The sequence below is a fragment of the Gordonia sp. NPDC057258 genome, from assembly GCF_042668985.1.
GTDB lineage: Bacteria > Actinomycetota > Actinomycetes > Mycobacteriales > Mycobacteriaceae > Gordonia > Gordonia hongkongensis.
In genome coordinates this window covers 56,186-112,974 of the sequence record NZ_JBHUXZ010000013.1, presented here as the reverse complement: position 1 = coordinate 112,974, position 56,789 = coordinate 56,186, and the positions used below count along the sequence as shown (strand labels likewise).

Annotated in this window: 48 protein-coding genes and 1 riboswitch (2 of these 49 running past the window's edge); of the genes, 22 read left to right on the top strand and 26 right to left on the bottom strand. The window is 68.8% G+C overall.

Annotation, left to right across the window (positions count from 1 at the left end; all coding sequences use genetic code 11):
* Window positions 1-828 carry the 5' portion of a sigma-70 family RNA polymerase sigma factor gene (locus ACFUEJ_RS11995; protein ID WP_055475073.1) on the bottom strand. 27 nt of this gene lie to the left of the window's left edge, so 828 of the gene's 855 nt are visible here — the first part of the coding sequence; the start codon lies at window positions 826-828; its stop codon lies off the left edge, out of view.
* A 155-nt stretch (window positions 829-983) separates the two neighbouring features.
* On the opposite strand from ACFUEJ_RS11995, the gene ACFUEJ_RS11990 reads away from it, so the two are divergent.
* On the top strand, window positions 984-1,346 hold the full coding sequence (locus ACFUEJ_RS11990; RefSeq protein ID WP_055475074.1) for a DoxX family protein: 363 nt from the start codon (window positions 984-986) through the stop codon (window positions 1,344-1,346).
* A gap of 22 nt (window positions 1,347-1,368) precedes the next feature.
* On the opposite strand, the gene ACFUEJ_RS11985 is transcribed toward ACFUEJ_RS11990, so the two are convergent.
* Genes ACFUEJ_RS11985 through ACFUEJ_RS11975 form a run of 3 tightly spaced genes read right to left on the bottom strand, consistent with a single transcriptional unit; the run spans window position 1,369 to window position 4,589 of the window.
* A complete protein-coding gene (locus ACFUEJ_RS11985; protein ID WP_055475075.1) occupies window positions 1,369-1,926 on the bottom strand; it encodes a nuclear transport factor 2 family protein in 558 nt (185 codons plus the stop codon).
* Window positions 1,923-3,095 carry a flavin reductase family protein gene (locus ACFUEJ_RS11980; protein WP_055475118.1) on the bottom strand — a complete coding sequence of 391 codons (1,173 nt, stop codon included), beginning with the start codon at window positions 3,093-3,095 and terminating at the stop codon, window positions 1,923-1,925. Before ACFUEJ_RS11980 ends, ACFUEJ_RS11985 begins: the two co-directional genes overlap by 4 nt.
* Before the next feature lie 39 nt (window positions 3,096-3,134).
* Complete coding sequence (locus ACFUEJ_RS11975; RefSeq protein ID WP_055475076.1) at window positions 3,135-4,589, bottom strand: MFS transporter; 1,455 nt, start codon at window positions 4,587-4,589, stop codon at window positions 3,135-3,137.
* A gap of 157 nt (window positions 4,590-4,746) precedes the next feature.
* On the opposite strand from ACFUEJ_RS11975, the gene ACFUEJ_RS11970 reads away from it, so the two are divergent.
* Genes ACFUEJ_RS11970 through ACFUEJ_RS11960 form a run of 3 tightly spaced genes read left to right on the top strand, consistent with a single transcriptional unit; the run spans window position 4,747 to window position 6,978 of the window.
* A complete protein-coding gene (locus ACFUEJ_RS11970) occupies window positions 4,747-6,042 on the top strand; it encodes an amidase (protein WP_055475077.1) in 1,296 nt (431 codons plus the stop codon).
* A gap of 25 nt (window positions 6,043-6,067) precedes the next feature.
* Entirely contained in the window at window positions 6,068-6,346 is a 279-nt protein-coding gene (locus ACFUEJ_RS11965; RefSeq protein WP_055475078.1) for a hypothetical protein, read from the top strand.
* Complete coding sequence (locus tag ACFUEJ_RS11960; protein WP_374100783.1) at window positions 6,343-6,978, top strand: response regulator transcription factor; 636 nt, start codon at window positions 6,343-6,345, stop codon at window positions 6,976-6,978. Before ACFUEJ_RS11965 ends, ACFUEJ_RS11960 begins: the two co-directional genes overlap by 4 nt.
* Before the next feature lie 32 nt (window positions 6,979-7,010).
* On the opposite strand, the gene ACFUEJ_RS11955 is transcribed toward ACFUEJ_RS11960, so the two are convergent.
* From ACFUEJ_RS11955 to ACFUEJ_RS11930, 6 genes are all read right to left on the bottom strand, one after another.
* Window positions 7,011-7,961 carry a PDR/VanB family oxidoreductase gene (locus tag ACFUEJ_RS11955; RefSeq protein WP_055475079.1) on the bottom strand — a complete coding sequence of 317 codons (951 nt, stop codon included), beginning with the start codon at window positions 7,959-7,961 and terminating at the stop codon, window positions 7,011-7,013.
* Between the two features lie 41 nt (window positions 7,962-8,002).
* Window positions 8,003-8,755, bottom strand: coding sequence for an SDR family NAD(P)-dependent oxidoreductase (locus tag ACFUEJ_RS11950; protein ID WP_055475080.1), 753 nt, complete (start codon window positions 8,753-8,755; stop codon window positions 8,003-8,005).
* A 14-nt stretch (window positions 8,756-8,769) separates the two neighbouring features.
* Window positions 8,770-9,267, bottom strand: a complete 498-nt coding sequence (locus ACFUEJ_RS11945; protein ID WP_055475081.1) for an aromatic-ring-hydroxylating dioxygenase subunit beta — start codon at window positions 9,265-9,267, stop codon at window positions 8,770-8,772.
* Window positions 9,260-10,537, bottom strand: coding sequence for a Rieske 2Fe-2S domain-containing protein (locus ACFUEJ_RS11940; protein ID WP_055475082.1), 1,278 nt, complete (start codon window positions 10,535-10,537; stop codon window positions 9,260-9,262). The genes ACFUEJ_RS11945 and ACFUEJ_RS11940 overlap by 8 nt, the downstream gene beginning before the upstream one ends.
* A gap of 76 nt (window positions 10,538-10,613) precedes the next feature.
* Window positions 10,614-10,976 (bottom strand): hypothetical protein, encoded by a 363-nt coding sequence (locus ACFUEJ_RS11935; protein ID WP_055475083.1) that lies wholly within the window; start codon window positions 10,974-10,976, stop codon window positions 10,614-10,616.
* 50 nt (window positions 10,977-11,026) lie between these two features.
* Window positions 11,027-12,202: an acyl-CoA dehydrogenase family protein gene (locus tag ACFUEJ_RS11930; RefSeq protein WP_055475084.1), complete on the bottom strand. Its 1,176-nt coding sequence runs from the start codon at window positions 12,200-12,202 to the stop codon at window positions 11,027-11,029.
* 174 nt (window positions 12,203-12,376) lie between these two features.
* Between ACFUEJ_RS11930 and ACFUEJ_RS11925 the strand changes: the two genes are divergently transcribed.
* Window positions 12,377-13,903: a PAS domain S-box protein gene (locus ACFUEJ_RS11925; protein WP_165630870.1), complete on the top strand. Its 1,527-nt coding sequence runs from the start codon at window positions 12,377-12,379 to the stop codon at window positions 13,901-13,903.
* Between the two features lie 49 nt (window positions 13,904-13,952).
* On the opposite strand, the gene ACFUEJ_RS11920 is transcribed toward ACFUEJ_RS11925, so the two are convergent.
* Together ACFUEJ_RS11920 and ACFUEJ_RS11915 are read right to left on the bottom strand one after the other, a co-directional pair.
* On the bottom strand, window positions 13,953-15,080 hold the full coding sequence (locus ACFUEJ_RS11920; RefSeq protein WP_065632762.1) for a nitronate monooxygenase: 1,128 nt from the start codon (window positions 15,078-15,080) through the stop codon (window positions 13,953-13,955).
* A 141-nt stretch (window positions 15,081-15,221) separates the two neighbouring features.
* Window positions 15,222-16,532 (bottom strand): NAD(P)/FAD-dependent oxidoreductase, encoded by a 1,311-nt coding sequence (locus tag ACFUEJ_RS11915; protein WP_165630251.1) that lies wholly within the window; start codon window positions 16,530-16,532, stop codon window positions 15,222-15,224.
* Window positions 16,533-16,607: 75 nt separating this feature from the next.
* Between ACFUEJ_RS11915 and ACFUEJ_RS11910 the strand changes: the two genes are divergently transcribed.
* Genes ACFUEJ_RS11910 through ACFUEJ_RS11900 form a run of 3 tightly spaced genes read left to right on the top strand, consistent with a single transcriptional unit; the run spans window position 16,608 to window position 20,208 of the window.
* On the top strand, window positions 16,608-17,129 hold the full coding sequence (locus ACFUEJ_RS11910) for a 2Fe-2S iron-sulfur cluster-binding protein (RefSeq protein ID WP_207624906.1): 522 nt from the start codon (window positions 16,608-16,610) through the stop codon (window positions 17,127-17,129).
* Window positions 17,126-18,109 carry a xanthine dehydrogenase family protein subunit M gene (locus ACFUEJ_RS11905; RefSeq protein WP_165630252.1) on the top strand — a complete coding sequence of 328 codons (984 nt, stop codon included), beginning with the start codon at window positions 17,126-17,128 and terminating at the stop codon, window positions 18,107-18,109. Before ACFUEJ_RS11910 ends, ACFUEJ_RS11905 begins: the two co-directional genes overlap by 4 nt.
* Window positions 18,106-20,208, top strand: a complete 2,103-nt coding sequence (locus ACFUEJ_RS11900; protein ID WP_165630253.1) for a xanthine dehydrogenase family protein molybdopterin-binding subunit — start codon at window positions 18,106-18,108, stop codon at window positions 20,206-20,208. The genes ACFUEJ_RS11905 and ACFUEJ_RS11900 overlap by 4 nt, the downstream gene beginning before the upstream one ends.
* Before the next feature lie 22 nt (window positions 20,209-20,230).
* On the opposite strand, the gene ACFUEJ_RS11895 is transcribed toward ACFUEJ_RS11900, so the two are convergent.
* The gene (locus ACFUEJ_RS11895; RefSeq protein ID WP_165630254.1) at window positions 20,231-21,001 is read right to left on the bottom strand and encodes a hypothetical protein; all 771 of its coding nucleotides are present in this window, start codon (window positions 20,999-21,001) and stop codon (window positions 20,231-20,233) included.
* A 130-nt stretch (window positions 21,002-21,131) separates the two neighbouring features.
* Window positions 21,132-21,716, bottom strand: coding sequence for an NTP transferase domain-containing protein (locus ACFUEJ_RS11890; protein WP_058250626.1), 585 nt, complete (start codon window positions 21,714-21,716; stop codon window positions 21,132-21,134).
* A 51-nt stretch (window positions 21,717-21,767) separates the two neighbouring features.
* Between ACFUEJ_RS11890 and uraD the strand changes: the two genes are divergently transcribed.
* Together uraD and uraH are read left to right on the top strand one after the other, a co-directional pair.
* On the top strand, window positions 21,768-22,271 hold the full coding sequence (uraD, locus tag ACFUEJ_RS11885) for a 2-oxo-4-hydroxy-4-carboxy-5-ureidoimidazoline decarboxylase (protein WP_058250627.1): 504 nt from the start codon (window positions 21,768-21,770) through the stop codon (window positions 22,269-22,271).
* Window positions 22,268-22,594: a hydroxyisourate hydrolase gene (uraH, locus tag ACFUEJ_RS11880; protein ID WP_165630255.1), complete on the top strand. Its 327-nt coding sequence runs from the start codon at window positions 22,268-22,270 to the stop codon at window positions 22,592-22,594. The genes uraD and uraH overlap by 4 nt, the downstream gene beginning before the upstream one ends.
* A 37-nt stretch (window positions 22,595-22,631) precedes the next feature.
* Here uraH and ACFUEJ_RS11875 read toward each other — a convergent pair whose 3' ends face one another.
* On the bottom strand, window positions 22,632-26,021 hold the full coding sequence (locus ACFUEJ_RS11875) for a pyruvate carboxylase (protein ID WP_388029569.1): 3,390 nt from the start codon (window positions 26,019-26,021) through the stop codon (window positions 22,632-22,634).
* 524 nt (window positions 26,022-26,545) lie between these two features.
* Here ACFUEJ_RS11875 and ACFUEJ_RS11870 point away from each other — a divergent pair.
* The 7 genes from ACFUEJ_RS11870 (at window position 26,546) to ACFUEJ_RS11840 (ending at window position 36,224) form a co-directional block, all read left to right on the top strand.
* Window positions 26,546-27,331, top strand: coding sequence for an SGNH/GDSL hydrolase family protein (locus ACFUEJ_RS11870; RefSeq protein WP_055475094.1), 786 nt, complete (start codon window positions 26,546-26,548; stop codon window positions 27,329-27,331).
* A gap of 113 nt (window positions 27,332-27,444) precedes the next feature.
* Window positions 27,445-28,941, top strand: a complete 1,497-nt coding sequence (locus tag ACFUEJ_RS11865) for an MFS transporter (protein WP_055475095.1) — start codon at window positions 27,445-27,447, stop codon at window positions 28,939-28,941.
* A gap of 181 nt (window positions 28,942-29,122) precedes the next feature.
* On the top strand, window positions 29,123-29,971 hold the full coding sequence (locus tag ACFUEJ_RS11860; protein ID WP_055475096.1) for a xanthine dehydrogenase family protein subunit M: 849 nt from the start codon (window positions 29,123-29,125) through the stop codon (window positions 29,969-29,971).
* Window positions 29,968-32,733 (top strand): molybdopterin cofactor-binding domain-containing protein, encoded by a 2,766-nt coding sequence (locus ACFUEJ_RS11855; protein WP_068970317.1) that lies wholly within the window; start codon window positions 29,968-29,970, stop codon window positions 32,731-32,733. Before ACFUEJ_RS11860 ends, ACFUEJ_RS11855 begins: the two co-directional genes overlap by 4 nt.
* A gap of 174 nt (window positions 32,734-32,907) precedes the next feature.
* Window positions 32,908-33,336, top strand: coding sequence for a hypothetical protein (locus tag ACFUEJ_RS11850; protein WP_055475098.1), 429 nt, complete (start codon window positions 32,908-32,910; stop codon window positions 33,334-33,336).
* Between the two features lie 102 nt (window positions 33,337-33,438).
* On the top strand, window positions 33,439-34,890 hold the full coding sequence (locus tag ACFUEJ_RS11845) for a hypothetical protein (protein WP_068970326.1): 1,452 nt from the start codon (window positions 33,439-33,441) through the stop codon (window positions 34,888-34,890).
* On the top strand, window positions 34,887-36,224 hold the full coding sequence (locus tag ACFUEJ_RS11840) for a diacylglycerol kinase family protein (RefSeq protein ID WP_068970318.1): 1,338 nt from the start codon (window positions 34,887-34,889) through the stop codon (window positions 36,222-36,224). The genes ACFUEJ_RS11845 and ACFUEJ_RS11840 overlap by 4 nt, the downstream gene beginning before the upstream one ends.
* 12 nt (window positions 36,225-36,236) lie before the next feature.
* Here ACFUEJ_RS11840 and ACFUEJ_RS11835 read toward each other — a convergent pair whose 3' ends face one another.
* Together ACFUEJ_RS11835 and ppk2 are read right to left on the bottom strand one after the other, a co-directional pair.
* Window positions 36,237-39,017 carry a cation-transporting P-type ATPase gene (locus ACFUEJ_RS11835; RefSeq protein ID WP_159370505.1) on the bottom strand — a complete coding sequence of 927 codons (2,781 nt, stop codon included), beginning with the start codon at window positions 39,015-39,017 and terminating at the stop codon, window positions 36,237-36,239.
* Between the two features lie 65 nt (window positions 39,018-39,082).
* The gene (gene ppk2, locus ACFUEJ_RS11830) at window positions 39,083-39,916 is read right to left on the bottom strand and encodes a polyphosphate kinase 2 (RefSeq protein ID WP_058250637.1); all 834 of its coding nucleotides are present in this window, start codon (window positions 39,914-39,916) and stop codon (window positions 39,083-39,085) included.
* Between the two features lie 100 nt (window positions 39,917-40,016).
* Here ppk2 and ACFUEJ_RS11825 point away from each other — a divergent pair, with 100 nt between their 5' ends.
* Window positions 40,017-40,394, top strand: coding sequence for a three-helix bundle dimerization domain-containing protein (locus ACFUEJ_RS11825; RefSeq protein ID WP_175404279.1), 378 nt, complete (start codon window positions 40,017-40,019; stop codon window positions 40,392-40,394).
* Between the two features lie 48 nt (window positions 40,395-40,442).
* Here the strand turns inward: ACFUEJ_RS11825 and ACFUEJ_RS11820 are convergent, their stop codons facing one another.
* The 4 genes from ACFUEJ_RS11820 to ACFUEJ_RS11805 form a co-directional block, all read right to left on the bottom strand.
* Complete coding sequence (locus tag ACFUEJ_RS11820) at window positions 40,443-41,669, bottom strand: acyl-CoA dehydrogenase family protein (RefSeq protein WP_058250638.1); 1,227 nt, start codon at window positions 41,667-41,669, stop codon at window positions 40,443-40,445.
* Between the two features lie 113 nt (window positions 41,670-41,782).
* Window positions 41,783-42,280: a histidine phosphatase family protein gene (locus ACFUEJ_RS11815; protein ID WP_277242656.1), complete on the bottom strand. Its 498-nt coding sequence runs from the start codon at window positions 42,278-42,280 to the stop codon at window positions 41,783-41,785.
* A gap of 17 nt (window positions 42,281-42,297) precedes the next feature.
* A complete protein-coding gene (locus ACFUEJ_RS11810) occupies window positions 42,298-43,128 on the bottom strand; it encodes a CbtA family protein (RefSeq protein WP_058250640.1) in 831 nt (276 codons plus the stop codon).
* A 6-nt stretch (window positions 43,129-43,134) separates the two neighbouring features.
* Entirely contained in the window at window positions 43,135-43,371 is a 237-nt protein-coding gene (locus ACFUEJ_RS11805; protein ID WP_058250870.1) for a CbtB-domain containing protein, read from the bottom strand.
* A gap of 35 nt (window positions 43,372-43,406) precedes the next feature.
* A riboswitch (cobalamin riboswitch) is annotated at window positions 43,407-43,567 on the bottom strand.
* 17 nt (window positions 43,568-43,584) lie between these two features.
* On the opposite strand from ACFUEJ_RS11805, the gene ACFUEJ_RS11800 reads away from it, so the two are divergent.
* Both ACFUEJ_RS11800 and ACFUEJ_RS11795 read left to right on the top strand, forming a co-directional pair.
* Complete coding sequence (locus tag ACFUEJ_RS11800; protein ID WP_277242658.1) at window positions 43,585-48,195, top strand: ATP-dependent helicase; 4,611 nt, start codon at window positions 43,585-43,587, stop codon at window positions 48,193-48,195.
* 8 nt (window positions 48,196-48,203) lie between these two features.
* Window positions 48,204-48,995 (top strand): DNA-formamidopyrimidine glycosylase family protein, encoded by a 792-nt coding sequence (locus ACFUEJ_RS11795; RefSeq protein ID WP_068970324.1) that lies wholly within the window; start codon window positions 48,204-48,206, stop codon window positions 48,993-48,995.
* 16 nt (window positions 48,996-49,011) lie between these two features.
* Here the strand turns inward: ACFUEJ_RS11795 and ACFUEJ_RS11790 are convergent, their stop codons facing one another.
* Together ACFUEJ_RS11790 and glpD are read right to left on the bottom strand one after the other, a co-directional pair.
* Window positions 49,012-49,434, bottom strand: a complete 423-nt coding sequence (locus ACFUEJ_RS11790) for a pyridoxamine 5'-phosphate oxidase family protein (protein ID WP_269553216.1) — start codon at window positions 49,432-49,434, stop codon at window positions 49,012-49,014.
* A gap of 87 nt (window positions 49,435-49,521) precedes the next feature.
* The gene (gene glpD / locus ACFUEJ_RS11785; RefSeq protein ID WP_065630729.1) at window positions 49,522-51,264 is read right to left on the bottom strand and encodes a glycerol-3-phosphate dehydrogenase; all 1,743 of its coding nucleotides are present in this window, start codon (window positions 51,262-51,264) and stop codon (window positions 49,522-49,524) included.
* Window positions 51,265-51,340: 76 nt separating this feature from the next.
* On the opposite strand from glpD, the gene glpK reads away from it, so the two are divergent.
* A complete protein-coding gene (gene glpK, locus ACFUEJ_RS11780) occupies window positions 51,341-52,828 on the top strand; it encodes a glycerol kinase GlpK (RefSeq protein WP_388029598.1) in 1,488 nt (495 codons plus the stop codon).
* A 22-nt stretch (window positions 52,829-52,850) separates the two neighbouring features.
* Here the strand turns inward: glpK and ACFUEJ_RS11775 are convergent, their stop codons facing one another.
* The 3 genes from ACFUEJ_RS11775 to ACFUEJ_RS11765 form a co-directional block, all read right to left on the bottom strand.
* Entirely contained in the window at window positions 52,851-53,300 is a 450-nt protein-coding gene (locus ACFUEJ_RS11775) for a hypothetical protein (protein ID WP_223258846.1), read from the bottom strand.
* Window positions 53,297-54,700, bottom strand: a complete 1,404-nt coding sequence (locus ACFUEJ_RS11770; protein WP_388029555.1) for a hypothetical protein — start codon at window positions 54,698-54,700, stop codon at window positions 53,297-53,299. The genes ACFUEJ_RS11775 and ACFUEJ_RS11770 overlap by 4 nt, the downstream gene beginning before the upstream one ends.
* 109 nt (window positions 54,701-54,809) lie before the next feature.
* The gene (locus ACFUEJ_RS11765; protein ID WP_058250647.1) at window positions 54,810-56,213 is read right to left on the bottom strand and encodes an NAD(P)H-quinone dehydrogenase; all 1,404 of its coding nucleotides are present in this window, start codon (window positions 56,211-56,213) and stop codon (window positions 54,810-54,812) included.
* 243 nt (window positions 56,214-56,456) lie between these two features.
* Here ACFUEJ_RS11765 and ACFUEJ_RS11760 point away from each other — a divergent pair, with 243 nt between their 5' ends.
* Window positions 56,457-56,789, top strand: partial view of a gamma-glutamylcyclotransferase gene (locus tag ACFUEJ_RS11760; RefSeq protein WP_004021668.1) — the 5' portion only. Its footprint extends 147 nt past the window's final position; the window shows 333 of its 480 coding nt (coding positions 1-333); its start codon is at window positions 56,457-56,459; the stop codon falls past the right edge of the window.

Sequence of the window (56,789 nt, the reverse complement as noted above, 5' to 3'; positions counted from 1 at the left end):
TGTCATGCGACGGATGTCGACTCTCGCGACGCGGCCGTCGACCACAACAACATCGATGACGGCGAGCGGGTGACCGCCCGGTGCGATCACATGAACCATCCGACCTCCCAGCCACATCGGCGTGCTTGCCCGGATACGGTCGGCGAAGAATCGGGTCTCCTCCGCGACCGCCCGGGCGCCCCGGACCACGGTCGGTGTGTCCGGCGGTACCAGTGACCGGTCGGCGACACGGATGCAATCCTCGGCCAACAGCGCGACCATCGCATCAAGACTGCCGCCGCGCGCCGCGGCCAGAAAGGCGTCGACGACCAGGGACGCATCACCCGACGGCAGTTCAGGGTCCAGCTCGGAGTTCAACCGCGAAGACGCGATCCGGCCGCGTGCCCGGCTCGCATGCTTCTTCGCACCGTCCACACTGGTGTCGAGGATCGTTGCGACCTCGCCGAACGGCACCGCAAAGAGGTCATGCAGCACATAGGCCACGCGTTGCGAAGGCGTCAACCGATCGAGGACCACCATCAGCGCGCGCGACACGTTCTCGCGTTGCAGGTAGAGCTCGTCGGCCGCGACAGCCTCCGCGGGGAGAGCGTCGGCGAACAGCGGATCTTCCTGTCGTCTGCCGCGGGCGCGCAACTGATCGAGACACACCCGGGTGAGTGTTGTCGTCAACCATGCGGCAGGGTTGCGGATCTCGGTGCCGTCGACACGCAGCGAGTTGAGCCACGTGCTCTGCACGGCGTCCTCGGCGTCGTGGATCGAGCCGAGCATCCGGAACGCCATGGTTGTCAGCTGCGGTCGTAGATCTTCGAACTCTGAGGTCGGTACCACCGGGTGTCACCTTCTCGTGGGGCAGGACGTCGGTACGGATGAGAGCACCACACTCACATCGTCCATCCGACAACCCACCTCAGAGGAGGACACATGTCGACCGTACCGACCCGGCCACCGCGCGGCGGAACCCGACCAGCGAAGGGCCCCCGGCGATGACCATTCCCCTGTTCGTCGCCACGATCATATGCATCGTGGCCAATGCCGGTATCGCCATCGCCGACTTCGCCCGGGCCGAGTTCGTGCTGGACAATTCGGCCGAGGTCCACGTCCCACCTCGGTTCCTGCCCCACCTCGCGACACTCAAGGCCGCCGGAGCAGCAGGGCTCGTCCTCGGGTTGACGATCGAACCCTGGATCGGCGTCGCCGCCGGAACCGGGCTCACTCTGTTCTTCGTCGGCGCGGTCATCGCCCATGTGCGGGCCCGCATCTTCTACAACATCGCGTTCCCGGGCGCCTTCCTGCTCCTCGGCGTGGCGGCAACGGTCTACATGATCCGACTGACCACAGGCGCGTGACCCGTCACCGGCGTCGAACGCCTCAGCCCATCAACACCGACGCCGAGGGGTAGCTCTCGGCGAATCCGTCGGGAAGCGGGGCGATGAAGACGTTCTCGGTGCGGGTGCGGGTGATCCGCCACCGGCCCTCATCCCTCCGGAAGGCGTTGTTCAGCCGGCTCGACCGCAGCAGGGCCGAGCCGTCGCCGAAGAGCCACGGCTGCATGTGAATCCACTGTCCCTCGGCGTCATCGCCGTCGACATGGATCTGCTCCGACGTCAGGTAGTGCGCGTTGAGCACCAGTGCCGGGTCCCGCTTCTCACTCCAGAAGCGCTGGAAGTGTTCGCGGATCGCCTGCTTGCCCTCGGCACGCCCGAACTGTCCGTCGTAGTACTCGCCGACGCCCTCCCACACCGCGTCGTCGGTGTAGAGGTCAAGGATGCGCTCGATGCGCTCGGCGTCATCCGCGAGACCGGGTTCGGGACACGGGGTGTCGCAGAGGAACATGTATCGAGCCTGGATTCGCCGGATCTCGGCTTCGGCCTCCAGGGTCTCGACCCGCGCGACGAGCGCCGAGATCCTGGCATCGTCGTCGCTCATCGGCCAAGCACCTCGACCACCGCACGCGCCTCCGAGATCCAGGCCTCGACCTCAGAGCCGTTCACGCCCAGCGGCAACTGCGACAACCGGAGCGTCATCGAGTATCCGCCGCGTGCGTCCCGGATCGGCAGGACGACGGAACCGACGTCGTAGGTCTGATCGGGTCGCACCTCGCGGAGGCGATAGTCGACGGCCGACTTCCCGATGGACTCGCAGATCTCGCGTTCCTGCGAAGGCGTCAACCGCCCTCGCTCATAGGATTTCGTCGCCTCTCGCATCTCCTCGTACGCAGTCGACGAGGCATCGGGCAGAAAGGACACCAGGTAACCGTGCCGCCGCACGAAGTCGAGACGGTCGCGATGTACCTGTCGCACATCATCGTCGGCATGCCGGAGCTTCGCCAGCCACCGCTCCCGGGTCTCGTCGTCCTGGTCGAACACGTACGTGTCCCCGATGGGCGGCACCATCGGGATGCGGTACGCGAGGCCTTCCTCACGGTCGACGCCCGGCGCGGTGGCCGACAACACGACGGCCATCTCGTCGCGGCTGACCGCGGTGAGGACCGACACCTCGCAGCCGACGGACGTCGCCAATGCCTCCACCTGCGGGCGCGCCGCGTGCGCGGCGTGGATCGTCGGCAGGATCTCGTGGTCCATTCGGGCCATCAGCGACGTCGACACGAAGCTGCCGTAGCCACCCTGGAAGAAGATCAGCGGCGACACCGGGTTGGTCACGGCCAGATCCCGCACCTCACAGAGCGTTATCCAGTGATCGCCCGCTTCGACGACGTTGCTGATGCGGGTGTCGATCCAGGCCACCGAATCCGCGAGAACCGGATCGCCCGACGGCGAAGGGAACCAGTCGATGCCCGCGAGCTTGTCCTTCCAACGCTGCGCGATGGTGAGGACGACGTCCTCCTGTTCACCGCCGAGGATGTTGATGCACAACGACTCGCAGGCCCGCATCTTCTCGAAGGTGCGCGAGGTCTTCATCGGCATGAAGGACACCAACGGCGGGTCCATCGACACCGAACTGAAAGTCCCGACGACCATGGCCAGCACGGAGCCGTCGTCACCTCGTCCCGTCACCACGACCACGCCGGTGGGATAGTGCCCCATCACATTTCGGAAGATGCCTGGGTCGATGGCACTGATCACGTTGTCGGACATGTCTTCTCCTGGGATCGAATCGTCGCGGTGGTCGGGCACTCAGGCGGTCCGGGCCTCGACCGGCTCCTTGACGTAACGCTTCTGCAGAATGGCACCGAGTCGCTCCGGCCGGAGGAAGGCGATGCACAGTGCGCCGCCGATCAGCAGGACGATGCCGGTGATCGTGAACGCCTGGTGCACGCCGGCCGCCATGTTGTCGGCCATCTCCGCGCTGGGCTTCTCACCCTTCGGCGGCGACACATACCCCGCGTCGGTCATGAGCCAGCCGACCAGGATCGGCGAGATGACCGCGCCGAACGACGCCACGCCTCCGAGGGTGGCCATGAGGATCGGTCGCTGCCGAGCGCCGACCGCGTAACCGATCGCGGTGGCGGTCATCGGGAACGCCAGGCTGCATCCACCGGCGAGGCACAGCAGTGCAACCGCAGTGATCCCGGACGACGCCTGGATGGCGATGAAGCACAACCCGGCCAGGACCGCGGCGCAGCCGAACGGGACGGCGATCGCCCGATGTGCCGAACTCCCCCGGTGCAGCATCCGGTGCCCGAGCGCACCCAGTCCGAGCAGGACGAGCGCGCCGACCACCCACGGCACGGTGGTCACCGCACCGACCTCACCGAGCGACAGCCCGACCACGGTGCCCAGGTACTGGGGCAGCCAGGTCGTCAGGAAGCCCTGCACCCAGAAGTTCGACGCCCCGCCGATCACGGCGGAGATGAACGCCAGGCTCAGCAGCGCACGCCAGATCTTGACCGGCTTCTGCTCGTCGACCGCGGAGGTCGCGACCTCCTTCGCATCGGCAACCGTCTCGTCGGTGTCGAGTGCCGGCTCGTCCGGCGACGAGGCCTTCTTGGGACGGTAGGGACCGTCCGCGCCGATCGCCCACCAGGCGATCACCCACACCAGGCCGATGATGCCCAGAACACCGAACGCCCAGCGCCAACCCCATACGGCGATGACCCAGGCCAGCAGCGGCGCCGCGAAGACAGGACCCAGCGTGGAGCCGGCGGCGATCAGGTTCGACGGCAGCGCACGACGTGTGGGCGAGAACCAGGTGTGCGCGGAGGTGAGCGACATGGCCGTCGCGGGACCCTCGGCGCCGCCGAGGATGATCCGCGTCACCAGCAGGATGGCGGCGCCGCCGCCGAGCAGCATCGGGAATTGCAGCACCGCCCAGGTGACGCCCATCGCGAACAGGATCCACTTCACCGAGATCTTCGACGCCAGGAACCCGGTGACGACCGAGACGATCGCGTACAGGAAGAAGAAGGCACTGCCGATGAATCCGAATTCGGTTGCGGTCAAGCCGAGTTCGGGCATCGCGTCGGCCGAGACCAGGCCGAGCACCGCCTTGTCGGCGAAGGCGATGATCTGGAACAGCACGAGCATGCCGGTGACGATCCAGGCCCGTCTCGACATGCGGCCGAAGTCGATTCGTCGATCGGGGGCGGTCGGCGACGACGGCGTCGTCACCGCGGGTTCTCTGAGGCTCATTGGGTTTCCTTGGACTGGCAGGGTGCGAAGACGCCGGGCTGTCGGGGGCTGGCAACGACGTTATGGCCACCCGTCCCTACGGGGATACGAGGGAAATCTTTACTGTCGCCGCGATGCGCGACAGGGCAGACTGGTCCCATCACATGAAGGAGGAACGGTGAGCTCGGCCTACTGGAAACAGCCCATCAGTGAGCAGGCGACCGCGGTCCACGAGAAGGTGGTGTCGGCGGAGATTCTCGCGGAACAGGTCCGTGAGGAGATCGTCGGCACCGACACCGATCTGCGCGCGTGGGTCGAGCTGTCCCCGGGCGTCGTCGACGAGGCACGACGGCAGGATGGGATACCGGGTCGCCGGCCCCTGCGAGGCGTCTCGCTCGGGGTCAAGGACCTCATCGACGTCGAGGGTCTGCCGACCCGTGCCGGTTCACCCGTCACGTCGTCGTCGCCGGCGGCGTCGGATGCGCCCTGTGTCAGTCGTTTTCGCGATCTGGGCGCGGTGATCCAGGGCAAGACGGTCACGACCGAGTTCGGCTACTTCTCGCCCGGGCCGACGCGCAATCCGCACCACCCCGGGCACACGCCGGGCGGGTCGTCGAGCGGTTCGGCCGCCGCCGTCGGGGCTGGCGTCATCCCGGTGGCGCTGGGTACGCAGACCGCCGGCTCGTTGACCCGGCCGGCCGCCTACTGCGGCGCCGCGGGCATGGTCCTCGCGCACGGCTCGACGGATCTGTCCGGCGTCACCGGACTCTCGGAGTCGCTGGACTCGCTGGGCATCCTCACCCGCGACATCGCCGACCTGCAGTACGTGTACACCGCCTTCACCGGCCGCTCGCCGATCGTTCCCGGTCGCTCCACCGTCCGGACCGTGGTGGTGTGGGGCGGCAGCGACCTGCACCCGATCGACCCGGCAATGGCAGACCTGGTCGACCGGCTGCCGGACCTGCTCGAGCGAGCCGACGTCGAGACCCGCGCACTCGAATTCGACGATCATGTCCGCACCCTGGCCGACGACCACGTGACCGTCATGTCCCATGAGGCGGCCGAGACCCTGGACGAGGTCGTCCGGGACCATGCGGCCGCGCTCAGCCCCGCGCTGCTCGACCTCGTCGACGCCGGCCGCGCGGTCCGGCCCGCGGACCACGCGGCCGCCCTCATCCGCCGCGACCGCTCGCGGGATCTGCTGGCCGAGACGCTCGGCGATCACACGGTGATCGTCGGTCCCGCCGCACCCGGCCCCGCACCGAGCGGCCTCGACGCGACCGGGTCGCCGGTCCTGAGCCGACCGTGGCAGCTGCTCGGCTGCCCGGTCGTCGTCGTCCCGGGGGCGACCACGGACTCCGGGATGCCCCTCGGACTACAGGTGATCGGCTTGCCGGGGCGGGAGTCGGCCCTGTTCGAGGTCGCCGCGGTGCTCGAGAACGAGCTCCGGTCCCATCCGGTCGTCCCGGTCTGATCCGGTTGCGAGAGAGAAGATCTGCATGACAGTCAAACCCCGTCCCGAGACGCACCACCGGATGTTCCTCACGTGTTACGAGGACACCTTCAACTACGGCTGGCACCATGTCGACCTGTTCGTGCACGACGAGTACGGCCGGGAGGTCAACTGGGTGCACTGGACCGTCGAGGCCGACGGCCCGGAGGCGGCCGACGAGTCGGTCCGGCGCGAGGAACCCTGGCTCAACCGGACGTCGGAGTGGCGCCATCTGGTGAGTGCCGTCGGGATGAACTACTGGACGGCCGACGCGGCGTGGACGTGACCGCATCGGATGTGACCGCGGCGGTGTACGTCGTCGACGACGACCCGGAACTCTGCGAATCGGTCGACTGGCTGCTCGGCAGCATCGGGATCTCGCCGCGGATCTGCCACAGTGCCGACGACTTCCTCGCGCAGTACTCCGGGGACACCCCCGCGTGCATCGTGCTCGACGTCCGCATGCCGACGATGAGCGGCCCGCGGCTGCAGGAGAAGCTCAACGAGTTCGCACCGCACGTCGCCATCATCTTCGTCTCCGCGCACGGCGACATCCGGATGTCGGTGTCCACCCTGCAGGCCGGCGCGATGGATTTCCTGGAGAAGCCCTACGACCCGCAGCGGCTGCTCGACGCCGTCCAGGCGGGGATGGAGAAGGCGGTCGAACGCTTCCGCACCCACGCGCAGAAGCGGTGGGTGGAATCGAAGGTCGCGCTGTTGACCCCGCGGGAACGCGAGATCCTCGCGCTGGTCGTCGAAGGTCTACCCAGCCAGAACATCGCCCGCCGCCTCGACATGAGCGTCAAGACGGTGGACGTGCACCGTGCCCGGATCAAGAGCAAGACCGACGCCGACAGCATCAGCACGCTGGTCCGGGACATCCTGCGGTTCGACGTCGAGGTGCCGACCAACCCCTAGGGCAACGGATAGGGGTGGCCGGCGCGCTCGGGTCAGTAATAGTCGAGCACGATCTTCTCGCCGGTGGTCCGCGAGACGCAGACCGCCATCACCTCTCCGGACTCTCGCTCGGCCTTGGTCAGCACGTTGTCGCGGTGCTCGGGATCACCGGAGAGGACCTGCATGATGCACGTACCGCAGATGCCCTCCTGACACGAGGTGTCGACGTCGCAGCCGTTCTCCTCGAGGACCTCGACGATGCTCCGGTCGGCCGGGACGTGATAAATCTCGCCGTCGAGTTCGACGTCGAAGGACGTGTTCTCCGACGCATCCGGCTGATCGGTGGCGTGGAAGTTCTCGAAGTGGACCGCGTCGGCCGGGATGAACTGTTCGGCCAATTCCCGGACCTTGGTCATGAACCCGTCCGGGCCGCAGACATAGACATGCGAGCCCTGCGGCGCCGATTCCAGCGCGGCGGTCAGGATCGGTCCGTGGGCCTCACGACCGACGCCGACATGCGCGTGCAGCTTGTCCGGGCAACGCTCCCGCAGCAGCGGCAGGAACGCCGCGTCATCGACTGTCCGGGCGAAGTAGTGCAGCTCGAAGCCGATCCCGTGCACGTCCATGTAGCGCGCCATGCTGAGCATCGGGGTGATCCCGATGCCGGCCGCCACCAGGACGTGATGCGTTGCTGTGGAATCGATCCCGAGCAGGTTCCGTGGCTCGCTGATCTGCAGCCGGTCGCCGACGCGCAGTTCGTGCAGTGCGGCCGAACCACCTCGGGACTGATCCTCGCGCTTGACGGCCACGGCGAAGGACTCCCGCCCGTCGGGCCGGCTGCACAGCGAGTACTGGCGGGTGATGGCGGTCGGCCCGACGACATCGATGTGCGCTCCGGGCGTGTACTCCCCCATCGTCGAGCCGTCGGGCCTCGACAGGTAGAAGGTCTTGATGCTCGGGGTCTCCTGGACGATCGCGGAGACGACGACGTCGGTGAGGGCCATGGCGGTGCTCCTGGTGGTGGCGAATAATTCTCGAGGTGCGATCAGCGGACGAAGAGCCCGCCGTTGACGTCCCAGCACGCACCCGTGACGAAGAAGGCGTTCTCGGCGGTCAGCAGGCCGACCATGTCCCCGATGAACTCGGGGCTGCCCAGCTTCCCGACGGGGATGCCGGCGATCACGGCGTCGAGTTTCTCCGGCGGCACGGTCGCCTTCACGACGGGCAGGTCGTGCGGCCCGGGCGCGATCGCGTTGACCGTGACACCCTTGGCCGCAAGCTCTTTGGCGAAGATCTTGGTGACCGTCAGGATCGCGCCCTTGGACGTGGCATAGTGCGCGCCGGTGGCGGTGCCGCCGTTCTGACCGGCCAGCGACGCCATGTTGACGATGCGGCCGTACCCCTCGTCGGCCATCGCGGCCCCGAAGACCTGGCAGCCGAAGAAGATGCTGTTGACGTTGGTGTTCAGCACGCGGGTGAAGTCCGGCTCGTCGAGCGTCATGAGATCGGCCGCCTGGGTCAATGCCGCGTTGTTCACGACGATCGTCGGTGTGCCCCAGACGGATTGCACATGCGCCAGCGCGTCGACGAAACCCTGCCGGTGCGCCACGTCGAGGACGGCCGCCCGTGCGGTCGACCCGTCGGGCGAGAGTTCTTCGGCGATGCGCTGGGCCGGATCGAGGGCGATGTCGGTGAGCAGGACGCGATGACCGTCCCGGTGCAGCCGGCGGGCGATGTGCGAACCCATGCCGCCGGCGGCACCGGTGACGACCGCGATCCCCTTGTTCGTCGAACTCATGTCCAGGTCCGTCCTCACACCAGGTAACCGGAGGCGCTGACCGCGTCCTCGCTGTCGATGAGACGGGCCACCTTCAGACTGATCCGGTCGTTACCGTCGGAACCGAGGCTGATGGTGTGGGTGAGCTCGGCGCCGATCGTCGAGAAGGCATCGCGCTTGAACGCGTTGAGGATCTGCGCGGACCGCAGGATGACGGTGTCGTCGCTGACGTCCGACACGGTGAACCGCGAGATGACCCGGACCGTGCGGGCAGCGGCGACCGCCGACGGCGCGTAACCCTGCATCATCCGTTCGACGCGCAGGCGCCGCATCCGCTGGTCGTCGTACACCATGTTCAGCGACGAGTCGAAATCGTCGGTGTCGGGATCGATCGGGATGACGTAGTGCGCGTCATCGGTGTAGAGGGCCTCCCACGCCGGGTAGTCCTTGGCGTCGAGGAGTTCGGCTTCCTTCCACACGAGCGCGATCGCGCGCAGGACGCGCGGGTCGTTGAAACTGTGCAGTTCAGTCATCGCTCATCATCTTCTTCCACATGGCGTAGGACTCGCGCATCCCCGTCTCGTCGGTGACATGCGATGTGGGCCAACCCTCTTCGGTCGTGTACTCGCGGTTCTCCCCGCGGTTGACCAGGATCGGCATGTTCGGGTTGCCACCGGCGCCGATCTGGACGCGATCCCATCCCTCGGCGTCGTCGGGGCTGCCGAAGCCGAAGGGGCCCTGGAAGTGCTCGTGGATCCGGAGGCGCTCGCGGTTGATGCTCTCCGGCCCACCGTCCATGCCGATCGCCATGTGCCACACCTCGGTCACGTCCACGCTGATCGGGATGAGAACCCGGAAGAACGACGACGACATGGCGATGTTCGGGAACATGTTGAGGTTGAACCCGCAGCCGTGCATCGAGCGCATGTAGCGACGGATGCGTTCGGGACTCTCCCCCGCCTCGGCGAGTTCGTCGACGAGATGCTGGAACCGCGGCTGCACCTCCTCGGAACCGTCGTCGATGTCGAGGTCCGCGTGCGCGGCCGCCATGATCGCGACGCTGTGACCGTTGCCGAGCGCGTGCGTCTCGGCGGCCGGATCGTCCATGAACGACATCATGTTCGCGGTCTCGGCGTCGACAGAGGCCATCCACGACTTGTGCACCATCGGGAAGTGGTAACCGTCGGTGGTGTTCTCGAGCTGGATCTTCCAGTTGCCCTTGAACCGGAACTTGTGACTGCCGAGGACCTTGGTGGGGAATCCGTTGGACTGCTTCAGGAATCGCTCCATCCAGATCTTCGCATCACCCAGGTGGTCTTCGAGCGGTTCGATCTCGGTGTTGAACGTCGCGAAGATCATGCCGAGATAGCTCTCGGTGCGCAGCTTCTGCAGGGGGAAGTCGTTCTTCTCGACGACGCCCTCGTAACCGTCCGGGTACGGGATGCCGCGCAGTCGACCGTCGAGGGTGTACGACCAGTTGTGGTACGGGCAGGTGAAGCCGTTGGCCTTGCCGCTGCGCTGGTCGCACACCGTCGCCCCGCGATGCCGGCACCGGTTGAGCAGGGTGTTGAAGTTGCCCTTGCGATCCCGGGTCACGATGACCGGTTGGTCCCCGACCTGGGTGGTCTTGAACGAGCCCGCCTCGGGGACCTCGCTCTCGTGCGCGACCCACACCCAGGTGCGGTAGAAGATCTTGCGCATCTCCTCGGCGAAGATCTCGGGATCGGTGTACAGCTGACCGGCGACGCGGTCCTTCTCGGCGAGGTCCGCGAAGCCGCGGGTCGGCCGCTCGATGGTGGTCATCGATGTTCCTTCGTGTGTCGACCGCGCCGGGGCGCGGAGAGGGGCTGTCGGTGCGCGAGAGATCAGGAGGCGGTGCTCATGAGGGGACGTCGTCGCGGATGGTGAGGGCTCGTCCCATCCGCGCCTCGACCTTGAAGTACTTCCAGAGCGCATGTTCACCGACCATGATGGTGCGCAACAGGTTGCAGGCCGCCCGGACGGTCGGCTGGTCGCGCACGTCGGCGAGGACGTAGAACGTCCACGGCCAGCCGTCGGACGGGCCGACCATGTGGGCGTCGTCGTCGAAGGTCCCGATGATCTCGACACCGTCGAGGTTCTTCAGACTCGTGAGGAACTCCATCGTGGCCTCCCACACCGGACCGATGTCGGCCTTGGGCAGGTCGAAGAAGTTCTGGTTGTTCCCGACACAGAACAGCGTGCGCAACGGTTCGTCGGACATGGGTGATGGTCTCCTCGCGGTCGTGACGTCTGGGCTGGATGACGGGTGGGTCAGGGAAAGCTGGGGATTCCGGCCTCGAGGCCGAGAAGCAGTGCACCGGCGGCCTCGTAGGTGTTGGTCTGCAGCATCGCGTGCTGCGCGGGCACCAACGCGTCCTGCAGGAACCGCTGCAGCGGATGGGTCTCGTAGATGGCCCCGGTGCCGGCGAGGTCGAACACCTGCAGCACGACGCTGCGCCCGACGTGCGCGGCGTGGGTGGCACTCAACCGCAACAGGGCCTGATCGTCGGTCGAGATGTGCTGTCCCGCGACGGCCTTGGCCCACACCCGGTCGGTGCTGTCGTAGAAGAACGCTCGCGCCGAACGCAATTCGGCCTCGGCGACCGCCAGGCCGCTCTTGTACGCCGGCCGGTTGCCCTTGCTGGCACCTCCGGTGATCGAGGTCCGCGCCGCGCCAACCTCGATCGCGTAGTCGAGGGCGCCCCGGGCCGCGCCGAGGGTCACCACCGCCAGCACCTGCGCGGCGTAGGCCAACGCGGGGTACCGGGTCAGGGGTTCGTCGATCTGCGGAGCGCCGCCGCGCACGAAGGTCATCTCCTCGGGCACGAACACGCGGTCGGCGCGGATGGCATGGGAGCCGGTCGCCTTCATCCCGGCGACATCCCAGTTGTCGACGATCTCGACCTCGGCCGGATCGACCAGCGCGGTCAGCGGTTTGCCGCCGGTCTCGGGTCCGCCGGCCAGACCGATCCCGAGGAGGTCGGCGCCGCGACATCCGCTGGCGAACTGCCAGACCCCCGAGCACAGGTAGCCGCCGTCGACCCGCTGTGCCTCCTGCATGGGGAACAGCCCGCCCGCGTAGGCGACATCGGGACCGTGCGCGTAGATCTTCTGCTGGGTCTCGGCCGGCAGCGCGGCGAAGTAGACCAGCGACGATCCGAAACTGGACACCCACCCGGTGGCAGGGTCGACGGCGGAGATGCGTTCGACCAGCGACATGAAATCCGACGGTGCCATCGGCTCGCCACCGAACGCCGCCGGCGTCGAGGCCCGGTACATTCCGGCACGCTTCAGCAACGCGATGAAGTCGGCGGGCACGTAGCGCTGCGAGTTGAACTCGTCCCGACGATCCCGGAGCACGTCGAGCGCGTGGTCGAACGCGGCGTCGCGCGCCGCCCCCGCCGGTTCCGCACACACCCGTTCGGTCAGGCTCTCCGCGGTCATCATGTCTCCGTTCGGAATCGACTCTCGATCTCGAGTCCGACACTATGGACGCGAGACCCGACGCGGTATCGGGATTTCCCGCGCCGCGGGTAAGCAATTCCTTACTTGCGTGTCCTCACCCGCATGGCATCGTGGCGGGGGCGAAGACGAGAACTCGGCGAAGGTGAGGTGATGGCGATGTTCCCCGCCCGTCGGGACTTCGAGCAGATGATCCTGCACACCGGCACCGGCATCCTCATCCACGAGGCGAGTTCGAAGAACATCCTGTGGGCCAACCCGGCCGCGTGCCGGATCTTCGGGTTCACCCTGGAGGAACTCAAGCCCCTCAAGGCACACCACATGAGCGCCCAGGAGCGTCAGTACCGTCGCGAGGTCGGCGTGGCATGGCTCCAGTCCGCGGTGGTGCACGGGTCGAGCCGCAAACAGTGGAAGTACCGCGCCAAGGACGGCACCGAGTTCCTCACCGATGCCCGCGCGACCCTGGTGCGCTGCGAGGACGGGCCGGTCGTGATGGTCGAGTTCCGCAACATCTCCGACGAGGTCGAGTTGCAGGAAGAACTGACCTGGGTGTCGGAGTCGTTGCAGCGCATCATGACCCACACGTCGGCCGGGATCGTCGTGCTCGACGACGACAACTGCATCGACGACATCTCCCCACTGGCCGCCAAGCTGTTCGGCCGCACCCCCGCGGAGCTGTCGGGCGTCCATCTGGAAGACCTCGGCCGGTGTGAGCCCCGGCTGACCAGTGACCCTGTCATCGAACGGCTGACGGACGGAGCGGGCTCGGTCGAGATCCAACAGGAGATCATCAAGGACGACGGCAGCACCGTGTGGCTGGCCGGCGAACTCGAGATCGTCGCCCACGACGGCATCTCCTCGCGGGTCCTGACCGTGCGCGACGTGACCGACCGCGTCGAATGGGAACGCCGCAACGCCTACCAGGAGGCCAACCTCCAATATCTGAGCCGTTACCACGCGATGGGTGACATGGCGATGATCCTGGCCCACGAGCTCGGTCAACCGCTCGCGGCGTCGACCAACTACCTGAGCGGGCTCAAGGCCCGCGTCTCCGCCGACACCGTCGACGCCCGCAGCCTCGCCTACGGCATCGACCAGATCGAGAAGCAACTCCACCGCGCCGCCGACATCGTGGCCTCCGTCCGCCGCTACGTACGACGCATCGAGAGCACCTCGACGCTCATGGATCTCAACGAGACCGTCGAGGAGAGCCTGTACTTCGTGCGACTACGCGCGGCCGAGCAGGGCGTACGCGTGTACGCCGAGATCCCCGACCGCGACCTGCCGATCCAGGGCGAGAACGTGCTCATCGGACAGGTCATCATCAACCTGTGCGTCAACGCACTCGACGAGATCGTCCGTCCGACAACCGAGGTGAAGGAACTGACGATCCAGACCGGCGAGTCCGACGGACTGGCCTCGGTGTGGATCCGTGACCAGGGACGCGGCATGACGGGCGCGCCCACCGATCGCCTCGCCTCCGGCGCGTTCTCGTCCAAGCAGGACGGTTCCGGAATCGGGCTCATCATCTCCGAGCACATCGTCGAACGCCACGGCGGGACGATCCGGTACCTGCCGAACGAACCGTCGGGAACCACCGTCCAGGTGACGCTCCCTCTCGCGACGATCGCCGAGGACGGCGCCGGCCACTCCCCGGCTCCCGCGTCGCCGTTTCCGTCCCGCTGATTGAATCCAATCAGCGGGACGGAAACGAGGCCGCGCGAATTAGCCCCGGCTAGGCGTTCGCGTTGGCGAACGAGTCCAGGCTGCTCGTGGCGTCGATGTACTCGGTCACCCACCGCTCGATCACCGCAGAGGTCTTCTCGACCTTGCGGAACTGCCCGACCACCTGCCCGACCGGGTTGAAGGCGACGTCGATGCTCTCGTCGGGGTACTTGTGCGTCGCGGCCACCGCCATCCCGGAGACCATGTACTGCAACGGCATCCCCAGCGGATCGGGATTCTTCGGATCCTCCCAGGCCTCGGTCCAGTCGTTGCGCAGCATGCGGCACGGCTTGCCGGTGAACGATCGGCTCCGTACGGTGTCCCGGCTGGAGGCGTCGATGTAGGTCTGCTGCTGGACCGGGGTGTTCTCGGCCTCCTCGACCATCAGCCACTGCGATCCGGTCCACGCGCCCTGCGCGCCCAGGGCCAGCGCGGCCGCGATCTGTTCACCGCTGCCGATACCGCCGGCGGCCAGAACCGGCACCGGCGCAACCTCTTTGACGACCTGCGGCCAGAGCACGATGGAGCCGACCTCGCCGCAGTGACCGCCGCCCTCGCCGCCCTGGGCGATGATGATGTCGACACCCGCATCGGCGTGCTTGCGGGCCTGCTTCGGCGATCCGCACAGCGCGGCGACCTTGCGGCCGGCGGACTGGATCTTCTCGATCATGTCGGCGGGTGGCGTCCCGAGGGCGTTCGCGATCAGGGTGACCTTGGGGTGCTGGAGCGCGATCTCGACCTGCGGCGTGGCAGTGGCCTCGGTCCAACCGAGAAGCTGCAGGGAGTTGTCACTGTCCTCGTTGAGCGGCACGCCGTGGTCACGCAGGAGCTTGCGCCCGAAGTCGAGGGTCTCCGCCGGCACCATCGACTGCAACATCTTGGTGAGTTCCTCGCCCGACATGTTCGAGTCCATGCCCTCGTACTTGTTCGGGATGACGATGTCGACGCCGTAGGGACGGTCGCCGATGTGCTCGTCGATCCACTTGAGCTCGATCTCGAGCTCCTCGGGGGTGAAGCCGACCGCGCCGAGCACTCCGAAACCGCCCGCCTTGCTCACCGCGACCACCACGTCCCGGCAGTGGGTGAACGCGAAGATCGGGAACTCGATACCGAGCTCGTCGCAGATCGGGGTGTGCATGGAAGACTCCTCGCCCGTCAGAAGAACAACCAGAATTAGAACGTGTTCTACTCTGAATACCAGGCGAGGCGGTCACGGACAAGCGAGCGGGCCGAATCAACCCGGCGCCGGGAGCGAAGCGAGCGGGCCGAGTCGACCCGGTCACTGTCCGTAGGGCTGCCGCGCCGTCTCGGGGTCGCCGTAGGTGATGGCGCGCTCCCGCCGGGTGTCGGTGAGCAGCGTTGCGCCCCACGTCATGACGGTTCCCATCCGGTTGCGGACACCCGCCAGGAAGGCGATGTGGATGACGCCCCAGGCCACCCAGCCGAGGAACCCCGACAGCTGGAGCGGGCCGGACTGGACGATCGCGTGGCGGCGGGCGATGTAGGCCGCGGTTCCCAGATCGCGGTATCTGAACGGAGTTCTTTCCTGTTGCCCTGCAACGGTTTCCGCGATCACCGCCCCGGCGTGCCGGCCGCCCTGCATCGCCACCTCGGCGACCCCGGGCAGGTCTCGGTAGGAACTCATGTCGCCGCAGACGAAGATGTCGGGATGGCCCGGGACCGAGAGATCGGCCTCGACCGGTATCCGCCCGCCGCGGTCCTGTTCGACACCCAGCGACCGGGCGAGTGTGGTGGCGAAGGGGACGGCCTCGACGCCCGTCGTCCACAGCGTCGTGCGCGCCGGGTAGACGTTCTTGGTCCCGTCGGCCTTGCGGGTCGTCTCGACGTGGTCCTCTCCGACCCCGGTGACGTGCACGCCGAGGTGGGTCTCGACGCCGAGGTTGTCGAGCGTGCGCTGGGCGCTGGCCGAGAGCCGCGTCGAGAACGACGGCAGCACGCGGTCGCCGCCGTGGAGCAGCAGCACCCGCGCCTGCGCCGGATCGATCGCGTCGAACTCGCGCTCGAGCGCCAGGGTCGCGACCTCCCGGATCTGTCCGGCGAGCTCGACGCCGGTCGGGCCGCCGCCCGCCACCGCGAAGGTGAGCCAGGACCGCTGCTCCTCCGGGTCGGTGATCGTCTCGGCCATCTCGAACGCGGCCATGATCTTGCGGCGGATCGACAGCGCGTCATCGAGCGTCTTCATCCCGGGCGCGAACTCCGCGAACGCCTCGTTGCCGCGGTAGGCGGTGCGCATGCCGGCGCCGACCACGAGGTAGTCGTAGCCGAGACGGAACGACGACCCGTCGATGCGGTCGACCGTCACCTCGTGACCCTCGACGTCGATGCCCGACGCCTCGCCGAGGACGACGTCGAGGTTCTTGTGCCGACGGGTCAGATGCCGAACCGGGCTGGAGATCGCGCCCTCGGACAACAGACCGGTGGCGCACTGGTACAGCAGCGGCTGGAACAGATGGCTGGTCCCGCGGTCGACGATGGTGACGTCGACCGGCTCGTTCTTGAGCCTGCGGGCGCAGTGCATACCCGCGAATCCGGCACCGATCACAACAACTCTGGGTCTCGAGGGGGCCATTCGACCGATTGTTCCAGACATTTCGCGGTTCTCGGCGGGTGTTTACCGCCTCTACGGACGGGTATGCCTCGCGACGTGGAAGCCAAAGTCTCCTTGACCGTGAACGGTGCCGAACACGACGTCGTCGTGGACACGCGAACAACACTGCTCGACGGTCTGCGTGACCGGCTGGGCATCTTCTCGCCGAAGAAGGGCTGCGATCACGGTCAGTGCGGTTCGTGCACCTTGCTGGTCGACGGCAGGCGCATCGTCAGTTGCCTGTCCTTCGCCGTCTCCTACGAAGGCAGCGACATCGTCACCGCCGAGGGCCTGGGCGACGGTGACGAGCTACACGACATGCAGCAGGCGTTCATCGACGAGGACGCCTTCCAGTGCGGCTACTGCACCCCCGGCCAGCTGTGCTCGGCCATCGGGATGCTCGACGAGGCGAAACAGGGGTATCCCAGCCACGTCACCGAGGACCTCGACCCGTCGTCGAGCGGCGACGCGAGTCCGTTGGCCGACGACGAGATCCGGGAACGGATGAGCGGCAACCTCTGCCGATGCGCGGCGTACCCGAACATCCTCGCGGCGATCCGACAGGCGGCCGATCGATGATCCCGTTCACCTACGAGCGTGCGACCGACGTCCCCGCCGCCGTGAACTTCCTGCGGGATCACGACGGCGCGAAGCTGATCGCCGGCGGCACCAACCTGGTCGACCACATGAAGCTGGGCGTCGCCGACCCGCCGGCGCTGCTCGACATCTCACGCCTGCCGCTCGACGACATCACCGAACGCCCCGACGGCTCGCTCCGGCTCGGCGCCACCGCCCGCAACGCCGACACCGCCGCCCATCCCCTCGTCCGGCGCCGCTACCCCGTCCTGGCCCGCGCCCTGCTCTCGGGCGCCTCGGCGCAGTTGCGCAACCTCGCGACCAATGCGGGAAACCTGTTGCAGCGCACCAGATGCGTCTACTTCCAGGACGTCACGACCCCGTGCAACAAGCGGACGCCGGGCTCGGGCTGCTCGGCCGTCGGCGGATACACGCGGTATCACGCCATCCTGGGTGCATCCGAGACCTGCGTCGCGACCCACCCCTCCGACATGGCGGTGGCCCTCACCGCCCTCGACGCGCGCATCGTCGTGCAAGGCCCCGACGGCGAGCGCGTGGTGGACATCGGTGACTTCTACCGGCTCCCGGGTGAGCATCCCGAGCGCGACACGGTGCTCGAGCCGCACGATGTCATCGTGGCCATCGACGTGCCACCGCCCCTGCCGGACTCGTCGTCGACCTACCGCAAGGTGCGCGACCGTGCGTCGTACGCCTTCGCGCTCGTGTCCGTCGGGGCCGAGGTGAGCATGGACGGTGACGCCATCGGCGAAACGCGGATCGCGTTCGGCGGTGTCGCGCACAAGCCCTGGCGGGCCGCGCGGGCCGAAGAGGTGCTGCGTGGTCAGCGACCGTCGACCGAATTGTTCGCCGCGGCAGCCGATGCCGAACTCGGCGAGGCCCGTGCACTCGAGGGCAACGAGTTCAAGGTGCCCCTCGCCCGCCGCACCCTGATCGCCACCCTGCGGGAGCTGAGCACTCGATGACCGCGATCGGTACCTCCCACGCCCGCATCGACGGCGCCGACAAGGTGCGCGGCACCGCGCCGTATGCCTACGAGCACCTCACCGAGGCCGCGTACCTGTGGCCGATCACCGCGACCATCGCGCGCGGACGCATCACCGGATTCGACACGGCCGCAGCCGAATCGACGCCCGGTGTGCTGTACGTACTCACACCCGAGAATGCACCGGAACTGGCCGACACCTCCAGCGGCGACCTCACGATCCTGCAGTCGCCCGAAATCGCCTACCGCGGGCAGCTGATCGGCGCCGTCGTCGCGGAGAGTCCCGAGACGGCACGCGAAGCCGCCTCGGCGGTGACCGTCACCTACGACGAGGACGCCCACGACACCGAGTTCCGCGTCGATCACCCCGACAGCTACCGGCCCGAACAGGTCAACGGCGGGTTCGAGCCCACCTCACAGGACGGCGACCCCGATCGAATCCTGGACGAAGCGGCCAGTACCACCGGCGGGGACACGGTCACGGTCGACCAGTGGTACTCCACCCCGGAGGAGCACAACAACCCGATGGAGCCGCACACCGTGGTGGCCACCTGGGATGCGGATGCCGCTGTCCTCACGCTCTACGACTCGACCCAGTCGACCCAGGGCGTGGTGTCCTCGCTGGCGCCGGTGCTGGGTCTCGAACCCGAGCAGATGAGGGTGATGGCGCCGCACGTCGGCGGTGGATTCGGGTCGAAGGGCTCGCCGCACTCGCACGACGTGCTCGCGGCCATGGCGGCCATGCGCCTGCCCGGTCGTCCGGTGAAGTTCGCGGTGACCCGGCAGCACATGTTCGTCTACGTCGGACACCGCGCGCCCACCCGATCCCGTCTGCGGCTGGCCGCCGATCGGGACGGCCACATCACCGCGATGGTGCACGAGGCATTCACCCACAGCGCACACGCCGGGGAGTTCGCCGAGCAGGCCGCGGTCACCTCACGATCGATGTACTCGGCCGACCATCGGCGGACCGATCACCACGTCGTCCCCCTCGATGTCCCGGTCCCGTTCTGGATGCGTGCGCCCGGCGAGGCTCCGGGGATGTTCGCCGGCGAGGTCGCCATGGACGAGCTCGCACATGCCCTCGACCTCGATCCGATCGAGTTGCGTGTGCGCAACGAACCGCCCGAGGACCCCGAGACGGGCAACCCGTGGTCGTCGCGGCGGCTGCTCGACTGTCTCCGCGAGGGGGCCGGACGATTCGGCTGGGAGCGGCGTGTGGCGGAGCCGGCGGCCCGCCGGAACGGTCGGCAGCTGGTCGGCCTGGGGGTCGCGTCGTCGACCTATCCCCACATGGTGCAGCCGGGCAACGCGGCGTCGATCACCCATCGCGACGGGCGGTACACGGTCCGGATCGCCGCCACCGACATCGGCACCGGTGCGTGGACGACCCTGAAGATCATCGCCGCCGACGCGCTCGACGTACCCACCGACGTCGTCGACATCGAGATCGGCGACAGCGCGCTGCCCAGCGCGACCGTCGCCGGCGGTTCGTCGGGCACCTCGTCCTGGGGATCGGCCATCGTCACCGCCGCGCATCAGTTCCGTGCACGTTTCGGCGACGATCCGCCTCCGGACGCCGAACTCAGCGCGGAGGCGGCGGACAACCTTGATCTCGAGAAGTTCACCGTGGCCTCGTTCGGCGCGCACTTCGTCGAGGTCGGCGTCGACATCGACACCGGGGAGATCCGCATCCCGCGCATGCTCGGGGTGTTCTCCATCGGCCGCGCCATCAACCCGCGCACCGTCCGTTCGCAACTCATCGGCGGCATGACCTTCGGTATCTCGATGGCGTTGCACGAGGAGAGCGTCCGCGATCACCGGTTCGGCCACGTGGTCACGCAGGATCTCGCCGAGTACCACATCCCCGTGCACGCCGACATCGCCGACGTCGACGCGATCTGCCTCGACGACCGCGACGAACACGCCACCCCGATGGGTTCGCGCGGAGCGGGCGAGATCGGGATCGTCGGCAGTGCCGCCGCGGTGGTCAACGCGATCTACAACGCCACCGGGGTACGGGTCCGGAACCTGCCGGCGCACCTCGACGATCTGCTCGGCGGACTGCCCGACCAGTAGTCGCTGCCCCAGCGGTGCGGAGTCAGGCCGCGCCCGGATAGCTCGACCACCCCGGTACCGGCTGCTGGGCCGGCCACGGCTCGGTGTCGGCCATCGGCAGCCAGTGCGGCATACCGTCCGGAGTCATTGCGGCGCATGCCTTCTGATCCGGGGTCGGCGTCGGATACAGGGCCGCGAAGTCGTAGCGGGAGGTGTACCAGCCGCCGAACACGTCGGCGCCGGGGGTCCGCTCGCCCCCGCGTGGTGCGGCCGCGGGATCGGTTCCCACGCGGCGGATGTCGATCTCCACCGGCCGCGGGGTGTCGTATCCGACGGTCCACTCGCCGTTCTGCTGCACCGACCGATACCCGTGACGGCACATCACGATTCGCGCCCAGCCGTTGTCGTCGACGCGGCGCAACCCCTGATAGAAGGCGGTACCGACCTCGCGGCCCGAGGTCGACTGGATCGGGGGGTACGCCGTCACCATCTGGTCGATGTTCGACGGCGCGGCGTCGGTGAAACCGGGGTAGCCCCACCTTGCCGACCGTCCGGCGTTGGCGAGTTCGAAGGACTCGGTGAAGGCTCGGACGAAGGTGCCCTCGGCAGACTGCGGATCGAGGACACCGGTCGCGGTCCAGCGGAAGGTGGTGTCGAATCCGGGCGGCAGATGCGCGTCCTGCGCGGCGCGGGCCGGCGGTGTCCGCTCCGGTCCGTCGGGCCCGGTGGCGCATGCCGCGAGGCCGGCTCCCACGACGAGCGCGGCGAGAATCGCGGTGAGGCGTCGACGACGATCGTGCGCCACGGTGATCACCCGCTTCGACGAATAGCGGTCCGTTACCCGGCTATGTCTGCACCCTAGACATGGACGCTTGTCCCACGTGGGATCACCGTGCACCGGAACGGCGACGAGAAGGTCTCGAAATGGGCACGCTGATCCCAGGTCAGGGCCGCTCATCGATGTCCACGCCGGGCGCCAGATCCCCGCACTCGACGCGGGTCACCGCCCGGGACCGGAGATACACCTGAGCACCCACGTCACCATCGACCACACGCAGAGCCGGTCCGAAATGGTCGGCACCGATGTACACCGGGTGCCCCGGACTGCCGTCGAAGACCGCTCGCGCGAGAAGGGCGCGGTCACCCGATGCCGCGCCCAGGACGCGCGCGACGACGTCGGCGCCCGTGGCCGGGGTGTCGACCACGTGCACCGTCAGCCCCGCCGCGTCCGGTCGTGCCATCGCCCACCGCAGGGCCGCCGCCACCGTGGCGCCGACGCCGTCGGCCCAGTCCTCGACGATCAGCGTCTCGGCACCGGCCGGTGGTTCGACGACCGCGGCGCCCATGGCGACCGTCACCTCGGAGCAACCGCCGTCGCGCAACGCCGCGACCGCCCGCTCGAGCCACTGGCCGTCGTGCGCGAGGATCTTCGGTATCCCGTACCTGGTCCCGGCTCCGGCGGCGAGTACCACACCGAGCACCCGTCCGGCGGGGTCGTCCGGGGGCGCTGTCCCGATGACGTCGTCCATCGCCCCATCTTCCACGCGCCGTCAGCGACCACGCCTCCTAGGCTGGTCATCATGCGGCTCAACGAGATGGACGACGACGAAGCCCGTGCAGCGCTGCGCAGCTGTTGCGCATCGACGGCCTGGATCGAGCGCATGATGCTCGCGCGGCCCTTCGGCGATGTACCCGCTGTGCTCGATGCCGCCGATCGAGCACTGGCCGAGATCAGCGAGGACGACCTCGACGAGGCGCTCGCCGGGCATCCGCGGATCGGCGACCGGCCCGACAACGCCTCGTCGGCGCGCGAACAGTCCGGGGTGGCGGGCTCGTCGGCCTCGGTGCTCGCCGAGCTGAGAGACGCCAATGTCGCCTACGAGGCGCGGTTCGGGCACGTCTACCTGGTCTTCGCGAACGGGCGGCCCGCCGACGAGCTGCTCGCCATCCTCCGGACCCGGATGACCAACGACGCCTCCACCGAACGCCGGGTACTGCGTGCGGAACTGGCGAAGATCAACCGCGCCCGCCTGCTCCGTATGCTGTCGACCGAGCACGCCGCCGACGAAGGGATTTCGAGATGACCGGTCTGTCCACGCACGTCCTCGACGCGGTGTCGGGTTCACCCGCCGTCGGCCTCGAGGTGTCCCTCCAGGATGCGTCGGGGACCGAATTGTCCAGCGCCAGCACCGATTCCGACGGTCGCATCACCGCAGTGAACACCGCGGCGCTCGTCCCCGGGATCTACCACCTCGTCTTCGACACCGGGAACTGGTTCGCCGACAACGACATCAAGGGTTTCTATCCCGAGATCGACGTCTGTTTCGAGATCGACGATCCCGGGCGACATCACCACGTACCGATCCTGTTGAGCCCCTTCGCCTACTCGACGTACCGGGGTAGCTGAACCGGCGGCGGGGCGCGGCGCCCCGCCGCCGATCTGCTCAGCGGATCTCGATCAGCAGATCCCCCGGCGCGACCTGCGTCACCTGTCCGATGGCGAGTCGGGTCACGGTGCCCGCGACCGGGGCGGTGATCGCCGCCTCCATCTTCATCGCCTCGATGGTGCCGATCGTCGCCCCGACGGCGACCTCGTCGCCGACGTCGACCGACAGCGACACGACGCCGGCGAACGGGGCACCGATGTGGTGCGGGTTGGAGCGGTCCGCCTTCTCCGCCGACGCGACAGCCGAGTCGACGGAGTGGTCGCGCACCGCGATCGGACGCAGCTGACCGTTCAGGACGCACATGACGGTCCGCATGCCCTGCTCGTCCGGTTCGCTGACCGCCTCCAGCCCGATGAGCAGATCGACACCGGGTTCGAGTTCGACGCGGTGTTCCTCGCCGTAGCGCAGTCCGTAGAAGAACTGGTTGGCCGAGAGCCTCGACGTGTCACCGTAGGCCTCGTAGTGCTCCTCGAATTCCTTTGCCGGACCGGGGAAGAGCAGGTGGTTGAGCCGGACCTGACGGTCACGACCCGGCTTGTCGAGGATGGCCTCGTCGTCGGCGGACAGTGGGGTGACCTCGGGGGCCGGCGCGCGGCCCTGCAGCGCGAGGGTGCGCAGCGGTTCGGGCCAGCCACCGGGTGGGTCGCCCAGCTCGCCGCGCAGGAAGCCGATCACCGAGTCCGGGATGTCGTAGGAGGCCGGGTCGGCCGCGAAGTCCGAGGCGGTGATGCCGCGGCCGACCAGCGCGAGCGCGAGGTCGCCGACGACCTTCGACGACGGGGTCACCTTGACCAGTCGGCCGAGCATCGAATCAGCGGCGGCGTACGCCTGCTCGACTGCCTCGAACCTGTTGCCCAGCCCGAGGGAGATTGCCTGCTGCCGCAGGTTCGACAGCTGCCCGCCCGGGATCTCGTGGGAGTAGACCCGCCCGGTCGGCGCCGGGAGACCGGACTCGAACGGCGAGTAGACCTTTCGCAGCGCCTCCCAGTACGGCTCGAGGTCGCACACCCGCGCGAGGTCGATGCCGCTGTCCCGCTCGGTGTGGGCGGTCGCGGCGACGATCGCCGACAGCGGCGGCTGGCTCGTGGTGCCCGCCAGCGCGGCACTGGCGCCGTCGACCGCGTCGGCCCCCGCCTGCCACGCGGCCATGTAGGTCGCCAGCTGTCCGCCCGGGGTGTCGTGGGTGTGCACGTGGATCGGCAGATCGAACTCACGCCGCAGCGCCGACACCAGGGTGGTCGCCGCGGGAGCGCGCAGCAGACCCGCCATGTCCTTGATCGCCAGGACGTGCGCGCCCGCCTCCACGATCTGTTCGGCCAGCCGCAGGTAGTAGTCGAGCGTGTAGAGGTCCTCGCCCGGGTCGGACAGATCGCCGGTGTAGCTCATCGCCACCTCGGCCACCGCCGTGCCGGTCTCGCGGACCGCGTCGATCGCGGGTCGCATCGCGTCGATGTTGTTGAGGGCGTCGAAGATCCGGAAGATGTCGATGCCGACGTCGGTCGCCTCGGACACGAACGCGGTCGTCACCTTGGTGGGATACGGCGTGTAGCCGACCGTGTTGGCGCCGCGCAACAGCATCTGCAGACAGATGTTGGGGATCGCCTCCCGCAACTGCGCCAGCCGATCCCACGGGTCTTCTTTCAGGAAGCGAAGCGCCACATCGTAGGTCGCCCCGCCCCAGCACTCGACGGACAGCAGTTCGGGGGTCAGCGCGGCCACGTACGGCGCCACGTTGAGCAGCCCGTTGGTGCGCACGCGAGTCGCGAGCAGCGATTGGTGCGCATCGCGGAACGTCGTGTCGGTGATGCCCAGCCGCGGGTTCTCGCGCAGGTCGCGCGCGAACCCCTCGGGTCCGAGCTCCAGCAGACGCTGCCGCGAGCCGTTCGGCGGCGAGGCGAGCACCGAACGCTCGACGGTCGGCAGCTTGTCGCGCGGGTACACCGTGGTGGGCCGCTCACCGTGCGGCTTGTTCACGGTGACGTCGGCCAGGTACGACAGGATCTTGGTACCGCGGTCGGCTGACGAACGCGAGGTCAGCAGACCGGGACGCTCGTCGATGAACGAGGTCGTGACGCGCCCGGCGCGGAAATCCGGATCGTCGAGCACCGCCTGCAGGAACGGGATGTTGGTCGCGACGCCACGGATTCGGAACTCGGCCACGGCGCGGCGCGCACGCCGCACCGCGGTCGGGAAATCCCGTCCGCGACAAGTCAGTTTGACGAGCATCGAGTCGAAGTGGCCACTCACCTCGGCGCCGAGGTTCGCACCGCCGTCGAGCCGGACGCCGGCACCGCCGGGGCTACGGTAGGCGGTGATGCGCCCGACATCGGGCCGGAAGCCGTTGGCGGGGTCCTCGGTGGTGATCCGGCACTGCAGCGCGGCACCGCGGATGCGGATCGTGTCCTGGGTCAGTCCGAGATCCGCCAGCGACTCCCCCGATGCGATGCGCAGCTGCGCGCTGACGAGGTCGACGTCGGTGATCTCCTCGGTCACCGTGTGCTCGACCTGGATACGCGGGTTCATCTCGATGAACACGTGGCGACCCTGTTCGTCGAGCAGGAACTCCACCGTGCCCGCGCACGAGTAGCCGATCGATCGCGCGAAAGCCACTGCGTCCGAGCAGATCTGCTCGCGCAACTCGTCGGAGAGGTTCGGTGCGGGCGCGAGCTCGATCACCTTCTGATGGCGGCGCTGCAGGCTGCAGTCGCGCTCGTAGAGGTGGATGACGTTGCCGTAGGTGTCGGCGAGGATCTGCACCTCGATGTGCCGCGGGTTGACCACGGCCTGCTCCAGGAACACCGTCGCGTCGCCGAACGCGGCCTCGGCCTCGCGCGACGCGGCCGCGATGGCCTCGGCGAGGTCGGCACGCTCGTCGACGCGGCGCATCCCCCGCCCGCCGCCACCCGCGACCGCCTTGACGAAGACCGGGAACTGCATGTCCTCCGCCGCGGCGAGCAACTCGTCGAGATCCGACGACGGCTCCGAGCTCGCGAGCACGGGGATCCCAGCCGCCTTCGCCGCGGCCACCGCGGTCGCCTTGTTGCCGGTCATCTCCAGGATCTCGGCGCTCGGGCCCACGAAGGTGATGCCCGCCTCCGCGCACGCGGCGGCGAGACCCTGGTTCTCCGACAGGAATCCGTAACCGGGGTAGATAGCATCGGCGCCACACCGGACCGCCGCGCTGACGACCTCGTCGACCGACAGGTAGGCCCGAACCGGATGTCCCGGCGCCCCGATCTGGTAGGACTCGTCGGCCTTCAGCCGGTGCACCGAGTTGCGATCCTCGTACGGGAAGATCGCGACCGTGCGCGCGCCCAGTTCGTAGGCGGCGCGGAATGCGCGGATGGCGATCTCGCCGCGGTTGGCGACCAGAACCTTGTCGAACATCGTGGTGTTCTCTTTCTCTCACGCCTGCGCCGGTCCGGCGCGTGCTCAGCGACTCGCACAATCGCGGTGGAGATCGCGCGAACAAACTCCCGGCGGGCACGGATCGACGCGAATGTCCCGACGACGCCGACCCGTTTCCACGGGCAGTTCACGTCGTGATCCTACTCACCGAGACCGGCCGTTCGGCCACCCCCTCACACCGCCTTCGACCCCCTCGGAAACCGTGCTCCCCGACGCCGTCCACCGCGTCGGAAAGGCGGCGGCACGGCACTGTGACGCCTCGGGAAAGGTGATCGAAAACAATTGCCGCGCAATGTACGTGGCACTCATTGCCGCAGTGTTGAGAAATACTCTCCAGCAGGATTCGACAATGAGAGATCCGCAGCGTCGGGAATTCGCGAATGCCGATCGATCGCTCCGTCGGAATGCCGACCGATCGCTCTGTCACGGGCTCGCTTTGTCGGCCGACGGCGCACGGGATTAGCGTCGTCGGAACCACTCCGATCCGACCGGAAGGCGTTGCCGTGGGCTTCACCCGTTACGTCGCCTTGGGCGACTCGTTCACCGAGGGAGTCGGCGATCCGGACCCGGCCCGACCCAACGGGGTACGCGGGTGGGCCGACCGTGTCGCCGAACAACTCGCCGCCGCGGCGTCCGCCGAGGGCGGGGCGGGCTTCGGCTATGCGAACCTGGCCATCCGCGGCCGGTTGCTCGACGAGGTGCTCGCCCAGCAGATCGGTCCGGCGATCGCCCTGGAGCCCGACCTGGTCACCATCTACGCCGGCGGCAACGATCTCATGCGCCCGTCCCTCGACCTCGACGCGATGATCGCGCGGTACGACGAGGCCCTGCGCGACCTGACCGCGACGGGCGCCACCGTCGTCGTCTTCACCGCCTACGACACCGGATGGGCTCCGGTGTTCCGGATGCTGCGTGGACGGGTCGCCATCTACAACGAACTCGTCCGGGCGGTCGCCGAGAAGCACGGTGCACTGATCTGCGACTTCTGGCGGATGGCCGGTTATGACGACTACCGCATGTGGGACGCCGATCGCCTGCACATGTCGCCGCTCGGTCACGCACAGATGGCCGGCCGGGTCCTCGACCTGCTCGGCGTCGACCACCACATCACGCCCGAGACGATGGCCGCCGCCGCGGTCGCCACCCGGCGGGAGCAGCGGCGTCAGAACGCGGAGTGGGCGCGGACCTTTCTCGGCCCCTGGGTGGTGCGCCGCATCCGCGGCGTCTCGTCGGGCGACGGACTCACCCCGCGCTGGCCCCGTCCCGTCGGCCTGGCAGACCTCGCGTAGCCCGGACGCCGAGGCTTCCCGCCGGGTGCGAACGTCTGCACCCGCGGCCCGCCGGATATCCTGGTCGTTCGGAGGTGTGCACAATCGATGAGCGGAACCAGCGGGATGACGGCGTGACCAGCCGCACCGACGCCGACGGAACGACGGACAGCACTCCGGACCTCCCGCCCCCCGATCCCACCGCCGAGAAGCCCCACCCGCGGCTCGCGGTGGCCGTGCTCTGCCTCGCCGGCATCGTTGTCGCATTGATGCAGACGATCATCGTGCCGCTCATCCCTCAGCTCCCCGCGCTGCTGCACGCCGATGCCTCCGACACCACGTGGGCGATCACGATCACGCTGCTGCTCGGCGCGGTCGCCACCCCCATCGGCGGGCGGATCGGCGACATGTACGGCAAACGCCTCGCCATCCTGGTCAGTCTCGGCTTCGTCGCAGCGGGTTCCGTGGCCTGCGCGGTCGCGACGTCGCTCCCGCTGTTCATCATCGGCCGCGGTCTCCAGGGGCTGGGTTTCGGCATCGTCGCGCTCGGCATCAGCGTCATGCGCGACATCGTCCCGCCCCGCCACCTCGGCTCGTCGGTGGGAACGATGAGCGCCTCACTCGGCATCGGCGGTGCGCTCGGGCTCCCCGTCGCCGCCCTCATCGCCCAACACGTGAGCTGGCACGCCCTGTTCTGGTCGTGTGCGGGTGCCGCGACGCTGGCCGGTGTCGGCGTGGCCCTCACGGTCCGCTCCACCGCCAAGCCCTCCGGCGGCCGGTTCGACGCGCTCGGCGCCCTCGGTCTGACGGTGCTCCTCGTCTGTCTGCTGCTGCCGTTGTCCAAGGGCGCCGAGTGGGGATGGTCCGCTCCGCTGACGCTCGGCCTGTTCGCCGGCTTCCTCGTGTCGCTGGGCGTGTGGGTCCTCGTCGAACTCCGTCGCGACAGTCCGTTGATCGATCTCCGCATCCTGGGCAAGCGCCCGCTGCTGTTGACGAATCTGGCGTCGATCGCGACCGGTTTCGCCTTCTACGCGATGCAACTCATCCCGATCCAGTTGCTGATGGCCCCGACGAACAGCCCGGACGGCTTCGGGTACGACATGGTGCACGCGAGTCTCATCCTCGCGCCCAGCGGTCTGGTCATGTTCGTGTTCTCACACATCAGCGGTCGCATCAACGCCGTCTTCGGCGCCCGCATCTCCCTCGCCCTGGGCGCGGTCATCATCGGCATCGGCTACGTGATCTTCATCGTCGGGATCGCCGGCCCGTGGGACCTCACCTGGATCCACATGATGGTCATCGCCTGCTGCATCGGCGCCGGTCTCGGCATCGCCTACTCCGCGATGCCGGCGCTCATCATGCAGTCGGTCAGCGTCGAGCAGACCGGCGAGTCCAACGGCGTCAACGCCCTCATGCGGATCATCGGCACCTCGACGGCCGCCGCCGCGGTCGGCATGCTGCTGACGTGGTCGATGATCTCGGTTCCCGTCGCCGACGGCACCGCGATCGAGGTGCCGACCGCCGAGGGCTACCTGTGGGCGTCGGCCATCGCCCTCGTCATGAGTGCGATCGCCGCCGTGGTCGCCTTCGCGATTCCCGCGCACGGCCGCAGCACCGAGACCCCGGTCTGACGACCCGGTCACCTGTGGGCCGGGTCGCCGGCCCACGAGATGCGGACCGCACCGGATGCACGTAGCGTGACGCCGTGCTTCTCTCGACGTCGACTTCCGCGATCCGCTCCGACGGGCGCATCGGCCTCGTACGGTGGGAGCCACCCACCGCCGCATCCCGCCTCCTCGACAAGGCACGCTGATGGACCTCACCGCCGTCTCCCACTACCGGTTCGCGCGCACGCGGGATGAGGCGTTCCCCGCGCCCGGCGAACAGATCGTCGCCGGTGGCACCTGGGTGTTCTCCGAGCCGCAGCCGGCGACCACGGGACTAGTCGACCTGAGCGAGATGGGTTGGGCACCTGTCGAAGACCTGCCGGGAGGTGGTCTCCGGATCGCGGCCACCTGCACGATCGCCGAACTCGTCGCACTCCCCCCGCGCTCCGGCTTCGTGGCCCACCCGATGTTCGCGCAGTGCGCGAACGCACTGCTGGCGTCGTTCAAGATCTGGAACATGGCGACCGTCGGCGGCAACATCTGCCGGTCGTACGCGGCGGCGTCGATGGTCTCGCTGGCGGTCGGGCTCGACGCGACCGCCCACGTGTGGAGTCCCGATGGCACCGACCGCGATCTACCCGTCGCCGAGCTGGTCATCGGCAACGGCATCAACCTCCTGGCACCGGGAGAAGTCCTGCGCGCCATCGACTTCCCCGCCCACGCGTTACGCGCCCGCACCTCCGTGCGCAAGATCGCCCTCGCCGAGCTCGGTCGCTCGGGGGCCGTGGTGACCGGCCGGGTCGACGACGACGGCGCCGCCACCTTCGGGATCACCGCGGCCACCGAATGGCCGACCGTTCTGCGCTACACCGGGTTACCGACCCGCGACGCGCTGCACGACGACATCGTCTCGGCAAGTGGCTATTACACCGACGCGCTGGGTTCGGCCGACTGGCGCCGCGGCGTCTCGGCGGTGCTGGGCGAGGAGATCCGCACGGAGTTGTCGTCGGCGACGAACGGAATCAAGGACATGGGATTCGGAGCCGGCGCATGAGATTCGAGGTCAACGGAGAGTCGCTCGACGCCGAACCCGCTGCGGGACAGTGCCTTCGGATGCTGCTCCGCGAACACGCACACTACGAGGTCAAGAAGGGCTGCGACGCCGGCGACTGCGGGGCGTGTTCGGTGCTCGTCGACGGACAGCCCGTGCACTCCTGCATCTATCCCGCTCACCGCGCCGCCGGGAAGTCGGTGACGACGGTGGCCGGGCTCGGCACCCCCGACGACCTGCACCCCGTCCAGCAGTCCTTCGTCGACAACTTCGGATTCCAGTGCGGTTTCTGCACCGCCGGAATGATCGTGACCGCCTCCACCGTCACCGCCGAGCATCTCCCCGACCTGCCGCGGCGGATGAAGGGAAACCTCTGCCGCTGCACCGGTTACCGCTCCATCCGGGACGCGATCACCGCGGCCGCCACGGGCACCGCATCCCCCGCTGCGCCCGCGGAGCCCGCGCAACGGCCATTCGTGGGCGAGTCGGTCGCTCCGCTCGCCGCCCGGCGCGTGGTGACCGGAACCGAGCCGTACACCTTCGACGTCCCCACGCCCGGGACGTTGCACATCCACGTACTCGGTTCGCCGCACGCGCACGCACGGATCACCGCCATCGACACCACCGACGCCGCCGCGCTACCCGGCGTCGAGCTGATCTTCACCCACGAAAACGTCTCCACTCCGCGGTTTTCCACGGGACGCCACGAGAGCCGCCTCGAGGATCCCGACGACACACTCGTCTTCGACCCGGTGGTGCGATTCGTCGGTCAGCGGGTCGCCGCGGTGGTCGCGTCGTCCCCGGCCGTCGCCGACCAGGCCCTGGCGCTCATCGACGTCACCTACGAAGTTCTGCCCGCGGTCTTCGACCCGGAAGCGGCCAGAAGCCCCGGAGCCCCACTGCTGCACCCCGATCGCACTCCCGCCGACCGGGTCGCCGAGGCCCATCGCAACGTCATCGCCACCTTTCACGAGGGGTTCGGCGGCGACGTCGAGGCCGCACTCGCCGCATCGTCGGCGACTGTGCACGGCACCTGGTCCAGCGGGCGGGTCTCCCACGCCCAGTTGGAAACCCACGGGTCGATCGGGTGGTTCGACGAACACGGGCGCCTCGTCATCCGGACCAGCACCCAGGTCCCGTTCCTGGTCCGCAACGAGCTCGCGCTCCTCTTCGATCTGCCGCCGGAGCGTATCCGGGTCTTCAGCGCCCGGGTGGGCGGTGGGTTCGGCGGCAAGCAGGAGATGCTGACCGAGGACCTCGTCGCCCTGGCCGTACTCCGCACCGGCAAACCCTGCGCCTACGAGATGAGCCGCACCGACGAACTGACCCGGACCACGTACCGGCACCCGATGCGGGTCACCGTCGATGTCGGAGCCGACGCGGACGGCAGGCTCACCGGCCTGCGCGTGAACCTGTTGTCGGACACCGGCGCCTACGGCAACCACGCGATCGGCGTGATGTTCCACGCGTGCGCGGAATCGGTGTCGGTGTACAACTGCCCGATGAAGCGCCTCGACGCGGAGGTCGTCTACACCAACAACCCGCCGTCCGGCGCGTTCCGGGGTTACGGCCTCGGCCAGGTGGTCTTCGCCGTGGAGAGCGCGATGGACGAACTCGCGATCGAACTCGGCATCGACCCGTTCGAGTTCCGACGCCGCAACGCCGTCGCCGACGGCGATCCCCTCCTCATCGCACGCGCCGAACCCGAGGTCGACCTGGTCTACGGCAGCTATGGACTCGACCAGTGTCTCGATCTGGCCGAGCGTGCATTGCACGCCGGCAACGGGGTCGAGGCACCGTCGGGGGACCGCTGGCGCGTCGGCGAGGGCATGGCCATCGCCGCGATCGCCACCATGGCCCCCCGCGGGCACTTCGCCGACGTCACCGTCGCGGTCGACGCCGCCGGCACGTACCACGTGGGCGTGGGCACCGCCGAGTTCGGCAACGGCACGACCACGGTCCACGCCCAGATCGTCGCCACCGCGCTGTCGACCGGACTCGACCGGGTCTCGCTGTGGCACGGCGACACCGATGCCGTCGTGCACGACACCGGGGCGTTCGCCTCGGCGGGCACGACCGTGGCCGGGAAGGCGCTGCACTCAGCATGTCTCGCGTTGCGTGACACCCTTGTCGACGCCGCGGCGCAGCTCACCGGAGCGGACCCGGCACAGGTCGGCCTCGGCGTGGAGGGCGCGCTCGTCGACGGCCGGATCGTCGGGTTCGCCGATCTCATCGGCGCTGTCGACCCGTCGAACCGGGTCGAGCACCCCGCGGGACCGCGCGCCGTCGCCGCGGGCGCCGAACGCGGGGAGATGCGGTCCATCGCGTTCAACGTGCAGGCCTTCCGCGTCGCGGTCGACACCGAGACCGGCACCGTCCGCATCCTGCAATCGGTGCACGCGGCCGACGCGGGCACCGTGATGAACCCCGAGCAATGTCGCGGCCAGGTGGAAGGTGGTGTCGCGCAAGGCATCGGCACCGCGCTCTACGAGGAGATCATGATCGACGAGGCCGGACGGCCGATCACGAACGTCTTCCGGGTGTACCGCGTCCCGCAGATGGCCGACATCCCCGTCACGGAGGTCTACTTCGCCGACACCAGCGACGAACTCGGCCCGTTCGGCGCCAAATCGATGAGCGAGTCACCGTACAACCCGGTCGCGCCGGCGCTCGCGAACGCCATCCGTCGCGCACTCGGGAGCCGGCCCGGTGAGACGCCGATGTCACGCGACCGCATCTGGCGACTCGCTCGGCAAGAGACCTGACCCCTTTTCGTTAGCAATGCGCATCGGTTTGCGCGGCAACGGCATCGAGTTCCGGCCCATGGTCACAATTCTGGGCCCGCTCTCGCCGAAACGGTTGCGGGGCGGCATGACTCGGAGGACACTCCCCCTGTACGTGTAGTCCACAGTCAAGGTTGTCCAGAGAAGGGCGTCGTCATGACTCACACCGCACCCACCCACGAGAACAACCGTCCATCCACCTCACAGAACATCGCCGCGGGGACCTCCATCGGCGCCGCGATCATCCTCATCGTCCTCGGTGTCATCCAACTCTTCCAGGGCATCGCCGCGGTCGCCGAGGACGAGGTCTTCGTCCGCGGCGTCGAGTATGTCTACAAGCTCGACTTCACCACATGGGGCTGGATTCACATCGCCCTCGGGGTCGTGATGGCCGGCGTCGGCATCGCACTCGTCACCGGCGCGACCTGGGCACGGTTCACCGCGATCGTGATCGCCGGTCTGTCGATCATCGCCAACTTCCTGTGGTTGCCCTACTACCCCTGGTGGTCGATCCTCATCATCGCTCTCGACATCGTGGTCATCTGGGCCGTCTCGACCTGGCAGCCGAAGGCCGAATACCGCTAGATCCCGACCCACGCTCCACCGTCGAGGCACCCCTCGGCGGTGGAGCGCGTTCTGTCAGCACCGGAACCCCAGACGATCAGCGGCCGGAAGGGCGGCGTCGAGATGACCACGGACACCAACGGACAGAGCGCGGAGCCGAGCGTCGGCATCACCGACTCCGAGCGCGCCGAACTCGAACGACTACGAGCCGAGGTCGCGCGCCTGCGCGACGCGGCCGGCACCGGGCCGGCCACCAAGACCCCCGACCCGACCCGGCGGAACCGGTGGCGCTGGTTCGCCGTCGCGGTCCTGTGCATCCTCGTCGCCGTACTCGCCATCACCTCGGTGACTTCGCGGTTCGTCCGTGGCGAGATCCTCGACACCGACCGCTACGTCAGCACCGTCGCTCCGCTCGCCTCGGATCCCGCAGTGCAAGCCGAGATCTCGAACACGATCACCGATGAGATCTTCAGTCGCATCGACGTCGAGGGACTCACCGCGGCGGCGCTGACGACCCTGACCGACGCGGTTCCGGCCACCGAGAACGCACCACGCGTCGATCGGGCGGTCGAGGGTCTCGCTCCCGTCCTGGCCGGCCAGGCCCGCGGCTTCGTGCAACAGACCGTGTCGTCGTTCGTCGCCAGCGATCAGTTCGAATCCCTGTGGCTGCAGGCGAATCGGGCCGCACACACCGCCCTTGTCGCGGTCGTGACCGGTGACGTCGGACCGTCGTCGGTGACCGTGGACGACTCCGGCACCGTCAGCATCTCGCTCGGCACCGTGATCGACAACGTCAAGGCACGCCTCCTCGACCGCGGCTTCACCTTCGCCGAGAAGATCCCCGCCGTCGACAAGCAGTTCGTCCTGTTCCGCTCACCCGAACTGGTCCGCGCCCAGCGTGCCGTCTCGGCACTCGACACCGCCGCCGACGTCCTGCCCTGGCTGACGATCGCGCTCGCCTTCGCCGCCGTGGCCGTCGCACCCCGCGGTCGGCGTCTGCGGGCCCTCTCGCTCGCCGGACTGTCACTCGTCCTCGCCATGCTCGTCCTCGCCATCGCGTTGCTGATCGGCCGAGCGCTCTATCTCGACGCGATGCCGCCCGACATCCTCGCCCCGGATGCCGCGGCCGCCACCATCGACACGGTGCTCGATCCGCTGCGGTTGGCGCTGCGTGCCGTGGCGGTCCTCGGGCTCGTGGTCGCCGTCGGGGCCTACCTGCTGGGCGGGTCCGCCTCGGCCACGGCCGTCCGGCGCGGATTCGGCCACGGACTCGACTCGGTGCAGCGGATACGACGCTCGCGGCCGCCGAATGCCTTCGAGGAGAGCCTGTTCCGCGCGCGAATCGCGTTGCGCAGCGCGATCATCGGCATCGCGGCGCTGCTGCTCGTCTTCTGGAGCTATCCGACCGGTCTGGTGGTCCTCCTCATCGCCGTCTTCGGACTCCTCGCACTCCTGATCCTCGAACTCGTGATCAGGCCGGCGAAGGACTGGGCCGCCAAGGATCGGAACGAGGAGTCCGATCCACCGGATCAGGAGACGCCCGGCGCGGCGACGCCGGCCGTCGAGACGGTATGAGTCAGGCGTCGGTCGCCGCCGAGGTCGCGCCGCCCACGACACGCAGATGGTGGGCGCGCGCGGCCATGGCGCTGGCCGTCGCCGCGATCCTGCTGCCGGTGGCCGCCGCCGGCCTCCTCCGCCTGCTGGGCCTCCTGGCGATCTGTGGTGTCTGTGCCGTCGTCATCGTCGCCGCGGTGTACTGGTTCCTCATCAGCCGTGGTGTCCTCCGCATCGTCTCGGCCGCTCTCGCGGTCCTGCCGGTGGCGGTTCTCGTGGTGTTCCTCCTTCGCGAGCGACAGCTCTGGGTCGTGATCGCCGCCGCGCTGCTGGCGGCCGCCGCGGTCGGATGCGGTCGGCGCGCGCTGCGGCCGTCCCGCATCGACTCCCTGATGCCCGAACACCCGGCGCCGGACGTCCACCGCCCGTTCATCATCATGAACCCGCGTTCGGGTGGCGGGAAGGTCGTCCGATTCGATCTGCAGCGCAAGGCCGAATCCCTCGGCGCCGAAGTCGTATTGCTGGACGGGCCGGTGGAGATCGACGTGGAGCAATTGGCACGGGACGCGGTGGCGCGCGGGGCCGACCTGCTCGGTGTCGCGGGAGGTGACGGCACCCAGGCCCTCGTCGCCGGAGTCGCGGCCGAGGCGGGCGTACCCTTCCTGGTCATCAGTGCCGGCACCCGAAACCATTTCGCTCTCGATCTCGGGCTCGACCGTCAGGACCCCGCCCGGTGTCTCGACGCGCTGCGCGACGGCGTCGAGTTCCATGTCGACCTCTGTCACATCAACGGTCGGCCGTTCGTCAACAACGCGTCGTTCGGCATCTACGCCGAGGTGGTCCAGAGTCCGCAGTATCGAGATGACAAGACGCGCACGGTGTTACGCATGCTCCCCGACCTCCTGGGCAGAGGGACGAGGTCGGGTCTGCGGGCCCTCATCGGCAACGAGACCGTCGCCGATCCCCAGGCCGTCCTCGTCAGCAACGGTCCTTATGCCACCAACGACGTGGCTGGGCTCGGTCGCCGCACCCGCATCGACGAGGGACGGCTCGGGGTCGTCACCGTCTCGGTGTCCGACACCCGGCAGGCTGTCGGCCTCCTGCGGCGCACCCACGACCGCGGACTCGTCCAGCGCATCGCCACCGAGGTGACCGTCGACGCCGACGCCGAGGTCATCCCGGTCGGGGTCGACGGCGAATCGTTGCAGCTCACGACGCCGGTGCGGTGCACCATCACGCCCGGCGCGCTCCGCGTACGGGTTCCCCGGCACCGGCCCGAGACCCGGGTCGCGCCACCACAACTGGACTGGCTGCAGTTGTGGTACCTGGCGTGGAACCCACACCGGGCCTCGTAGCCGCCCGTTCGGTCAGCGAAGCGCTCGCCGGGGTGCCACCGCCTCCACGGCCGAGATCGCGGACACCGCCGGACTCCGGCGACGTCGCACCCACTTCTCCGCCTCCACCACGACGGGGATGATCAGCGACCATCCGATGCAGGCGAGCCACTGGCCGCCGGTCAGCGAGGTCGTCTGCAGCAGGTCTTGCAGAAATCCGAGCTCCACCGCGAGCACGGTGACGATGATCGGGATCGACAGGATCTTCACGGCGTTGACGATCGGCGGTGTGAGGCCCGACTCCGGATCGCGCCGCATCACCAACCCGGCGAACACCGAACCCAGGGACAGCACCACGAAGCCCATGGTCATCGGGACGTTCGGTTCGGTCGGGCTCATCGGACCGGGCGCCACCATCATCGCGACGAAGGTCACCGCGAACTGCAGGACCCCGTAGGCGAACCACTGCACGAACGACGCGCGATTCGTGATCGGCTGTTTCGGGTCCCGTGGTGGTTTGGCCATCAGATCCGGTGCCGGCGGGTCCTGCATGATCACGATCACCGGGAACAGGGTGATGAAAAAGTGCTGGAAGACCACCATCAGCGGCGCCAGCGCGACGCCCTCGTTGATGTCGAAGATGCTCGCGACCAGGAACAGGAGCACCAGTGAGAACAGCTTGGACATCTGGTAGCGGATGTAGGCGACGATCTTGTCGTAGACGCTGCGCCCCAACCGGATCGCGGTGATCAACGTCCCGAAGTTGTCGTCGGTGAGGATCAGCTTGCCGGCCTGCTTGGTGACCTCGCTGCCCGAGCCCATCGCCACCCCGATGTCGGCCTTCTTCAGCGCGGCCGCGTCGTTGACCGCGTCGCCGGTCATCGCGACGACCGCGCCCTGGCGCTGCATCACGTCGGCGAGCCGGAGTTTGTCCGACGGCGTGACACGCCCGAACACATGCAACCGCGGAAGCGCCTCGGCGAGTTCCTCATCGGACATCGCGGCGAGTTCGGTACCGCTGATGGCCCCGGGACCGAGTCCCAGCTGCGCACCGATCGCCGACGCGGTTCCCGTGTGGTCCCCCGTGATCATCCGCACATCGATCCCCGCGGCGTGCGCCGTGCGGACGGCGTCGACGGCCTCGGCACGCAACGGGTCGATGATCCCGACCATCCCGACGAAGACGAGATCGTCCACGAACGCCATCGGGTCGGCGGTCACCTCGTCCTCCCGGCCGTCGAGCACGCGCGCGGCGAAGGCCAGCACACGTAGGCCCTCGGCCGACATCTGCTCGTTGGCCGCCTCGATCTCGGCCCGGACCTCCGCCAGCTCCACCCTCTCCCGTCCGGGGCGGAACGCCCAGCGGCAGCGGTTCAGCACGACATCCGGACCGCCCTTGACCATCTCGACGAAACGGACGGTGCCGTCCACCGGCAGCCGGTGGAACGTCGCCATGAACTTGTAGGCCGAGTCGAATGGAACCTCGGCGAGACGGGGATAGGTCTGGCGGGTGAGCGGCGCGTCGACCCCCATCTTGGCTGCCAGCACGATCAGCGCCGCCTCGGTCGGATCGCCGATGACGGCGCCGGCGTCCGACACGGTGGCGTCGCTGTCGAGGCACAGTCCGTACGCGAGCATGGTGAAATCGGGAACCGGCTCGCCCGCCGCCTGGGTGATGCTCCCGGTCTTGCCGTAGCCCTCACCGTCGACGGCGAACCACTGACCGTGGAAGTACAACGAGCGCACCATCATCTGGTTCATGGTGAGTGTCCCGGTCTTGTCCGAGTTGATCAGACTCGTCGCGCCGAGCGTCTCCACGTCGGTGAGGTTCTTGACGACCGCCTTGGCATCCGCGAGCTGCCGGGCCCCGAAGGCGAGCATCGCCTGGACGAAAGTGGGCAGACCGGAGGGTATCGCCGAGATGCCCATCGAGATACCGAGCAGCATCACCGTCGCCAGGTCTTGTCCGCGCACCAGCCCGATCACCACGATGATCGCCACGGCGGTCCAGGCGATCACGCCCAGGATCTTGGTGAGTGAATCCAGCTCGCGCTGCAGGGGTGACCGCTGTGGAGCGATCGCCGACAGCATCGACGCGATCTGTCCCATCTGCGTCCGCATCCCGGTCTCGGTGACGACCATCGTCGCCGTGCCGCGGGTGACCGAGGTGTTCTGGAAGAGCATGTTGCTGCGGTCACCCAGGGCCAGCTCGACATCGGTGAGCGCGGCGGGGTCCTTCGGGATCGGCGCGCTCTCGCCGGTCAGCGCGGCCTCCTGCGTCTCCAGCGTGGCGGCCCGCACCAGACGTCCGTCGGCCGGCACCAAGTCGCCGGCTTCGAGCTGCACGATGTCCCCGGGAACGAGTTGCGCCGCGGGAACTTCCACCAGGACTCCACCCCGGACCACGCGGGCCTGCGGAACCTGAATCCGCGCCAGGGCGTCCACGCTGGCCCGGGCCTTCAGCTCCTGCCGAGTGCCCAGCACCAGGTTGAGCACCACCAGGGCGGCGACCACCAGCGCGGTCGAGACCTCCGCGATCACCAGGCTGACGATCACCACGGCGATCAGCATCAGGTTCATCGGATCCTTGAGCTGCAGCAGCACCAGTGCAGCCACCGACGGGGCCGGTTCCGCGGCGATCACGTTGTCGCCGAACCGCGTCCGTCGGTCGTCGATCTCGGCCGACGACAGTCCACCGGTGCTGTCGGACTCGAGCGCCGACACGACGGATTCGACGTCCTGGACGTGCCAGGCCGGTGCGGGGGCGTCGTCCTCCCGACGTTCCGGTGACGACGGCGGGCGTGCGATGGCCATACAACTCTCCTGCCTCGGGCTCGGGCGGTGTCGTGACTACTCGACTGCGGTTCGGTTTCGGGTCGTCAATACGGGGTCGGGATCCAGTGCAGGGCCTGCTCGGGTGGCCGATAGTCCTTGGCCTTCTGCCGCTTCGGCAGTTCGATCCGGGGACGTTCGAGCGGCGTGTAGGGAACCTGACCGAGAAGGTGCTCGATCACATTCAACCGACCCCGTTTCTTGTCGTCGGTGGAAACGACATACCAGGGCGCCCAACCCGTGTCGGTGAACCGGAACATCTCGTCGCGGGCCCGCGAATAGTCGTACCAGCGGCTGTAGGACGCGAGGTCCATGTCGGAGAGCTTCCAGATCTTCCGCGGATCGTCGATCCGGCTCTGCAGGCGAAGGGTCTGCTGTTCCTCGCTGATCTCGAGCCAGTACTTGAGCAGGATGATCCCCGACTCGACCATCGACCGTTCCACCGTGGGCACCTGTTCCAGGAACTGGTGTGCCTGCTTCTCCGTGCAGAATCCGAGCACCCGTTCGATGCCGGCCCGGTTGTACCAACTGCGGTCGAAGATGACGACCTCGCCGGCCGCGGGCAGATGCGGAATGTACCGCTGGAGGTACATCTGCGACTTCTCCCGTTCGGTGGGAGCGGGCAGCGCGACCACGCGGAAGACCCGCGGGCTCACCCTGGCCGTGATCGCCTTGATGACTCCGCCTTTGCCCGCCGTGTCCCGGCCCTCGAAGACGATGCAGACCTTCGCCCCGGTCGCACGGACCCACTCCTGCATCGCGACCAACTCGGCGTGCAGCGGTTCGAGATGCTTGCGGTACTTCTTGCCCGACATCGGGCCCGCCGGGCCGCCGTGATCCGGGCCTCGGAGTTCACCCGAGGACGATGAGTAATCTGGCATGGCCGTACGCTCCCGTGGCTGGACCGAATGACTAACTGGTCATTCTGTGCCACGTCCGAGGCATCCGCGCGGTAACCGACGAAGAGGACGCGCAATTGTCGTGGCAGGTACGGAGCACACCGTCGCATGCTCGATCGTGACCAGTCGTTTCCCCGATGAGCCTGCAGCCGCAAAGGTTTTCCCGCAGAATGTCCCAATGGCTCGGGTTGAGGAGATGCTCGAAGTCGAACAGGTGATTCGTCGCCTGATCGCACGGTTTCCGGTTATGGCTGTCGACGACATCGACGCACGTGTGCACGCCGTCTACGGACGATTCGCCGACTGCAAGGTCAGGCTCTTCGTGCCGTTGCTGATCGAGAAGGCGGCTCGACGCGACATCGAGGACTTCCTGGCACAGCCGGACCACCTGACGCTCGTGTCGCCGACGCCCGGCACCACGCCGCAGACGGTCGAGGTCCGGGCCGGCGAGGTCGCCTGAACCCGGCCCGATCGTGTCGGCATGGTCCGACACGACCGGGCCTGTTCGTCAGCCCCGCAGCAGCCCCTTGGCGACGTGGGTCACCTGGATCTCGTTGCTGCCGGCGTAGATCATCAGCGACTTGGCGTCGCGCGCAAGCTGCTCCACGCGATACTCGGCCATGTAACCGTTGCCGCCGAACAACTGCACCGCCTCCATCGCGACGTCGGTGGCCGCCTTCGACGAGTAGAGCTTCATCGCCGACGCCTCGGACAAGCTCAGCGGCTTGCCCGCCTTGCCCCGCTCGAGGGCACTGAAGAGCATGTTCTGGACGTTGATGCGCGCGACCTCCATCTCGGCCAGCTTGAGCTGGATGAGCTGGAACTGTGCGATCTCCTGGCCCCACAGCTTGCGGTTCTTCGCGTAGTCGATCGAAAGCCGTTGCGCCTCGTTGATGATGCCCAGCGACAGGGCCGCGATCCCGACCCGCTCCGCGGTGAAACCGGCCTTGGCGCCTTCGGATCCGCGCGCGTCCGAACCGGTGTCCTCGGTCTCGCCGAGCAGGCGGTCCTTGCCGACGCGCACGTTGTCGAAGAACAGCTCGCCCGTCGGCGAACTCATCATGCCCATCTTCTTGAACGGCTTGCCCTGGGTCAGTCCCGGCATCCCCTTGTCGAGGACGAACGACAGGACCTTACGGTCCCGCATCGGGGTGCCGCTGCCGTCGTCGAGCTTGGCGAACACGACGATGGTGTCGGCGTAGGGGCCATTGGTGATGAAGGTCTTCTGTCCGTTGAGGATGTAGTCGTCACCATCGCGACGGACCGTCGTCTTCATACCGCCCAGCGCGTCCGATCCGGAGTCGGGTTCGGTGATCGCCCAGGCGCCGACCTTCTCCATCGTGACCAGTTCGGGCAGCCACCGCTTCTTCTGGGCGAGCGTGCCCTTGCCGCGGATGGTCGAGGCGGTCAGGCCCATGCTCACGCCCAGGGATGCGACGAGACCGAGACAGACCCCCGCCAGTTCGATGTTGACCATCATGAACATCGAGCCGCCCATACCGCCGCCGTCGCCTGAGGGCTTCTTCTTCTCCCCGTTGGCCTCGGCCTCGAGTTCCTTCTCGAGAGCGTCCTTGGCCATCGCGTCGACACCGAAGCTCGACAGCAGTTTGCGGGTGATGTCGTAGGGCGGCAGCGTGCCGGATTCGAGTTCGTCGAGATGTGGCCGGATCTCCTTGTCGATGAACGCCCGCAGGGCGTCCCGAACCATCAGATCTTCTTCGGACCACTCGAACATCGTCACACTCCCAGACCGGTGTCCGCGCAGGGGCGAACACGTTTCAGTTTTGTCGTCCCCAACTGTGTCAGGAGTCACTGCCGATGTCTAGGTACGTCGTCGCAGATCTGTTCCTACCGAGCATCGGTGCAGGTGTAGTGGGTGGCCGGGCGCACCTCCCGCGCGAAGAACCCGTCCGCATCGACGCACAGCAGGGCCTGCGCCACCGGCATCGCGACCACCACGTAGCCATCGCCGTGCTCGGCCTGCCCGGCACGCCAGGCATGAACTCGGTCGACGAACTGCGCGACACTCTCACCCCCGTGCGGGCGGGCCTCCGGGTCGGTGAACCACCCGCCGAGGTCGACGGGGTCGATCTCCTCCGGGGACAGGCCCGACCACGCACCGACATCGAGCGTCCGCAGCGCGTCGTCGACGATGAGGCCGCGTGTCGCGCCGAGTATCTCGGCGGTGTCGCGGGTCGCCGCCTCCGGGCCGCAGATGTCGATCGGGCGCGTGAGCGACGCGCTCAGAGCGAGCACGTCGCGTCGACCCCGCTGATCGAGAACCGGGTCACCGCCGAATCGCACCGACCGGTTGGGGCCGGTGCGACCGGCGGTGATGATCTGCATGCCGTGCGTTGATCGCCTCAGTTCGGCGCGGAGACCGCGCGAGCGCGGTCAGTCGCCCGCGACCGGGCCATCGCCCCCACGATCAGTGCGAACGAGACGGTGAGAACCGTCCACAGAATGACCTGGTTGGCGATCGCGTACACCCGGAAATCCCCGATCACGTCACCGGGGAAGCCCGGGAACACGACCTGTCCGGCGTCGTCGCGGACCGGGCCGGGGACCTCGCTGAACGACGGCAGGACGGCGAGCACGATCGCGATGCCGGCCAGATAAGCGACCGTGGCGGCGACCGCCGAGACCAACCCACCGATGCGCGGGCGCAACCACGACGCCAGGACCACCGCCGCGATGGCGAGGATCACCGACGACACGGTGATGGTGAGGAAGGCACCGGTTCGTTCGCCGATGGTGTCGTCGTCGCCGACGGCGGGTGGGTTCGCCGGGAAGGCGAAGAACGGTACGGCGAAGACGGCGACGAAACCGATGCCGCCGAGCACGCCGGCGACCGCACGGGGATCCGTGGCCGGATGACGGCTGCCGACGTGGCTCCACAAGACCGTGAACGCCACCGCGAAGAACGCGCCCATGCACACCGCGAACACGACGTTGCCGATCCCCGCGCCGAGGTTCTCCTGCATCGCGCGGGTGAACAACTCTCCGCCCTCACCATGGGTGTGACCACCCGGTTCGGCGGCATGGGCCAGGGCATCCTCGGCCGCCGAGCGGGCGCTCTCGTAGTCGATGGCCTTGCCCACGACGGGTTCGAGGTAGAACCGCGCGAACACGAACGAGACGATGCCGGCGATCAGACCTGCGAGCAGGCCGGCGCCGATGAACTTCTTCTCCATGTCGACTCAGTGGCAGGGGAAGCCGAGGAAATGGCGGGCGTCGTGCACGAACTCGTGCACGTGGGTGTCGGAGCCGAAGACCGACACGACTCCCTGGTCGTAACCGAGGAAGTAGTACGCCAGCCCGGCGAGCAGCACGGTCAGGCTGAGCCAGAGCGCCGCGCTCGCGACGGAGATGTTCGGTACGGGCAGGGCACGGGCCGGGGCGACCGGTGATGCCGCCTCGGTACGGGGAGCTGTCATGGTGGGTCCTTTCGCCGATCTCGCGTCGGAGAGTTCACGGGTGGTGCACGCCGGCACGGCATCCTGACTCACGCATGCCCCGTCACGTCGACCGTGTCGATCTGGGCTGCGTTCACAGTGGCGCGACCGTTCCGGACTCTCACCGGATTCCCCGTACAGGCGTGAGGAGACTGTATACCGCGTTCTGTCGTACGCGTGCGACATAGTGGAGAGATGCCCCGCCCCTCGGTGCTCGACCGCTTCACCGCCCCCACCCGGCGGTGGTTCTCGGGTGCGTTCACCGCGCCCACCGCTGCGCAGAAGGGCGCCTGGACCTCCATCGCCGACGGCGCGAACACCTTGGTCATCGCACCAACCGGGTCCGGGAAGACCCTCGCCGCGTTCCTCTGGGCTCTCGATCGGCTCGCCGCCGACGCCGGCAACCGTCCCGCGGGCACCAAGGTCGTCTACATCTCGCCGTTGAAGGCACTGGCCGTCGACGTCGAGCGCAACCTGCGCGCACCGCTGACCGGCATCACCCGGGCGGCCCAGGAACTGAACCTGCCGGAGCCCAACATCACCGTGGGCGTGCGGTCGGGCGACACCTCCGCCGCCGATCGGCGTGCGCTGGTCAAAACCCCACCCGACATCCTCATCACCACCCCCGAGTCGCTGTACCTGATGCTCACCTCGGCCGCGCGGGAAAGTCTCACCGGCGTCGAGGCGATCATCGTCGACGAGGTCCACGCGGTCGCCGCGACCAAACGAGGTACCCATCTCGCGCTGACCCTCGAGCGCCTCGACGAACTGCTGGACAAACCCGCCCAGCGGATCGGCCTCTCGGCGACGGTCCGCCCGCCCGAGGTGGTCGCGGGGTTCCTGTCCGGCGCCGCGCCGTGCCAGGTGGTCAAACCCAAGGCCGACAAGACATTCGACCTGCGCGTCGACGTCCCCGTCGAGGACATGGCCAACATCCCGCCGCCGGTGTCCGATGCCGACCCCGCGGCGCTGGACGACGCGTTCTCGCCGACTGCCGGCTCGTTGTGGCCGTACGTCGAGGCCTCGATCGTCGACCAGATCGAGGCGAACCGCGCCACGATCGTCTTCGCCAACTCCCGACGCCTCGCCGAGAAGCTCACCGCTCGGCTCAACGAGATCCACGCCGAGCGCCACGGCGAGCCTGCCGAACCGACCGGCAATCCGTCGGTCGCGGGCGGCGCCCCGGCGTTCGTGATGGGCAGCGGCGCGAGCTCCGGCGCCGAGCCGGTTCTCGCCCGCGCCCATCACGGCTCGGTCAGCAAGGAGCAGCGCGCCCAGATCGAGGACGACCTGAAGGCCGGCCGCCTCTCGTGTGTGGTGGCCACCAGCTCACTCGAACTCGGCATCGACATGGGTGCGGTCGATCTCGTCATCCAGGTGGAGTCCCCGCCGTCGGTGGCGAGTGGACTGCAGCGGATCGGCCGCGCCGGGCACCAGGTCGGCGAGATCAGCCAGGGCATCCTCTACCCCAAGCACCGCACCGATCTGCTGCACTGCACGGTGACGGTGGGCCGGATGCTCGACGGCGCGATCGAGGAGATCAAGGTCCCGCAGAATCCGCTCGACATCCTCGCCCAGCAGACCATCGCGGCGGCCGCGGTCGACGACCTCGAGGTCGATCACTGGTACGAGGTCGTCCGGCGCGCGGCGCCCTACCGCGAACTGGGCCGGGGCGTCTTCGACGCGACCCTCGACCTGATCGCGGGCCGCTTCCCGTCCGACGAGTTCGCCGAACTGCGCCCCCGGGTGAACTGGGACCGCGACGCCGGAGTCATCACCGGCCGGCGCGGCGCCCAGCGGCTCGCCGTCACCTCGGGCGGTTCCATACCCGACCGCGGACTCTTCGGCGTGTTCATGGTCGGCGAGAAGGCCACTCGCGTAGGCGAACTCGACGAGGAGATGGTCTATGAGTCCCGAGTCGGCGACGTGTTCGCGCTGGGCGCCACCAGTTGGCGGATCGAGGACATCACCCACGACCGCGTACTCGTCTCCCCCGCGTTCGGTCAACCGGGCCGGTTGCCGTTCTGGATCGGTGACGCGATCGGACGCCCCGCCGAACTGGGCGCCGCGATCGGTGCCTTCACCCAGTCGGTCGCCGATCCCGGGAAGCTCGACGACCAGGCAGACCGGCTCGGGCTCACCGAGAACGCCCGCAGCAACCTCGCGACACTCATCGCCGAGCAGCGCGAGGCGACCGGACACCTGCCCACCGATCGCACGCTGGTCGTCGAGAGGTTCCGCGACGAACTCGGCGACTGGCGGGTGATCCTGCACTCCCCCTACGGCTTACGTGTACACGCCCCCTGGGCCAGTGCCATCTCGCAGCGCCTGCTGGAGACCCTCGGCATCGAGGGCGCCACCACCGCCTCCGACGACGGCATCATCCTGCGGATGCCCGACACCGACGACGCCCCTCCCGGAGCCGATGTGTTCCTCCTCGACCCCGACGAGGTCGAGCAACTCGTGACCGACGGTCTGGCCGACTCGTCGATGTTCGCGTCCCGTTTCCGCGAATGCGCCGCCCGCGCCCTGCTGTTGCCGCGCCGGGATCCGGGCCGGCGCGCCCCGCTGTGGCAACAGCGCCAGCGCAGCGCCCAACTGCTCTCCGTCGCATCCAAATTCCCCGACTTCCCGATCGTGCTCGAAGCCGTCCGCGAATGCCTGCAGGACGTCTACGACCTCCCCGCCCTGCTCGATCTGCTGAACCGCATCCGCACGCGCCGGATCCGGGTGGTGGAGACCGAGACCCAAAGCCCCTCTCCCTTCGCCGCGTCGCTGCTGTTCGGGTACGTGGGAGCCTTCATGTACGCCGACGACGCGCCGCTCGCCGAGCGCCGCGCGGCCGCCCTCTCCCTCGACACCAGCCTGCTGGCCCAGTTGCTCGGGCGCGTCGACCTGCGCGAGCTCCTCGATCCGGCGGTCATCGCCGACGTGATCGCCCGGCTCCAACGCCTGTCCCCCGAGCGTCAGGCGCGCGACGCCGAGGACATCGTCGACCTCCTGCGATGGCTGGGCCCGCTCACCACCGAGGAGGTCGCGGCCCGGTATCGCGGCGACGAGCCGGCCGCCGACCTGCTCACCGAGCTGCACCGGGTCGGGCAGATCATCTCGGTCAACCACAACGCACGTGCGCTGTGGGCGGCCATCGACGACACCGCCCGCCTCCGTGACGCTCTCGGGGTGCCCGCACCTCTCGGCATCCCGGCGGCCTATCTCGAGGAGGTGCCCGACCCCGTCGGAGACCTCATCGGCCGGTACGCCCGCACCCATGGCCCGTTCACCGTGCCCGAGGCCTCCGCGGCTCTGGGTATCGCGACCGGGGTCGTGCGCGACACCCTCAACCGTCTCGCATCGGAGCGACGCGTCGTCGAGGGTGACTTCCTGCCCGATGCCGGTACCGGCCCCCGGGACGGGCAATGGTGTCACGCCGACGTGCTGGGTCAGATCCGACGCGGTTCCCTGGCGGCGAGCCGCGCCGAGGTGGCTCCCGTCGGTACCGACGTCCTCACCCGGTTCCTCCTCGACTGGCAGCACGCGTCGTCGGGCACCCAGCTCCGGGGTGTCGACGGGGTGGCGACGGTCATCGACCAGCTGGCCGGGTTCCCGCTGCCGGCGTCCGCGTGGGAGTCCCTCGTACTGCCGGCCCGGGTGTCCGATTACGCATCGCCGATGCTCGACGAACTGCTCAGCGCCGGTGAGGTCATCTGGTCCGGACACGGTCGCATCGGGAACTCCGACGGCTGGGTGGCGCTGCATCCCGCGGACGTCGCCGTCCTGACTCTGCCCGACGCCGACGAGATCGACACCACCCCGGTCCACGACGGGGTCACCGCAGCACTCGAACCCGGTGGTGCCCTGCGGTTCCCACAGATCGCCGCCGACATCAGCACCGGCACCACCACGCCGGCCGCCGACATCGAGAGTGCCCTATGGGACCTCGTGTGGGCGGGGCGGGTCAGCAACGACAGCTTCGCGCCCGTCCGGGCCCTGCTGCAACCGCGGCGCAGCCCGTCCGCGCCGCGGTCGGCGCCCGCGCATCGGGCACGCGGACGCGCACCCCGGCTTCGCGCCGGCCGCCTGTCGGCCCGGTACCTCACCGAACACTCCGTCGCTCCCCCGGTGTCGCCGACGGCGAGTGGCCGCTGGTTCGCCCTCGACCACCCGTCCACCGAGCCGACCATCGCCACGCAGGGCCTCTGCGATCAGTTGCTCACCCGCTACGGCGTGATCACGCGCGGCAGCGTCGTCTCGGAGGAGGTGACCGGCGGCTTCGCGCGGGTCTACAAAGCGCTCACCGTCTTCGAGGACAACGGACATGTTCGTCGCGGCTACTACGTCGACGGCCTCGGCGGGGCGCAGTTCGCCTCGCCGGCCACGGTCGACGAATTGCGCCGGCATGCGCTGCCCGATCGCAAAGCGCCCCGCGAGGCAACCGTGCTGGCCGCGACGGACCCGGCCAATCCCTACGGGGCGGCGCTCGAGTGGCCGGCGTCTCGCGACACCGAGGCCGGTCACCGCCCGGGCCGCAAACCGGGGGCGCTCGTGGTGATCGTCGACGGTGACGTGGTGTGTTTCGTCGAACGCGGCGGCAAGACGCTGCTGACGTTCAGCGACTCGATCCCGCGGCTGGAGTCGGCCGCGGGCGCGCTGGTCGCACTGGTCCGGCGGGGCCGGATCGCGCGTCTGACGATCGACCACATCGACTCGGAACCCGTGCGCGCCACCGACTTCGGCAAGGTGCTCGTCGAAGCGGGATTCTCGACGACCCCGCGCGGCATCCGGCTGCGTTTCGGTGATCATGCCTGAGGTGGACCATGCCTGAGGGCGACACCGTCTACGCGGCCGCCGCACGACTGCGGGCGGGGCTCGCGGGACGGGTGCTCGAGTCGTCGGACTTCCGCATCCCGTCGCTGGCCACCGCGGACCTCTCCGGACGCGAGGTCCTCGCGGTGCGATCGGTGGGCAAGCACCTGCTGATCGACGTCGCCGAGAGCGGTCCGGGTGTCGGCGACACCCTCAGCATCCACTCGCATCTGAAGATGGAGGGGGCCTGGCACGTTCATCCTCGCGGGCAACGGTGGCGGCGGCCCGCCTATCAAGCGCGTGCGGTCCTGCGAACTGCCGACCACGAGGCCGTGGGTTTCGACCTGGGGGTCCTTGAACTCCTCGCCGACCCGGACGCGGCGCTCGCCTACCTCGGTCCCGACCTGCTCGCCGACGACTTCGATCGTGAAGAGGCGATCCGGCGACTCGCCGCGCACCCCGACGAGACCATCGGGTCGGCACTCCTCGATCAACGCCTCATCGCGGGGATCGGCAACGTCTTCCGCAGTGAGATCTGCTTCCTCCGCCGTGTCCTCCCCACCCGGCCGGTGGGCGAGGTGGATCTCGGCCCGGTGGTCGATCTCAGCCGGCGTCTCCTGTGGGCCAACCGGATGCGCTCGGCGCGCACCACCACGGGCAACACCTCACCCAACGCGCGGATGTGGGTGTACGGCCGTCACGGTCGGTTGTGCCGGCGCTGTGCGACCCCGGTGAAGCGCGGCGAACTCGAATCCCCCGGCGGGGAGCGCTCGGTCTACTGGTGTCCCCGGTGTCAGATCTGAGGCGGCCGAGGCCCCCTCACACGGGGTAGCGCTCGGGCTCGGGCCCGAACTCGAAGCGGCGGGCGGTGATCGAGTCGACCGCGATCTCCACGTAGTTGTACTTCATCGTGGCGATCCACGGGCGCAGCGGCAGCTGGTCGGCCGCCTCGATCTCGTGGAGCGACACCAGTATGCGTGCCGTCCCCTTGGCAACGACACTCCACCCGTCGGTCTCGGTATGTCCGTCGGCTTCGAACGCCACTCGCGAATTCACCGCCAGCTCCGACAGTTTCGTGCCCTCGCCGGACCGCAGCATGATGCGGCCGTCGGTCGCGTGGAAGTTCACCGGGAAGATGTCGGGCTGGCCGTCGACGCTCAGTGCAATCCGACCGAGCTGCGCTCCTCCCAACAGGTCCCAGGCCTGGCTGGGGGTGAGCACCCGTACCGATTCGTCGACCATGATCGTCTCCTTCTCCCCACACCGATCGTCCCGCGCGACCAGGGAACGGCGACAGAGCCCAACGTCCCGACTTGACCGGAGCCACCGTCACTTCGGAACGGGCACCGGTTCGAGGATCTCGGCCCGGGCCTCGGGGGCCGCGGCGCGCAGGGCGTCGGCGGAGTCGTCGTCGGGTTGCTGCTGCGAGGCCACCTCGGCCTCCACGCGCGCGACGTAGGTCGCCACCTCGAAGTCGCGTTGCTCGGTGGTCCAGCCGAGGAGGGGCGCCAGCAGGTCGGCGACCTCGTCGGCGCAGTCGACGCCACGATGGGAGTACTCGATGGCGATGCGGGTCCGCCGGGCGAGGACGTCCTCGAGGTGCAGCGCCGCCTCGTCGACCGCGGCGTACACCACCTCCACGCGCAGATACTGCGGCGCCGCGGCCAGCGGTTGCAGCAGGCTCTTGTCGCCGTCGGCGTAGTACAGCACGTCGTCGATCAGCGAGCCGTAGCGGTTCAGCAACCGGCGAATCCGGTACGGGTGCAACCCGAATCGGCGTCCGAGGTGCTCGCACTGGTTGATGAGCGCGAAGTAACCGTCCGCCCCGAGCAGCGGGACGCGTTCGGTGATCGACGGCGCCACCCGGGTGGGGATGAAGTCGTCGCACGCGTCGACGGCGTCGGCGGCCATCACACGGTAGGTGGTGTACTTGCCGCCGGCGATCGACACGAGTCCGGGCGCGACGGTCGCGACCGCGTGTTCCCGGGACAGCTTCGAGGTCTCGTCGTCCTCCCCGGCCAACAGCGGCCGGAGGCCGGCGTAGACGCCTTCGATGTCGTCGTGGTTGAGCTTGGTGACCAGGACCTCGTTGACGCGTTCGAGGATGTAGTCGATGTCGGCGCGGGTGGCGGCCGGATGCGCGAGGTCGAGGTTCCAGTCGGTGTCGGTGGTGCCGATGATCCAGTGCGTCTCCCACGGGATGACGAACAGCACCGAGTTGGCGGTGCGCAGGATGATCGCGGTCTCGCTGACGATCCGGTCGCGCGGCACCACGATGTGCACGCCCTTGGAGGCCCGGACCTTGAAGTGCCCGCGCTGCTTGGACAGTGCCTGCACCTCGTCGGTCCACACGCCCGCGGCGTTGATCACGCAGTGGGCACGGATCTCGGTCACATCGCCGTTCTCGGTGTCGCGCACCCGGACTCCGAGCACCCGGTCGGATTCGCGCAGAAATCCGGTGACCTGGGTCGAGGTCCGGATGACCGCACCGTAATTGGCCGCTGTGCGGGCGACCGTGAGGCTGTGCCGCGCGTCGTCGACGACGGTGTCGTAGTACCGGATCCCGCCGATGAGCGAGCTGCGCTTGAGTGCCGGGGCCACGCGCAGGGCACCCGATCGGGTGACATGACGCTGTCCGGGAACGGACTTGGCGCCGCCCATCCGGTCGTAGAGGAAGATGCCGGCTCCGACATACGGCCGCTCCCACACCCGTTGCGTGAGCGGATACAGGAACGGCAACGGCTTGACCAGATGTGGCGCGAGGAACCGGAGCGACAACTCGCGTTCGCGTAGAGCCTCACGCACGAGGCCGAATTCGAGCTGCTCGAGATAGCGGAGGCCGCCGTGGAACATCTTCGACGACCGGCTCGATGTGCCCGAGGCGATGTCGCGTGCCTCGACCAGCGCGACGCGCAGACCGCGTGTCGCGGCGTCGAGTGCGGCACCGACACCCACCACGCCGCCACCGATGACCACCACGTCGAACTGTTCCTCCCCGAATCTCCGCCACGCCTCGGCGCGGTAGAGGGGCCCCATGTCGGCGGGCCGGTCCGCGTTGAACTCGGTGTTCATGGTTGCTGAGCCTAATTGATCTCTGTGGCCTCGACAGCGTGCGACACTGTCCGGCGTGGGTAGGTCAGGCAAATACGTGGCGGCAATCGACCAGGGCACCACCTCGACCCGGGCGATGATCTTCGATCACGAGGGTCGCGTCGTCGGCGCCGAACAGCTCGAACACGAACAGATCTTCCCGCGCGCGGGCTGGGTGGAACACGACGCCGCCGAGATCTGGCGTAACACCCGCCGCGTCGGCGCCGCTGCCCTCGCGTCGGCCGAACTGACCGCGAAGGACATCGTCGCCTGCGGCCTCACCAATCAGCGCGAGACCACCGTGATCTGGGAGCGCGACACCGGCAAGCCGGTGCACAACGCCATCGTGTGGCAGGACACGCGAACCGATGATCTGTGCACCGAGCTGGCCGGAGATGTCGGCATGGACCGGTTCCGCGATCGCACCGGCCTGCCGTTGTCGACCTACTTCGCCGGCCCCAAGGCCCGCTGGCTGCTCGACTCCGTGGACGGCCTCCGCGAACGCGCCGAGAACGGCGAGTTGTGCTTCGGCACAATGGATTCCTGGATGGCGTGGAACATGACCGGCGGCGTGGACGGGGGTCAGCACGTCACCGACGTCACGAATGCCTCCCGGACGATGCTGATGGACCTGCGCACCCAGCAGTGGGATGCCGAGATCTGCGCCGACATGGGCATACCGATGGCCATGCTGCCCGAGATCCGAAGCTCCTCGGGCGACTTCGGGGCGCTCCGCGGCAACGGCCCGCTGCCCGGCGTGCCCCTGGCGGGCATCCTCGGCGACCAGCAGGCGGCGACGTTCGGCCAGGCCTGTCTGGAGCCCGGTGAGGCGAAGAACACCTACGGCACCGGGAACTTCCTGCTCCTCAACACCGGCACGGAACCGGTGTTCAGTGAGCACGGCCTGCTCACCACCGTCTGCTACCGCATCGGCGACCAGCCCGCGCGATATGCCCTCGAGGGCTCGATCGCGGTGACCGGTTCGCTCATCCAGTGGTTGCGGGACAACCTCGGACTGATCCCGCAGGCGTCCGACGTCGAGAAACTGGCCGGCGGGGTCGACGACAACGGCGGCGTCTACTTCGTCCCGGCGTTCTCCGGACTCTTCGCACCGCGCTGGCGCTCCGACGCCCGTGGCGTCATCGTGGGTCTGACCCGGTTCGCCGACAAGGGCCACATCGCGCGGGCGGCGCTGGAGGCCAGCGCTTTCCAGACGCGTGAGGTCATCGAGGCGATGCAGGCCGACTCCGGGGTGGAACTGTCGACGCTGAAGGTCGACGGCGGAATGGTCGTGAACGAACTGCTCATGCAGTTCCAGGCCGACATCCTCGACGTACCCGTCGTGCGGCCGGTCGTGAACGAGACGACCGCTCTGGGCGCGGCGTATGCGGCCGGCCTGGCCGTCGGTTTCTGGAAGAGCGAGGACGACATCCGCGCCAACTGGGCCGAAGACCGCCGGTGGGAGCCCGGGATGGCCGCAGACGACCGCGACCGCCTCTACGCGGGATGGAACCGAGCCGTCGAGCACAGCTTCGGCCTGACCTGACCGGCGCGACGGCGCCGCTGCCTCACATCACGTGGTCGGCGAGGATGGCGACCACCCCGGCGGTGCCGCCGAGCGCCGCGGCGGCCTCGTAGGCCGATTCGCGGAGCGCATCGCGCAGCGACTCACCAGCGGCGGGCGTCGACATCGCGGCCACCAGGCAGTCGACGGCGCGGGCGCGGCGGAAGCTGTCGCGCTGAGCGTCCACGTCGCCACGACGCTGATGCGCGAAGGCGTCGAAGTCGTGCTGTGCCGCGACGAGCCGCAGACGTGCGATGCCGGCCGTCGACGCACCACCCTGCCGCCGCCACTGGCTGATCGCCTCCCGGATCTCGGGCGTCGAGACCGCCGTGACGTCCAGGACGGTCGCGACGATCAGGTGCAGACACGCCGTGAGGTCCTCGTCGGGCACCGAGTCGACGAGGCGGGCGACGCCGCCCGGTAACCGGTCGACACGCTTCAGCCCGGCGTTCACACGGTCTCCGGTTTCGACGTGGCCGAACCGCCCGACGGTGCATCGGTGTCGTCCGAGACCTCCTGCGCCGCACCGTCGACGGGGGTCCGGGAGACGGCGTCGCCGGGTGCCGCGGGCCGCAGGGACAAGGCCTGATCCGGCCCGGCCGGCGCGGCATCGTCGACCGCCGGGGAGGCCTGCCGGATCCAGTCGCCGATGACGGGCGGACCGACGAGCGGCATGTCGCCGACGAGCTGCGCGCCGTGTTCCCGTGTGTGCAGGTACGGCGCGGCCCGGTGGCTGTCGTCGTCGGCGCCGGGCCGCCGTCCGCCGCCCGGGGCCCCGGCGAGCGGCATCCCCGTCGGGCGCTGGGCAATCGGCCCGGCGGTGGCGGGGGTCGCCGGCGTCGGTGAGCCGCCGGCGCCCGGGGTCGGCGTCGGCGCCGATGCGGGTGGGAGCAAGCCGGGGGCGGGCATCGCGACCGGGACCCCGGCGCCTCCACTCGCCGGCGCACCGGCACCGGAACCGGAACCGCTGTTCTCACCGATCCCGTCGGCGCCCTCCGACCGGCGCGTTCCCGGAGCCGCGGCGCCGCGGGTCGTCGACTCGGGCGTCGCCCGACCACCACGCACCAACCCGTCGGGGCCGTCGGTGTTGCCACGACCGGATGGTCCGCCGCCCGGACCCGCAGGCCCTGGCGGCGTCGACGACGCACCGGGTCCGCCGCCACCGGGCGGTGGACCGCCCGCAGCGACCGGCACCGGCCCGGCAGTCGGAGTGGCACGCCCGAAGTCGCCGGCGTCGACGGTGTTGGCGGCCTGACCGCGGGGAGCGTCCGGCCCGGAGCCCGCGGCCCCGGAACCGCCTGCGGTCAGCCCGCCGCCGAGTCCTGCGGTCACCCCGTTCGCCCCGGACGGGTCGTTCGGCAGGGAGCGCTGCAGCCCGATCATCGGCGAGGAGTAGGCGCCCGTCATCGCCCGGTCGACCTCGTGCCGGACCGCCGGCGCGTCCTCGGGATTGTCACGGATGTGCTGCTGCAGCTCACGCAACCGCCCCTCCTGCCCGCGAGCCGACCCGAGGATGCCCGTCGCGCCGGCCAGCGCATCCCCGATCTGACCGGCCGTCTCCGAGGTCGTCGCCAGATCGGCCGACAGCGACCGGCCCGCCTCCAGCGCCGCGTCGGAAGCCTGACCGAGCATGCCGTCGCCGAACATCGCGTGCATCCGTTCGGCCGCGCGGCGGACGGACTCGATCGCCTGCAGGATCGTGTTGACGTCACCGCCGGCACGACCGGGTTCCATCGTGCTCAGGACGTCGAGGATCTCGTCGATGCTCATGCCCGCCCACTGCGTGCGACCGCGAGCGAACGCGCGGTCGTTGCGACTGCCGTAGGTGTTGTAGGACTGCTGCGGCGAGCTCACGACACCCCCTTGGTCGCCGGCCGGGACGAACGAATTCGTCCGACCCTACCGTGACGACGCACCCGGCGGCGCACACCGGCACCGGCTGTGCACAGCGGGCGGGCGGCGCTCAGTCCAGGTCGTCGTGCCGAACCAGCTGCCGCGCCGCCTCGGTGATGGACCCGGTCAGCGACGGGTACACCGAGAACGTCTGGGCCAGATCACCGACGGTGAGCTTGTTCTGCACCGCGAGGGCGATGGGCAGGATCAGTTCGGAGGCGTTCGGCGCCACCACGACACCGCCGATGACCACACCGGTGGCCGGCCGGCAGAAGATCTTCACGAAGCCCCGGCGCAGACCGCTCATCTTGGCGCGCGGGTTGGTGGCCAACGGCAGCATCACGGTGCGCGCCGGGTACTCACCGGTGTCGATGGCGTTCTGCGACACCCCCACCGTGGCGATCTCCGGACGCGTGAAGATCGCGGACGCAACGGTTTTCAGCTTGATCGGGCTCACGCCCTCGCCGAGTGCGTGGTACATCGCGATGCGGCCCTGCATGGCGGCCACCGATGCCAGCGGGAACAGCCCGGTGCAGTCGCCGGCCGCATAGATCCCCGCGACCGACGTGCGGGACACCCGGTCGACCTCGATGTAACCGCCCTTGCCGACCGCGACCCCGGCACGATCGAGTCCGAGATCGGTGGTGTTGGGGACCGAACCGACGGTCATCAGCACGTGACTGCCGGTCACGGTCGAGCCGTCGGCCAGATGCGCGGTGACCGAATCGCCGTGCCGCTCGACCTTGTCGGCGCGGGCGTGCTTGACCAGTTCGACGCCGCGTTCGGCGAGTGCGTCCTCGAGCACCAGCGCGGCGTCCTCGTCCTCGTGCGGGAGGACCCGGTCGCGGCTCGACACGAGCGTCACCTTGACGCCCAGTTCGGTGTAGGCGTGGACGAACTCGGCGCCGGTGACGCCGGAACCGATGACGACGAGGTGTTCGGGCAGCTCCTCGAGGTCGTACAGCTGACGCCAGGTGAGGATGCGCTCGCCGTCGGGCTGGGCGTCGGGCAGCACGCGGGGCGAGGCGCCGGTCGCCAGCAGGACCACATCGCCGTCGTAGCGTTCGGTGGTTCCGTCGGCGAGGGTCGCGACGACGGTGTGCGTCGAGACGCCGACCTGCCGCTCGTCGAGAACTGCGGTACCGGAAACAAGCGTCACGCCTTCGCTGATGAGTCGTGAGCGGATGTCGGCGGACTGGGCGAACGCGAGGTCGCGGACCCGCTGGTGGATCTGCGGCAATGTGACGGAGGTGTCGTCGGTCTTGATGTTGATACCCAGATCGACGGCGCGACGGACCTCGGTGCGGATGCCGGTGGACGCGATGAACGTCTTTGACGGGACGCAGTCCCACAACACGCAGGCACCGCCGATCCCGTCCGAATCGATCACCGTGATGTCGGCCCCGTAGGCGGCCGCCGCGAGCGCCGCCTCGTAACCCGCGGGTCCGCCGCCGATGATGACGATCCTGGTCACTGTGACTCCTGTTCTCCACGCCGGCTCGCCGCGTCCTTCGTGGGGAAGCTGCGCCCGGCTGTGTGTCGTGGCTCGACGGGAACGCGGGGTGACACGCTCCTCGGGTCGCGCGAGACGGTCGACCCCGTTCGCGCCGCCTACCAAACTAGTCGGGCGGGTCCGTCGTTGTGAACGTGGTCGCACACCGGGGCCGGGCCACGGTGTCGCCTTCCGGACTCGGCGGAGACCATCTAGGCTCCATCCGTGCCCATCTATGCCGCCTATGGATCCAACATGCATCCCGAGCAGATGGCCGAGCGCGCGCCGCACTCCCCGATGTCGGGCACCGGATGGCTCCGCGGCTGGCGTCTGACGTTCGGCGGCGGCGACATCGGGTGGGAGGGGTCCCTGGCCACGGTCACCGAGGACCGCGACGACCCCGACGCCCGGGTGTTCGTCGTTCTCTACGACGTCACCACCGAGGACGAGGATCTGCTCGACCGGTGGGAGGGTTCCGAGCTCGGCATCCACCGCAAGATCCGCGCCCGCGTCGACACCGCCGACGGCCCGGTGCTGGCCTGGTTGTACGTCCTCGAC

What these genes read in the sequence shown, in the direction of transcription:
- uraD (WP_058250627.1), top strand. Translation starts at nt 21,768, where the DNA reads ATGCGGCTCAACGAGATGGACGACGACGAAGCCCGTGCAGCGCTGCGC.
- ACFUEJ_RS11850 (WP_055475098.1), top strand. Translation starts at nt 32,908, where the DNA reads ATGACTCACACCGCACCCACCCACGAGAACAACCGTCCATCCACCTCA.
- ACFUEJ_RS11930 (WP_055475084.1), bottom strand. Translation starts at nt 12,202, where the DNA reads ATGATGACCGCGGAGAGCCTGACCGAACGGGTGTGTGCGGAACCGGCG.
- ACFUEJ_RS11845 (WP_068970326.1), top strand. Translation starts at nt 33,439, where the DNA reads ATGACCACGGACACCAACGGACAGAGCGCGGAGCCGAGCGTCGGCATC.
- ACFUEJ_RS11815 (WP_277242656.1), bottom strand. Translation starts at nt 42,280, where the DNA reads ATGCAGATCATCACCGCCGGTCGCACCGGCCCCAACCGGTCGGTGCGA.
- ACFUEJ_RS11945 (WP_055475081.1), bottom strand. Translation starts at nt 9,267, where the DNA reads ATGACTGAACTGCACAGTTTCAACGACCCGCGCGTCCTGCGCGCGATC.
- ACFUEJ_RS11905 (WP_165630252.1), top strand. Translation starts at nt 17,126, where the DNA reads ATGATCCCGTTCACCTACGAGCGTGCGACCGACGTCCCCGCCGCCGTG.
- uraH (WP_165630255.1), top strand. Translation starts at nt 22,268, where the DNA reads ATGACCGGTCTGTCCACGCACGTCCTCGACGCGGTGTCGGGTTCACCC.
- ACFUEJ_RS11950 (WP_055475080.1), bottom strand. Translation starts at nt 8,755, where the DNA reads ATGAGTTCGACGAACAAGGGGATCGCGGTCGTCACCGGTGCCGCCGGC.
- ACFUEJ_RS11805 (WP_058250870.1), bottom strand. Translation starts at nt 43,371, where the DNA reads ATGACAGCTCCCCGTACCGAGGCGGCATCACCGGTCGCCCCGGCCCGT.
- ACFUEJ_RS11835 (WP_159370505.1), bottom strand. Translation starts at nt 39,017, where the DNA reads ATGGCCATCGCACGCCCGCCGTCGTCACCGGAACGTCGGGAGGACGAC.
- ACFUEJ_RS11855 (WP_068970317.1), top strand. Translation starts at nt 29,968, where the DNA reads ATGAGATTCGAGGTCAACGGAGAGTCGCTCGACGCCGAACCCGCTGCG.
- ACFUEJ_RS11965 (WP_055475078.1), top strand. Translation starts at nt 6,068, where the DNA reads ATGACAGTCAAACCCCGTCCCGAGACGCACCACCGGATGTTCCTCACG.
- ACFUEJ_RS11875 (WP_388029569.1), bottom strand. Translation starts at nt 26,021, where the DNA reads ATGTTCGACAAGGTTCTGGTCGCCAACCGCGGCGAGATCGCCATCCGC.
- ACFUEJ_RS11925 (WP_165630870.1), top strand. Translation starts at nt 12,377, where the DNA reads ATGTTCCCCGCCCGTCGGGACTTCGAGCAGATGATCCTGCACACCGGC.
- ACFUEJ_RS11790 (WP_269553216.1), bottom strand. Translation starts at nt 49,434, where the DNA reads ATGGTCGACGAATCGGTACGGGTGCTCACCCCCAGCCAGGCCTGGGAC.
- ACFUEJ_RS11980 (WP_055475118.1), bottom strand. Translation starts at nt 3,095, where the DNA reads ATGTCCGACAACGTGATCAGTGCCATCGACCCAGGCATCTTCCGAAAT.
- ACFUEJ_RS11800 (WP_277242658.1), top strand. Translation starts at nt 43,585, where the DNA reads ATGCCCCGCCCCTCGGTGCTCGACCGCTTCACCGCCCCCACCCGGCGG.
- ACFUEJ_RS11900 (WP_165630253.1), top strand. Translation starts at nt 18,106, where the DNA reads ATGACCGCGATCGGTACCTCCCACGCCCGCATCGACGGCGCCGACAAG.
- ACFUEJ_RS11975 (WP_055475076.1), bottom strand. Translation starts at nt 4,589, where the DNA reads ATGAGCCTCAGAGAACCCGCGGTGACGACGCCGTCGTCGCCGACCGCC.
- ACFUEJ_RS11935 (WP_055475083.1), bottom strand. Translation starts at nt 10,976, where the DNA reads ATGTCCGACGAACCGTTGCGCACGCTGTTCTGTGTCGGGAACAACCAG.
- ACFUEJ_RS11990 (WP_055475074.1), top strand. Translation starts at nt 984, where the DNA reads ATGACCATTCCCCTGTTCGTCGCCACGATCATATGCATCGTGGCCAAT.
- ACFUEJ_RS11890 (WP_058250626.1), bottom strand. Translation starts at nt 21,716, where the DNA reads ATGGACGACGTCATCGGGACAGCGCCCCCGGACGACCCCGCCGGACGG.
- ACFUEJ_RS11955 (WP_055475079.1), bottom strand. Translation starts at nt 7,961, where the DNA reads ATGGCCCTCACCGACGTCGTCGTCTCCGCGATCGTCCAGGAGACCCCG.
- ACFUEJ_RS11820 (WP_058250638.1), bottom strand. Translation starts at nt 41,669, where the DNA reads ATGTTCGAGTGGTCCGAAGAAGATCTGATGGTTCGGGACGCCCTGCGG.
- ACFUEJ_RS11840 (WP_068970318.1), top strand. Translation starts at nt 34,887, where the DNA reads ATGAGTCAGGCGTCGGTCGCCGCCGAGGTCGCGCCGCCCACGACACGC.
- glpD (WP_065630729.1), bottom strand. Translation starts at nt 51,264, where the DNA reads ATGAACACCGAGTTCAACGCGGACCGGCCCGCCGACATGGGGCCCCTC.
- ACFUEJ_RS11860 (WP_055475096.1), top strand. Translation starts at nt 29,123, where the DNA reads ATGGACCTCACCGCCGTCTCCCACTACCGGTTCGCGCGCACGCGGGAT.
- ACFUEJ_RS11795 (WP_068970324.1), top strand. Translation starts at nt 48,204, where the DNA reads ATGCCTGAGGGCGACACCGTCTACGCGGCCGCCGCACGACTGCGGGCG.
- ACFUEJ_RS11940 (WP_055475082.1), bottom strand. Translation starts at nt 10,537, where the DNA reads ATGACCACCATCGAGCGGCCGACCCGCGGCTTCGCGGACCTCGCCGAG.
- ACFUEJ_RS11985 (WP_055475075.1), bottom strand. Translation starts at nt 1,926, where the DNA reads ATGAGCGACGACGATGCCAGGATCTCGGCGCTCGTCGCGCGGGTCGAG.
- ppk2 (WP_058250637.1), bottom strand. Translation starts at nt 39,916, where the DNA reads ATGCCAGATTACTCATCGTCCTCGGGTGAACTCCGAGGCCCGGATCAC.
- ACFUEJ_RS11810 (WP_058250640.1), bottom strand. Translation starts at nt 43,128, where the DNA reads ATGGAGAAGAAGTTCATCGGCGCCGGCCTGCTCGCAGGTCTGATCGCC.
- ACFUEJ_RS11920 (WP_065632762.1), bottom strand. Translation starts at nt 15,080, where the DNA reads ATGCACACCCCGATCTGCGACGAGCTCGGTATCGAGTTCCCGATCTTC.
- ACFUEJ_RS11915 (WP_165630251.1), bottom strand. Translation starts at nt 16,532, where the DNA reads ATGGCCCCCTCGAGACCCAGAGTTGTTGTGATCGGTGCCGGATTCGCG.